General features: G+C 27.4%; 44 protein-coding genes and 1 other annotated feature (1 of these 45 running past the window's edge). Of the genes, 12 read left to right on the plus strand and 32 right to left on the minus strand.

Going from position 1 to position 47,799, the window contains the following annotated elements; all coding sequences use genetic code 11:
* The 9 genes from IC175_RS03420 to IC175_RS03460 form a co-directional block, all read right to left on the minus strand.
* On the minus strand, window positions 1-996 hold the 5' portion of the coding sequence (locus IC175_RS03420) for an APC family permease (RefSeq protein WP_227432948.1). It extends 342 nt beyond the left edge of the window; 996 of the gene's 1,338 nt are visible here — the first part of the coding sequence; it begins with the start codon at window positions 994-996; the stop codon falls past the left edge of the window.
* 809 nt (window positions 997-1,805) lie between these two features.
* Entirely contained in the window at window positions 1,806-2,474 is a 669-nt protein-coding gene (hisIE, locus tag IC175_RS03425) for a bifunctional phosphoribosyl-AMP cyclohydrolase/phosphoribosyl-ATP diphosphatase HisIE (protein ID WP_227851105.1), read from the minus strand.
* Between the two features lie 28 nt (window positions 2,475-2,502).
* Window positions 2,503-3,261: an imidazole glycerol phosphate synthase subunit HisF gene (gene hisF, locus IC175_RS03430; protein WP_227823749.1), complete on the minus strand. Its 759-nt coding sequence runs from the start codon at window positions 3,259-3,261 to the stop codon at window positions 2,503-2,505.
* Complete coding sequence (gene hisA / locus IC175_RS03435; RefSeq protein WP_227823748.1) at window positions 3,243-3,965, minus strand: 1-(5-phosphoribosyl)-5-[(5-phosphoribosylamino)methylideneamino]imidazole-4-carboxamide isomerase; 723 nt, start codon at window positions 3,963-3,965, stop codon at window positions 3,243-3,245. Before hisA ends, hisF begins: the two co-directional genes overlap by 19 nt.
* On the minus strand, window positions 3,962-4,567 hold the full coding sequence (hisH, locus tag IC175_RS03440) for an imidazole glycerol phosphate synthase subunit HisH (protein WP_227823747.1): 606 nt from the start codon (window positions 4,565-4,567) through the stop codon (window positions 3,962-3,964). The genes hisA and hisH overlap by 4 nt, the downstream gene beginning before the upstream one ends.
* Before the next feature lies 1 nt (window position 4,568).
* Window positions 4,569-5,147, minus strand: coding sequence for an imidazoleglycerol-phosphate dehydratase HisB (hisB, locus tag IC175_RS03445; RefSeq protein WP_227432940.1), 579 nt, complete (start codon window positions 5,145-5,147; stop codon window positions 4,569-4,571).
* A 2-nt stretch (window positions 5,148-5,149) separates the two neighbouring features.
* Window positions 5,150-6,199 (minus strand): histidinol-phosphate transaminase, encoded by a 1,050-nt coding sequence (gene hisC, locus IC175_RS03450; protein ID WP_227432939.1) that lies wholly within the window; start codon window positions 6,197-6,199, stop codon window positions 5,150-5,152.
* Window positions 6,200-6,232: 33 nt separating this feature from the next.
* Window positions 6,233-6,859 (minus strand): ATP phosphoribosyltransferase, encoded by a 627-nt coding sequence (hisG, locus tag IC175_RS03455; protein WP_227851106.1) that lies wholly within the window; start codon window positions 6,857-6,859, stop codon window positions 6,233-6,235.
* A 21-nt stretch (window positions 6,860-6,880) separates the two neighbouring features.
* Window positions 6,881-7,825, minus strand: coding sequence for an ATP phosphoribosyltransferase regulatory subunit (locus IC175_RS03460; protein ID WP_227432936.1), 945 nt, complete (start codon window positions 7,823-7,825; stop codon window positions 6,881-6,883).
* A 527-nt stretch (window positions 7,826-8,352) separates the two neighbouring features.
* Between IC175_RS03460 and IC175_RS03465 the strand changes: the two genes are divergently transcribed.
* Window positions 8,353-8,529, plus strand: coding sequence for a hypothetical protein (locus IC175_RS03465; RefSeq protein WP_003420092.1), 177 nt, complete (start codon window positions 8,353-8,355; stop codon window positions 8,527-8,529).
* Window positions 8,530-8,687: 158 nt separating this feature from the next.
* Here the strand turns inward: IC175_RS03465 and trhA are convergent, their stop codons facing one another.
* The gene (trhA, locus tag IC175_RS03470; RefSeq protein ID WP_227432934.1) at window positions 8,688-9,341 is read right to left on the minus strand and encodes a PAQR family membrane homeostasis protein TrhA; all 654 of its coding nucleotides are present in this window, start codon (window positions 9,339-9,341) and stop codon (window positions 8,688-8,690) included.
* 159 nt (window positions 9,342-9,500) lie between these two features.
* On the opposite strand from trhA, the gene IC175_RS03475 reads away from it, so the two are divergent.
* Window positions 9,501-10,067 carry a DUF1836 domain-containing protein gene (locus tag IC175_RS03475; RefSeq protein WP_413927178.1) on the plus strand — a complete coding sequence of 189 codons (567 nt, stop codon included), beginning with the start codon at window positions 9,501-9,503 and terminating at the stop codon, window positions 10,065-10,067.
* A 139-nt stretch (window positions 10,068-10,206) separates the two neighbouring features.
* Here the strand turns inward: IC175_RS03475 and IC175_RS03480 are convergent, their stop codons facing one another.
* From IC175_RS03480 to IC175_RS03525, 10 genes are all read right to left on the minus strand, one after another.
* Window positions 10,207-10,416 (minus strand): hypothetical protein, encoded by a 210-nt coding sequence (locus tag IC175_RS03480; RefSeq protein ID WP_227432931.1) that lies wholly within the window; start codon window positions 10,414-10,416, stop codon window positions 10,207-10,209.
* A gap of 80 nt (window positions 10,417-10,496) precedes the next feature.
* Window positions 10,497-11,150, minus strand: a complete 654-nt coding sequence (locus IC175_RS03485) for an FMN-dependent NADH-azoreductase (protein ID WP_227432929.1) — start codon at window positions 11,148-11,150, stop codon at window positions 10,497-10,499.
* 319 nt (window positions 11,151-11,469) lie between these two features.
* Window positions 11,470-12,510 (minus strand): Fic family protein, encoded by a 1,041-nt coding sequence (locus IC175_RS03490; RefSeq protein ID WP_227823746.1) that lies wholly within the window; start codon window positions 12,508-12,510, stop codon window positions 11,470-11,472.
* 107 nt (window positions 12,511-12,617) lie between these two features.
* Window positions 12,618-13,991 (minus strand): MATE family efflux transporter, encoded by a 1,374-nt coding sequence (locus IC175_RS03495; protein ID WP_227482349.1) that lies wholly within the window; start codon window positions 13,989-13,991, stop codon window positions 12,618-12,620.
* Window positions 13,992-14,113: 122 nt separating this feature from the next.
* A complete protein-coding gene (locus IC175_RS03500; protein ID WP_227851107.1) occupies window positions 14,114-15,988 on the minus strand; it encodes an ABC transporter permease in 1,875 nt (624 codons plus the stop codon).
* On the minus strand, window positions 15,988-16,734 hold the full coding sequence (locus IC175_RS03505; RefSeq protein WP_227823745.1) for an ABC transporter ATP-binding protein: 747 nt from the start codon (window positions 16,732-16,734) through the stop codon (window positions 15,988-15,990). The genes IC175_RS03500 and IC175_RS03505 overlap by 1 nt, the downstream gene beginning before the upstream one ends.
* Window positions 16,735-16,889: 155 nt before the next feature.
* On the minus strand, window positions 16,890-19,100 hold the full coding sequence (locus IC175_RS03510) for an EAL domain-containing protein (RefSeq protein WP_227432924.1): 2,211 nt from the start codon (window positions 19,098-19,100) through the stop codon (window positions 16,890-16,892).
* A 21-nt stretch (window positions 19,101-19,121) separates the two neighbouring features.
* Window positions 19,122-19,454: a hypothetical protein gene (locus IC175_RS03515; RefSeq protein WP_227432923.1), complete on the minus strand. Its 333-nt coding sequence runs from the start codon at window positions 19,452-19,454 to the stop codon at window positions 19,122-19,124.
* Window positions 19,455-19,624: 170 nt separating this feature from the next.
* The gene (gene gltA, locus IC175_RS03520; protein ID WP_227823744.1) at window positions 19,625-21,019 is read right to left on the minus strand and encodes an NADPH-dependent glutamate synthase; all 1,395 of its coding nucleotides are present in this window, start codon (window positions 21,017-21,019) and stop codon (window positions 19,625-19,627) included.
* The gene (locus IC175_RS03525) at window positions 21,019-21,912 is read right to left on the minus strand and encodes a sulfide/dihydroorotate dehydrogenase-like FAD/NAD-binding protein (RefSeq protein WP_227432921.1); all 894 of its coding nucleotides are present in this window, start codon (window positions 21,910-21,912) and stop codon (window positions 21,019-21,021) included. The genes gltA and IC175_RS03525 overlap by 1 nt, the downstream gene beginning before the upstream one ends.
* A 628-nt stretch (window positions 21,913-22,540) precedes the next feature.
* On the opposite strand from IC175_RS03525, the gene IC175_RS03530 reads away from it, so the two are divergent.
* Entirely contained in the window at window positions 22,541-23,392 is an 852-nt protein-coding gene (locus tag IC175_RS03530; protein ID WP_227851108.1) for a sulfurtransferase, read from the plus strand.
* A 138-nt stretch (window positions 23,393-23,530) separates the two neighbouring features.
* Here the strand turns inward: IC175_RS03530 and ggt are convergent, their stop codons facing one another.
* From ggt to IC175_RS03545, 3 genes are all read right to left on the minus strand, one after another.
* On the minus strand, window positions 23,531-25,144 hold the full coding sequence (gene ggt, locus IC175_RS03535) for a gamma-glutamyltransferase (protein WP_227432919.1): 1,614 nt from the start codon (window positions 25,142-25,144) through the stop codon (window positions 23,531-23,533).
* 194 nt (window positions 25,145-25,338) lie between these two features.
* Complete coding sequence (locus tag IC175_RS03540) at window positions 25,339-27,270, minus strand: ABC transporter permease (RefSeq protein ID WP_227851109.1); 1,932 nt, start codon at window positions 27,268-27,270, stop codon at window positions 25,339-25,341.
* Window positions 27,257-28,024: an ABC transporter ATP-binding protein gene (locus IC175_RS03545; protein WP_227432917.1), complete on the minus strand. Its 768-nt coding sequence runs from the start codon at window positions 28,022-28,024 to the stop codon at window positions 27,257-27,259. Before IC175_RS03545 ends, IC175_RS03540 begins: the two co-directional genes overlap by 14 nt.
* Before the next feature lie 287 nt (window positions 28,025-28,311).
* On the opposite strand from IC175_RS03545, the gene IC175_RS03550 reads away from it, so the two are divergent.
* From IC175_RS03550 to IC175_RS03570, 5 genes are all read left to right on the plus strand, one after another.
* Window positions 28,312-28,986 (plus strand): response regulator transcription factor, encoded by a 675-nt coding sequence (locus IC175_RS03550; RefSeq protein ID WP_227432916.1) that lies wholly within the window; start codon window positions 28,312-28,314, stop codon window positions 28,984-28,986.
* A gap of 23 nt (window positions 28,987-29,009) precedes the next feature.
* On the plus strand, window positions 29,010-30,014 hold the full coding sequence (locus IC175_RS03555) for a HAMP domain-containing histidine kinase (protein WP_227851110.1): 1,005 nt from the start codon (window positions 29,010-29,012) through the stop codon (window positions 30,012-30,014).
* 116 nt (window positions 30,015-30,130) lie between these two features.
* Window positions 30,131-31,363 carry an efflux RND transporter periplasmic adaptor subunit gene (locus IC175_RS03560; protein WP_227823741.1) on the plus strand — a complete coding sequence of 411 codons (1,233 nt, stop codon included), beginning with the start codon at window positions 30,131-30,133 and terminating at the stop codon, window positions 31,361-31,363.
* 7 nt (window positions 31,364-31,370) lie between these two features.
* Window positions 31,371-32,045, plus strand: coding sequence for an ABC transporter ATP-binding protein (locus IC175_RS03565; RefSeq protein ID WP_227482338.1), 675 nt, complete (start codon window positions 31,371-31,373; stop codon window positions 32,043-32,045).
* Between the two features lie 2 nt (window positions 32,046-32,047).
* The gene (locus tag IC175_RS03570; protein WP_227432912.1) at window positions 32,048-33,283 is read left to right on the plus strand and encodes an ABC transporter permease; all 1,236 of its coding nucleotides are present in this window, start codon (window positions 32,048-32,050) and stop codon (window positions 33,281-33,283) included.
* A gap of 179 nt (window positions 33,284-33,462) precedes the next feature.
* Here the strand turns inward: IC175_RS03570 and IC175_RS19580 are convergent, their stop codons facing one another.
* From IC175_RS19580 to IC175_RS03595, 5 genes are all read right to left on the minus strand, one after another.
* The gene (locus IC175_RS19580) at window positions 33,463-34,458 is read right to left on the minus strand and encodes a GNAT family N-acetyltransferase (RefSeq protein ID WP_227851111.1); all 996 of its coding nucleotides are present in this window, start codon (window positions 34,456-34,458) and stop codon (window positions 33,463-33,465) included.
* A 27-nt stretch (window positions 34,459-34,485) separates the two neighbouring features.
* Window positions 34,486-35,751, minus strand: coding sequence for a dihydroorotase (locus tag IC175_RS03580; RefSeq protein WP_227432910.1), 1,266 nt, complete (start codon window positions 35,749-35,751; stop codon window positions 34,486-34,488).
* Window positions 35,752-35,803: 52 nt separating this feature from the next.
* Complete coding sequence (locus tag IC175_RS03585) at window positions 35,804-36,952, minus strand: DUF362 domain-containing protein (RefSeq protein WP_227432909.1); 1,149 nt, start codon at window positions 36,950-36,952, stop codon at window positions 35,804-35,806.
* A gap of 100 nt (window positions 36,953-37,052) precedes the next feature.
* A complete protein-coding gene (locus IC175_RS03590) occupies window positions 37,053-37,598 on the minus strand; it encodes an NADH peroxidase (protein ID WP_009889371.1) in 546 nt (181 codons plus the stop codon).
* 223 nt (window positions 37,599-37,821) lie between these two features.
* On the minus strand, window positions 37,822-38,766 hold the full coding sequence (locus IC175_RS03595) for a DMT family transporter (RefSeq protein WP_227851112.1): 945 nt from the start codon (window positions 38,764-38,766) through the stop codon (window positions 37,822-37,824).
* Window positions 38,767-39,136: 370 nt separating this feature from the next.
* Here IC175_RS03595 and IC175_RS03600 point away from each other — a divergent pair, with 370 nt between their 5' ends.
* On the plus strand, window positions 39,137-40,018 hold the full coding sequence (locus IC175_RS03600; RefSeq protein ID WP_227851113.1) for a polysaccharide deacetylase family protein: 882 nt from the start codon (window positions 39,137-39,139) through the stop codon (window positions 40,016-40,018).
* Window positions 40,019-40,074: 56 nt separating this feature from the next.
* On the opposite strand, the gene tyrS is transcribed toward IC175_RS03600, so the two are convergent.
* Window positions 40,075-41,283 carry a tyrosine--tRNA ligase gene (gene tyrS, locus IC175_RS03605; protein WP_227432906.1) on the minus strand — a complete coding sequence of 403 codons (1,209 nt, stop codon included), beginning with the start codon at window positions 41,281-41,283 and terminating at the stop codon, window positions 40,075-40,077.
* 71 nt (window positions 41,284-41,354) lie between these two features.
* Window positions 41,355-41,607: a binding site (T-box leader), on the minus strand.
* A gap of 151 nt (window positions 41,608-41,758) precedes the next feature.
* Window positions 41,759-42,727 (minus strand): DUF2232 domain-containing protein, encoded by a 969-nt coding sequence (locus IC175_RS03610; protein WP_227831136.1) that lies wholly within the window; start codon window positions 42,725-42,727, stop codon window positions 41,759-41,761.
* A 180-nt stretch (window positions 42,728-42,907) separates the two neighbouring features.
* Between IC175_RS03610 and IC175_RS03615 the strand changes: the two genes are divergently transcribed.
* From IC175_RS03615 to feoB, 3 genes are all read left to right on the plus strand, one after another.
* A complete protein-coding gene (locus IC175_RS03615; RefSeq protein WP_227432904.1) occupies window positions 42,908-43,348 on the plus strand; it encodes a GNAT family N-acetyltransferase in 441 nt (146 codons plus the stop codon).
* Between the two features lie 326 nt (window positions 43,349-43,674).
* A complete protein-coding gene (locus IC175_RS03620) occupies window positions 43,675-43,902 on the plus strand; it encodes a FeoA family protein (RefSeq protein WP_227432903.1) in 228 nt (75 codons plus the stop codon).
* Between the two features lie 25 nt (window positions 43,903-43,927).
* Window positions 43,928-46,048, plus strand: a complete 2,121-nt coding sequence (gene feoB / locus IC175_RS03625; protein WP_227432901.1) for a ferrous iron transport protein B — start codon at window positions 43,928-43,930, stop codon at window positions 46,046-46,048.
* A gap of 141 nt (window positions 46,049-46,189) precedes the next feature.
* Here feoB and IC175_RS03630 read toward each other — a convergent pair whose 3' ends face one another.
* Entirely contained in the window at window positions 46,190-47,008 is an 819-nt protein-coding gene (locus tag IC175_RS03630) for a MerR family transcriptional regulator (protein WP_227432899.1), read from the minus strand.
* Window positions 47,009-47,443: 435 nt separating this feature from the next.
* Complete coding sequence (locus tag IC175_RS03635) at window positions 47,444-47,617, minus strand: BlaI/MecI/CopY family transcriptional regulator (RefSeq protein ID WP_227432897.1); 174 nt, start codon at window positions 47,615-47,617, stop codon at window positions 47,444-47,446.
* Between the last annotated feature and the right edge of the window lie 182 nt (window positions 47,618-47,799).

Here is a 47,799-nt window from a genome sequence, read left to right on the forward strand (position 1 = left end):
TATAGAATTTGCTGGAACTTGAGCAGAATTTAATTTAGAAAATACTTTATATTTAGGCAAAGTTTTATCTGTTGCTAAAGTATAGGCCACTCTTGAACCAGTTAATAAGAATCCATTTAATGCTCCAAATACTGAAATTAATATACCTACAGATATTATTTTTCCACCTATTGAACCAAATATAACCTCAGCAACTGCTGATGCTGGTGAAGCGTAATTAGCTAGCTCACTAGCTGGTAATACCCAAAGATATGCTAAGTTTATTACAAAGTAAACAGCCATAACCACTGATAATCCACCTATTATAGCTTTTGGAAGGTCTTTTCCTGGATTTTTCATTTCTCCAGCCAAAGTACCAACATTCATCCATCCATCAAATGCAAATAATATAGCAATTAAAACTTGACCTATTACACTTCCTAGACTTAATCCTTCACCAACCATAGGACTAAGTATTGGATTATCTCCACCGCCTTTAATAAATCCAACAATCATTATTAATATAAGTGGTATTAATTTACATATTGTAGAAATTGTTTGTATAGCTCCCCCAGTTTTTGAACCCAACATATTCAGCCCTGCAACTATCACTATAATTCCAATTGCTATTGGAAGTAATAATGATGAATTACCAATTAAAGCTGATGCTTGCTCTCCAAATATGACACCTAATGCTGCCATCATCCCAGGATAAAATAATACAATTTGCATCCATCCAGTTAAAAATCCTAATTTATCTCCATAAATCTCTTTTATATATACCATCATTCCACCAGTTTTTGGTATTGCAACTGATACCTCTGCAGCTGTAAGACCAGCTGTTATAGTTATGATTCCTGCTATTAACCATGCCAATATACCGAGTCCTGGAGCTCCTCCAGTTAATGTATAAACTGCTTGCGGTTTAAAAAATACACCTGCTCCTATTACTGAACCTACAACAGTTGATAATGCTGCAGATACACCAAGAGTCTTTTTTAGCTCACTATTTCCCATTTTTTTCCTCCTACTTCATCCTATTTAATTTTAATTTCATAGTTATATAAGCATCTACTATGCCAATATTATAGAAAAATAGTTTTTATTATTTATTAAGATAAAATAACATATGCTAAACTTTTGTAAATTTTAATTTTTAAGTAAAATTAAAATTTTTTAAAAAAATTATAAAAATTAAAAATCCCAATATGATGATACATTCTTCATAACAGTTAAATTGTTTTACATTTCAATATCTATTTATCTATTAGAATAGATTCTATCCACAAGTAAAAGTTAATTTAAACCTTTTGCAATAAATTTTCACTGTTTTCAAAAACATTTTATTATATTTTTGTAATTTGTATTTTATTATTAATGTTTTTGACTAAATAGTATCACTTTTATTTATTTTATAGCTTATTTTATAGTAATAAATAATTTAACAATTTATTATAACCCAAATTAAACCATAAATCAAAACTAATATTTTATTTTTTAGTAAAAAATAAAATATTAGTTTTGAAAACGTTTACTTTTTATTAAAATTTATATCTATTTCATCTTAAAACATATCCTTTTTCAGCCCATATTATTCAATATGAAAATTAATTTAAAATTATTTTTCTTAAATATTAATTATATAATTATATTTTTTCTAAAATAAATAATGTATTATAATCGTTTTATTGATAAATTGTATACATAATAAACTTAAGTAAGAAACCTGTGATTTTCTTCTACAATATAAAACAGAAAATAAGAAAGTATACCGTTTTTTTTAAAAAACGGTATACTTTCTTATTTTCTATCAATCTATTTTTATTCTATTTTCTTCTTTTAATTAATTCTTTTTTTATTTCATCAATTTCAACACATTTTTCTATCATTAAAACCAATGTATGATATACTAAATCACTAATCTCATAAATAAGTTCACTTTTATCTTCATTTTTTGAGGCTATAATTACTTCACTGCTTTCTTCTCCAACTTTTTTAAGAATTTTATCTAAACCTTTGTCAAATAGATAGTTAGTATAAGACCCCTCAATGGGATTGTTTTTTCTTTCATTTATTAAATCATATAATTCTTTTAATGTATTTTTTTGTACTTCAAAGTCAATTTTATCAGTATCATCAAATAAATCTCTATAGAAACAAGAGTAATTACCTGTATGGCAAGCTACACCTGTTTGTTCAACTAAAAGTAATATTGTATCTACATCACAATCATAAGAAATCTTGACCACTTTTTGAATATTTCCAGATGTCTCACCTTTAACCCATAATTCTTGTCTACTTCTGCTAAAGTAACAAGCTATTTTGTCTTTTAAAGTTTTCTTTATAGACTCCTCATTCATATATGCTAACATCAATACATCTTTACTTATTACATCCTGAACAATAGCAGGAACTAATCCTTTATCATCAAATTTTACATTTTTTATAAATTCTTCAAATTTTTCACTGCATACATTATTACATTTATCATTCATTTTTCCAATCTCCTTATAGATATTTAATTTATAATCTTACTTCTACACCCATTTCTTTTAAATACTTTTTCAAATCCTTTATTTTTATCTCTCCAAAATGAAAAACAGATGCTGCTAAGATTCCATCTACATTAGATTCTTTGACTGCTTCATAGAAATCTTCCATTTTCCCAGCCCCTCCAGATGCTATAACAGGTACATTTACTAAAGATGTTATTTTTGACAGTAACTCTATATCATATCCATTTTTCATTCCATCTTCATCCATACTATTTACAACAATCTCTCCAGCTCCAAGTTCAACACCTTTGACTGCCCATTCAATTGCATCTAAATCTGTTTTCTCTCTACCGCCTTTTACATATACACTCCATGAACCCGCTTCATTTTTTTTTGCATCTATTGATAAAACTACACATTGTGCACCAAACCTTAGTGAGGCTTCTCTTATTAATTCAGGATTTTTTACTGCTGATGAATTTATAGAAACTTTATCTGCACCTTTTCTTAAAATATTAGTAAAGTCTTCTAATTTATTTACTCCTCCACCTACACAAAATGGAATATTTATATTTTCTGCAACTTTAGATACAAATTCCAAAGATGTCTTTCTTTCTTCATTTGATGCAGTTATATCATAAAATACAAGTTCATCTGCGCCACAGTCGCTATAAAATTTTCCAAGGACTTCTGGACTGTCAACATCCACTATATCTGTAAATTTTTTCCCTTTTACAACTCTTCCATTTCGTACATCTAAACATGGTATTATTCTTCTAGTAAGCATAGTTGTTGAGCCTCCTTAAAGTCTATCTTCTTATCATAAAGTGCTTTACCTATTATTGCTCCATATAAGTTCATATCTTTAAGTTTTTTAATATCTTCAATAGAAGTCACTCCCCCAGAAGCAATAACATTTAAAGATGTCTCTTTTGATATTTTTTCATATATATCAAAGTTTGGACCTTGAAGCATACCATCTTTTGATATGTCTGTATAAACAATCGTCTTTACTCCTATTTTTTCAAGTTGTTTACATAAAGTCAGAGAATCTACATTGCTTACAACTTCCCAACCTCTAACCGCTACCTTTCCATTTTTAGCATCAATTGAAACAACAATTTTTTCTTGATATTCATTAACCAACTCTTCAACTAACTCCATATTTTCAATTGCGATACTCCCAAGTATCACTCTAGTAACACCTGCTTTTATTAAACTTTGAACTTTCTCCTTATCCCTAACCCCTCCACCTACTTGAATAGGTATTTTTATATTGTTTGCTATATTTTCAATTGTTTTTGTATTTACACCAAATTCACTTCTAGCTCCATTTAAATCTACTATATGTATATATTCTGCACCTTCATTTTTCCATTTATATGCTACTTCTAATGGATTATCATAATATACATTTACTTTGTCAAAATCACCTTGAGTTAATCTTACACACTTGTTATCCTTTATATCTATTGCTGGAAATATTATCATTTTATCATCTCCCCATATGCTCTTAATATATTTAAACCTACTTCTCCACTTTTTTCCGGATGAAATTGTATACCATATACATTATCTTTTCTAACTATTGCTGGAATCTTCTTCTCATACTCTGAAAACGCAACAAGTTCTTCATTTGATGAATTTGCATAATATGAATGAACAAAGTATACATAGTCATCTTCTTTAATATATTTAAGAATATCATCATTTTTCTTATTAAATTTTAGATTATTCCATCCCATATGTGGAACTTTTAAACTTATATCCAGTTTATCAATGCTACCTTCTATAAGACCTAACCCTTCATATTCTCCATATTCATAGCTTTTTTCATAAAGTAATTGCATGCCTAAACATATGCCTATTAAAAACTTTCCCTTTGACACATGTTCTTTTATTATTGGCACCAAATCTAGCTTATTTAAAGCATTTATAGAATCTCTAAAAGCTCCAACACCTGGAAGTATTAGTGAATTTGCCTCCTTTATTTCATTTAAATTGTTAGAAATTTTAGTTTCTATTCCAGCCTTCTTAAAACCTCTAGATACAGAATCTATATTTCCTAGACCATAATCTACTATTATATTCATTTTATAAGACCCCCTTTGAAGATGCTATTTCATTGGAAATTACTTCGCTACCTTCTTTCAATGCTCTTGCAAATGCTTTAAAAATACTTTCTATTTTGTGATGGTCATTTTCTCCATACAAAAGATTAATATGTAAAGTTACTCTAGATTCATTTACAAAAGCTCTAAAAAATTCTTTAAAACATTGAGTACTCATACTACCAATCGTTTGAGTATCAAACTTTGCATTAAATACAAGATATGGTCTGTTGCTTATATCAATAGACACCATGGATAAAGATTCATCCATAGGTATGTAGATAGTAGAATATCTTCTTATTCCTTTTTTATCCCCTAAAGCATTTTTAAATGCCTCTCCTACAGCTATACCTATGTCCTCCACACTATGATGGTCATCTACATATATATCTCCTTTACAAATAATCTTTAAATCAAACTTACCATGAAACGCCATTAAAGTAAGCATATGGTCTAAAAATCCAATTCCAGTATCTACCTCAACTTTTCCAGTACCATCAATGTTTAGTTCTACTAAAATCTGTGTTTCAAGTGTATTTCTTTCTATCTTCCAAACTCTCATACCTAATTCTCCTTTTGAAAAATATCTTTTATAGCATTTGCAAACATAATATTTTCTTCTTTATCACCAATTGTAACTCTATAATAATTTTCTAGTTTTCCACTAAACTTTCTTATTAGTACTCCTCTATCAATCAGCTTTTGTGATAAATTTTCTATCTCAGAGTAAAATAATATAAAGTTTGCTTGTGACTCATACGCTTTGATACCCATATCAATTATTTCTTTATACAATTTTTCTCTTTCTTTTTTTACTTCATCTATATAAGACTTAACTACTTCTTTATTTTTCAATGCTCTTGTAGCAATGAAATCGGACAATGAATTTAAGTTATATGGAGGTCTTACCTTCTCAACAGAGTTTATCAAACTACTATTAGATAGCATATATCCAGTTCTTATCCCAGCTAATCCAAATGCCTTTGATAGAGTTCTAAGAACGATTAAGTTTTCATACTCAAAAACATTCTCTAACATGCTTTCTTCCCCAAAATCCATATATGCTTCATCTAAAACTACTAAACTGTTAGTTGAGTTTAAAAGTTTTATTATGTCTTCTCTTTTAAGTATTGCCCCTGTTGGATTATTAGGATTACAAACAATTACTATCTTTGGATTGTTTTCTTTTACTGTTTCAATTACATCATCTATATTTATAACTAAATTTTCATCACTCTCAACACCTATAAACTTTGAACCATTTATCTGACTGTATATAGAGTACATGCTAAAACTTGGAGAAAAACTTAATATTGTTTCATCTTTATCTACAAAAGTATGTATTATCAAATCAATTATTTCACTTGAACCATTTCCTACTAAAAGGTTTTTCTTACTTACTCCAGAAATATCTATGTAATTTATTATAGACTCTTTTAAATCGCTATAAGAGTCTTCAGGATATAAATTTAAATCTATATCGCTATCTCCAAGCTCTTTAACAAGATACTTGAACAACTTTTTATTTCCTTCATTTGCATCAAGCTTTACCTTACAATTTACATGATTTGGTTCGTATCCCTTTAGTTCTCTTATACTTTCTTTTTCTCTCAATCTAAACCTCTCCTTGTCAATTTTAATTATATTTTAGTTATCAAATTCCTTAAACAAACGAATTATATTTTGAATTTGTTCATACTTAAATCTATAACTAGCTCTATTTGATATAATCCTAGCGCTTATATCGCATATATCTTCTAATATTTCAAGTCCATTTGCTTTAAGTGTATTACCTGTCTCAACTATATCAACAATTACATCTGATAAGCCTACTATTGGAGCTAGTTCAACAGAACCATTTAGTTTTATTATTTCAATTTTTTGACCTTTTTCTTTAAAGTATTTTTTTGCTATATTTGGGTACTTTGTTGCCACTTTTAAATATTCATCTTTTCTATATATGCTATCTCCCTTTAATCCTGCTACTGCAAATTTACACTTTCCAAAACCTAAATCATATATTTCATATACATCTGTTTCATTTTCTAAAATAGTATCTTTCCCTGCTATACCAAGGTCAGCAACTCCTTTTTCAACATAGGTAACCACATCTGATGGTTTTACATGTATATATATGATTTTATTTTTTTCATCTTTAAAAATTAACTTTCTTGTATCAGTATCTATACTGTCTCCCAAGCCCATTTTTTTAAATTTTTTAAATGATTCCCCTTCTATTCTTCCTTTTGCTAGTGCTATAGTTAAATAATCCAAAATAATACCTCCTTTTCAATCTTACTTATATACATACTTCATTAGCTCATCAACACTTAATGTAAATCCAATAGCTGGAATTTCTTTTCCATACTCTTTAGTTAGAGAATCATATCTTCCACCGCTTAGAATTTCTTTATATGAGTCTGGATAGTATCCTCTAAACATAACTCCTTCATAATAGTCAAGCATTGTAATCATTGATAAATCAAATCTAGCTTTATCTAAAAAATTACATTCCTCAATTAAATCGTTTATTTGTTTTAACTCTTCAAGTGCTTGTTTCATCTTATCATTACAATAGAATTTTTGCGCCTTTTCAATAACATTATATAGATTACCTTGAAAACTTAAGATATTTGATAATAATTCTTTTACATCATTTTTAATTTTTAAATCTTCAATATATACTTTTAATTCATGGTTATTTTTGGTATATAATAAGTTTTTAATTTGATTTTCACAATTCTTATTCAATTTTAATTCCTCTAATAATCCATTAATATATTTACTACTCCCAACTTCCAAAATGAAATTATTGTTGTACTTTTCAAGTATCTTAAGGGCCAATTTTACCACTTCTCTATCTGCTTCTACAGAAGATTCTCCTAAATACTCACAACCTATCTGTCTTATCTCTTTTATTCCAACTGTATTCTTATTTTTATATATAGATGAATTATAAAAAAGTTTAAGTTTTAAACCCTCTTCCCATCTTGGTATGAGGCTTTTTATTATACTTGTAGTTATATCAGCTCTTAACACCATTACTCTTCCATTTACAACCTTTACCATAGATTCTTTTGGGATTTTACTATTTATATTTGTAAATTCATCATATTCTTCAAATAATTGTGGTTCTATTTGAAAATATTCTTCATCTAAGAAAAGCCTGTCTATTTCTCTTTTTAATTTGTATCTTTTTTTAGAATAAATAACCTCATCTTCAATTCTTAAAAATTTCATACTCTCACCCTTTTCATTAAAATTACTCTTACATTTGCAAATTTAAAACAATAAAAAAGCCATATAGGCTTTATACCTATATGGCTATAATTTTCTTTTAAAATTACTTCCCATCATAGATACAAGACCAATTACACTAAAAACAGGGCTTGTGTCTATGAATCAATTTCATATTACAATCCCTTTAATCTATGATGATGGTGATGATTTAATTTTATATTTAATTTTTCTACATTTAATCTCACCATGATAATTTCCTCCCAAATATTTTTTATTAATATTCTAAATTTACAGTTTTTTTATTACTATTAATAATAATATACTTTTCAAAAATTGGCAATAGTTATTTAAAAATTTAAATAAAATATTTTATATGATTTTTTATTTGTACAGTTAGATATTTAATCTTTACTTAATTTGGAAGTTTTGTGTATAAAAAATGAAATTTCGGGAAAAATTGTAATAATTTAAAAAAACTTATTAAAATATAGTATAATAAGTATATCTTAATGTAAAGGGATGATTTTATGTATAAATATGATGACTATGTAAATTTAACAAATGATTTAGATTTGCCTGTAGAAATTAGAAATAAATGTGTTAGAATTGTTAGTGTGTCAGAGAATTTAGAGGATATAATTATAGTACATAAATTCAAACTATATGTCGTAAATGAGAAATACATTAAAGGAATTATGGAATAGACATTTTGAATATGCTATTTTTATAAACAGGTTATTATAAATATAATTGTATTTATAATAAGGAACTGTCTTATAGTAGAAGATAGATTCTATATAAGACAGTTCTTTTTATTTTCTTCATTGTAGAAATTTTAGTATCAATTAACTGGATTCTTAAACTATAAAACATACAATAAAACAGCTAAAAAGTGGAATAAAGAACCTAACATAATAAAAATATGAAATATCTCATGAAATCCAAATTCAGGACTTATGTTTGGCTTCTTAATAATGTAAATAACTGCACCTATAGAGTAAGATACACCTTCTATTATTAATAAGTTAAGACAATCCTTAGGAATTGAATTAAATGCATTTATATCAAAGACAATTGCCCACCCCATAAGTAAATATAGACTTGTAGACAACCATCTAGGTGCATCCATCCAAAATATTTTTATTACTATACCAATAAATGCAACTATCCATATTGCTGTAGTAAATATTATTCCCTCTTCTTTTTGCATAAAATATAAGCATATTGGTGTATATGAACCAGCAATCAATACATAAATCATTGCGTGGTCTACTTTTCTGAAAAATAATTCTTGTTCTGGTGTACCTTTTAAAAAATGATAATATGAGCTTGCACTATAAAGAGCAATTAATGATAATCCAAATACAGACACAGACACTATCATCAAAAAAGAAGTTTGTTGTAAAGATATAGATTGAAAAATTAAAATTATAGTAGCTATAAGAGATAAACAAGCCCCTATAAAATGAGTTAAACTACTTATTGGGTCTCTACCCTTTAAAAAAAATTGATACATTTCATCCTCCTACAATTATGTATTTTAAAAATTACATTTTATATATAGTTTTTAATACTATATTATAAATTTAATTATACCACTTTATATATCTTTTGCAACCATTAATATTGTTTTATTTTCTAAATTAGTGTATTATAAATATTATGGAGGTAACATATGATGAACAATGAATTAAATACCATAATACTGGAAACGCTAAATAATACAGATATAACTTCAAATGATATTCCATCTATTGACCTATATATGGATCAGATTATTTCTCTAATTGACAGTAAACTTTCTGCCAATAAAAGATTTGAGGATGATAAAATTCTCACTAAAACAATGATAAATAATTATAGTAAAGAAGGATTAATCAAACCAATTAAGGGAAAAAAATATACCAAAGAACAAATCTTACAAATGATAATCATTTATTCTATGAAAAATACACTTACAATACAAGAGATTAAAAGAATCTTAAATGGTGTATACGAAAAAGATGACTTCAACGGAGAAGATTTAGTGGCATGTTATGAAAAGTTTATATCAATAAAAGAAAGGCAAAGAAATAATATGCCAAACTTTATAGAGTCTAATTTTGAAAATATCAGTATTAATCCAGAAAATAAAGGTGATTTATTGATAGCCTTACTAAGCCTAACTTCAATGGCTGACCAATTAAAAAGTATTTCAGAAAAAATAGTAGATACTTTTTTCCAAGATACTCCCAAAAAATAATTTTAATAAAGTAAGACTGAAAATAAATATTAAAATACAATACAGCTTAAATTAATCATTATTGTATACAATATAATTTTCAGTCTAAATATTAATACTTTCTATTTTTAACTCTTTCAAGAATCTCCATATCTAAAGTTTACAAATTTAATTTTATTCTATTTAAGTTTTGACAATGTGAACAATTCAAATTAACTTGAATTTGTTTATACCCTATGAAAACGGCTTGTTTAAGTATACCAGTGCCATCATCTATCATCACTACATTGTCTTTTATCTCTACATGGAAATTATTTTCTTGATTACACCAATAACAATCATACTTCTCATTACTTTTTTCTTCTCGCATGATTTTCGCCTCCTTCAATATAGGTTTCTACATTAAGAGAGGTTTTTCCTTTATATTTTCAATAAAATAAAATATTATAACTAAAACTTCATAGAATCTACTATGCCTTCTATTTTTTCAGATGCTTTTTCTATTGCACTTTGTCTTTCTTCTTCACTAGTTCCAGTTCCATCTACTAATAATTCATCAAATTTTTTGATTCCTATAAATTTCATGATACTTTCCACATAATTTACCCCTTTATTCATAACTGGTTTTAGTACCCATGGTATATGTCCACCTGAAGATTGTATATATACCATACTTCTATCAATATCATTCAGTATTCCTTGTGGTTTATCATCACCTTCAAAAGATATAGTTTTTCCATCTTGAATTATACAATCTATATATTCTTTAAGTGGTGCTGGAAAAGATAAACTCCACATAGGTGCTGCTATTACATATACACTTGCACTCACAAATTGATCACAAAGGCTTCTAATTTTTGCAAGTTCTTTTCTATCCTTATCATCTAATTGCTTAGCGGCTTCTTCGCTGACTATACTATTTCTCTTTTCGAAGTATTGATATTCTAGTCTTGGTATATGCTCTTTATAAAGATCTATTTCTTCAACTTCAAAATCCTTATTTTTTTCTATAAATTTATTGATAAACTTTCTTGCTACAGTTTTACTTGAAGATAAATCTTCTGGTTTTGAATTCACATTTATATATAATAATTTTTTCTTCATAAGCTCACTCCTAAGATTATTTTTATATTATTATTTCACAAAAATAACCATTCTATTCTGTAATTAAATTATAAAGTTAATAGAAATATATTTGTTAAATAATCTTAAAAAGTAAATTGATAGAGTACAGGAATAAAACATAATTTATTATATAATATAATTTTAAATATTTTAAAATTCTAATCAAGAAATTACCTATAGTATTTTAGATAAGATAAGTGTTCCATAAAGTTATGTAAATTCCTCTCAGAGTTTCTAATTTCAATAAAAAATGGTATAGTGCTTTAACACTATACCATTAAAATTATTAAAGTATTTTTTAATACTTCTTCTTCCATTTTGCGCTTCTTCCCCTTGCAACAACCTCTATCTTATCTTGTTTTCTTAGATTATTAAAAACTCTATTTATAGTAGGTTCTGGAATATCAGGACACAAGTCCTTTATATCTTCTTTTGTAAAATATCCTAGAGTAGAATTTATTATTTTTTCTATTCTACTAGTTTTTGTCTGTCTTTTCTTATCAGATACATTTAAACTGTCATCTAACTTCTTATATGCAGTCAATATAGTTTCTAAAAAATATTCAATCCAAGCATTCATATCTGATTTTTCATTCCCTATAGATGACTTCAAATAGTTTAAGTTACTATAGTACTCATATGAACTGTCATCAAATATTTTTCCTAAACTTATATATCTTCCAACTTCATATCCATTTTTGTTTAACAGCAGTAGTATAAGTACTCTTGCCATTTTTATATTACCTTCTTTAAATGGATGTATCAAGATGAAATCTAACACAAATGCAGAAATTAATATTAATATATCAATTTCATCCTCATCTATCAATGTATTATAAGCTTCACATATTTCTTCTACAGCTTTTTCAACCTTATTAACACTTGCATCAACATTTATGAAGTCACTATTTTTTAAATTATATTCAAAGAATCCACTTTCTGATTTATAGCTTCCCCCTCTGGTAGATGAAAATTTATATAAGTATCCATGAAGTTCAAGAATTGTTTGTGAGCTTATTGGTATACTCTCATAAGCACTATTAATAGTTTTTACTACATCTCTGTATTCAACAATACTTAACTCTTCTCTACTTTTAGGTGTGACTTCATTGCTTATTAATTTTTCTAAATTAAAAGTATTACTTTCTTTTTGATTTCCAATATATGTAGATTCTGAACAATCTACTAAAGATTTTTTTTCTAGACTTTCTAAAATTTCTTTTGGTTGTTTTTTGTAAAGCAGTTGTCTACCCTTATACTCATTTATCTTAGACAACATTTTAGCTACATTCATGTTTACATACATATTTTTTAATTTGCTTTTTTTTGTAAATTCCATAAAATCACTCCATAATTAGAATTTCTCTTCTTTTTGACAGCGGTTTTATTTTATCATATAATTGTATTTTTTACAATTTTTTACTTATTTATCTGAAATTATACTTTTTATTCAGTTGTTATTTCACTTAAACGTTCACTTTTAGGTGTATATCTTTTCAACTCTCTAAATACTACTACACCTGTAATTACTGTGGCTATAAAGTCAGATACTGGTTGAGCTGTCCATACACCCTTTAAACCTAAGAATGTAGGAAGAATTATTACTGCTGGTATCAATAAAATTACCTGTCTTAGAAGACTTAATAACATTGCCATTTTTGCTTTACCTATAGATTGTATAAAGTTTGTTCCTGTAATTGATAAACCTACAATTGGTAACATAAGTAGGTATATTTTTAAACCATCTACAGATATACTCATAAGCTCAGGGTCTTTATTAAATATCCCTATAATTGCCTCTGGGAAAAGCATAATTACTACCATACCCATGCATAAAATTATAGTAGCTACTACTAATGAACCTAAGTATGCTTTTTTAACTCTATCGTATTTTTCAGCCCCATAGTTAAAACCTATAATGGGTTGCGCTCCCTGATTTATTCCAAAGATAGGCATTAAAAATACCATTGCTATAGAAGAAATTGTAGCCATAGCTCCTATAGCTAAATCTCCACCATGAGTTTTAAGTGCAATATTTGATATTACTTGAACTAAGCTTGCTGCAAGTTGCATAGCAAATGGTGACATTCCTATTGCAAATACTGCACCTACTAATCTTTTATCTAATTTTAAATGAGATTTACTGAATTTTAAATTTGATTTTCCACTTATATAGTAGCCTATAGTTAAAATAGCTGTAAGAGCTTGAGAAGTTACTGTAGCAATTGCAGCTCCTTGTATTCCCATATTGAATCCAAATATTAACATCCAATCTAAAACTATATTAGTTAGGCATCCTATTATCATTATTCCTGCTGAAATCTTAGGGCTACCGTCAGCTCTTATTGAGTGATTTAAAGAAAAGGATAGAAGATTTACTATTGTTCCTAATAAGATGATATTTATATATGTCTTTGCATATATTAATGTATTTTCACTTGCTCCAAATAATGTAAGTATTTTATTTGCAAATAATATCCCAAGTACCATTATTATAATTCCTGTAACTACAGCTAATGTCATTGCATTTCCTATAAGTTTCCTTGCATCTTCTACTTTACCTTGCCCAAGTTTTATCGATATAGTTGTCGTTGTTCCTATTCCTATCAACATACCAAATGCAAGTATTATTGTCATTATTGGCATCGTAACACCAAGACCTGTTATTGCAAGTGGTCCAACCCCTGGTATGTTCCCAATAAAAATTCTGTCTACCACATTATATAGACTATTTACCAGCATACCTATTATTGCCGGTATAGAGTATTTCAGTAGTAATTTACTGATTCGTTCCGTTCCTAATAATTGTTGATTATCCATCAAGTCTCCTCCTTCTTCTAATATTTAATTTTCCACATATTACAAGGGAGGTGCATATGCCCTCCCTTAATATTAACTACTTTTTAAATATTAATTTTCTATAATATATATTATATACCACTTTAATCAAAAAACCAAACTTTTCTAATATAAAATTTCTTTAGTAAATGAAAATAAAGTGAATATATACATGAGAGCACTAATAATATACCCCAATTTTTTAAGTTAAAACTATTGTTTAGTACACTATTTAAAAAGAGTAAAGAAAATATGCTATTTACAATAGCTATGATAAAAGGTACAAAAAATAGTATACCTATCTCTATACTAACAATCTTATTCACATTTTTAAAAGATAGACCTATTTTTGATAGATTGTTGTACTTAACCTTATCAAAAGGTTCATCTGTGTATAGTCTAAAATACAAAAAACTAAGAACTGCCATAAACAGAATAACACCTATGAAAATACCCATAAATTGAAGAATTTTACTTTGTTGTAACTCAGCTAAATACATATCTGGTAAGGTTAAAAAATATGACTTCATATCATTTCTATCTAGATTAAAATATTTTTCTTTTAATGCTTCAGTTATATCAGCACTATTTTGCCAGTTTTCATAATCAAATCCATGAAAGTTTATTTTTGAAAACTTACTTTGTATATTATTATATAAATTATCATGTATAACTATAATTTTACTAAACATACCTGTAGGAAAAATTATCCTATCTGTTGATTCTTTTATCTTTATGTTTACATTTTTTATCTTATAAGCTTTAATTTCTTTTAAAGAATTTATATGCTCTTTAGAATTATATCTAGGAACTATAATGCCCTCATCTATCTTTAGATTAATTTTATCTAATCCCAATTGTTTTGATAATTTATTATAGTTACTCATACTTAATAATACTTCATTATTATATTCAAGCATAGGAAAACTTAATTCCTTATAATCATATTCTTTTATTGTGTTTCTAATTTCTTCTAAGTCTTCATATTTTTTGTTATTATTGTCTTCTGAGAAATATGAGTAAACCATTGGAAAATTATTTTTAGAGGATTTACCTTGTGAAGTTACAAGCGTTAAAGTTGTTGTAAATGCTACTAAAGTACCAGATAAAAGTATTGTCATTAAAAACAATAATCGAGAATTATCTTTCATCTTATATACTAAATTACCTATAAGCAACATATTTATTTTGTTTTTATAAAACTTCTCTCTATTTTTCATATGCTTTAATATTAAAATGGTAAACTGAGAAAAAAATAAAAACATTCCTAGAGTAATCAACAGCGCTATCATGTACATATCACCATTTATATTTAACTTATTACCAAATAGTATCATAGCATATCCTGTCATAAGACATGATATACCAAGTATTCCAAATAATTTTGAAGGTTTTATATCTTTTTTAGGTTTCTTTGTGCCTACTAAAAGTTCAAAAATATTATTTTTGTTTAACAATTTTAAGCTAAGTGGTCCTGTTATCAAAAATAATAACATAAAAGATATAATTGTCATTAGTATCGCTTTTATTGGAAAGTAACTTTCTGTCAAGTTCATATAAAATATTTTACCTAAATACAATAAAAATAACTTAGAAATAGATAGCCCTAAAAGTATTCCTAACATTATTGCTAATAATCCTATTATTAAATTTTCAATCAATATCAATCTTTTCAATTGTTTATCACTCATTCCAATTATTATCATAACTCCAAAATCTCTTAATCTAGATTTTAAGAAATTTCCTAAGGAATATAATATAAAAAGCAGACTAAATCCTAATATTATTAATTCTGAAATCATAAGAGCCATAAATGCAGTAGAACCACTTTGGATTCCAGAATCCGTTATAATTGGATGAAACATAGATACTGCAAATACAAAAAATATCATTATAGAGAAAATTGAGCTTAAAAAATACGCTAAATATGCTCTAAAATTTCTAATTATATTATTATAAGCAAATCTTCCAAAAGTCACTACCTTACACCTCCTATTTGAGACAAGACAGATAGTATTTTATTGTAAAAAGAACTATTCGTGCCTGATTTCTTTATCTCTGTATATATGCATCCATCCTTTATAAAAACAACTCTATCTGAATGGCTTGCACTATATGCTTCATGAGTTACCATAAGTGTAGTTACATTTTGTTCTTTGTTTATCTTGGCAAATAACTCTAAAACATCATCAGTGGATTTCGAATCAAGATTCCCTGTTGGTTCATCTGCAAGAAGTAATGATGGGTTATTTATAATTGCTCTAGCAATTGCACATCTTTGAGCTTGTCCTCCTGAAATCTCATAAGTTCTTCTATCTAAAATTTTATCAATACCTAAAAATTCAGATATATTTTTAGTTTCCCTGTTCATTTTTTTAACATTTCTACCATCTAGTGTAAGTGGCAACATTATATTTTCACCAACTGTCAAAGTATCAATCAAATTAAAATTCTGAAATACAAAACCAAGTTGTTTTCTTCTAAATTCAGCTAATTTTTCTCCTTCTAATTTACTTGTATCCTGTCCATTTAATATAACTTGGCCTTCACTCTGCTTATCAATTGTAGATATTATATTTAAGAGAGTAGATTTGCCACTTCCAGATGGACCCATAACAGCTACAAATTCGCCCTTTTCTATACTTAAATTAATACTATCTAATGCTTTATATGGAACTTTTCCATAATATGTTTTTGATATATTTTTAATACTTAATATGTTCATTTTATATTCTCCATTACTTTTTTATTTTCACTACAGTAATATATTATCGTGAATATCCCATTTTAACCATAAAAATACCCTAACAATTAACTTACATATTTGTAAGTTAATTGTTAGGGTATCAACAAACTAATTAGTATTAATAATTAATTCAACTAAAATTTTAGAAGCTTTTCAAATTCACTAAGTACCATCGGTTTAGCAAATAAATAACCTTGAACCTTATCGCATCCTATTTCTTTTAAAAACTCTACTTGCTCATTGGTTTCTACACCTTCACATATAACTTTAATATTAATCGCTTTTGACATTTCTACTATCTTAGAGATAATAATTTTTCCACGTTTTGTATCTGTTGTTTCAATTAGAAAGCCTCTATCTAATTTTAAAATATCAAAAGGAAGGTCCTTTAATAGATTCAAGGATGAATATCCTGAGCCAAAATCATCCATTGATATAAGAAATCCTATCTTTTTAAGCCTCTTAATTATATCAATCAATATATTTAAATTATCAAATACAACACTTTCTGTTAATTCAAGTTCTATAAACTTAGGAGATATATTATACTTATTTATCAATTCAGTAATATTCTCTATAAAATTATCTCTATGTAAATGAACTCTAGATATATTCACTGAGATTGGCACAGGGTTATAACCTTTGTTTAGCCACTTTCTCAAGGTCTTACATACTTCTTCAAATACAAACATATCAATATTTACAATGAAACCATTTCTTTCAAATAAAGGTACAAAATCTACGGGTGAAATAAATCCTATATCTGGATTGTTCCATCTTATTAGAGCTTCTGCTCCTTCAATTTCATTTCCATCATTTAAACTATATTTTGGTTGGTAATATACTACAAACTCGCCTTTTTCCAAAGCTTTATTCATATTATCCTCCAATTTCTTTTCTCTATATAATCGATTTCTTGTATCTTCATTGAAAAATGAATATGAATGCTCATACTTATCTTTTTTTGTTTTTGCAGCAATATTCGCTCTATCAATTAACAAGTCAATTTTTTGTATATCATCACTTCTATTTATCTTATATATGCCACTTGACATAACAATTTTATATTGTGAAGAATTACTAGTACTTAAATTGCATATTTCATTATTTATTTTAGCTAGTCTATTTAAAAGGTCAGTATCAGTATTACAAGAAAGCAATAATATAAAGTGGTCATTATCCATTCTGGCACAAAGTTCATATTTGTTTGTATTGTGTTTTAACACATTTGCAATATGTATTAATATCTTATTTCCTTCAGTATAACCAAACATCTCATTTATGTATTTAAATTTATTGACATCCAATTGAACTAAGTAAAAATCATCCTTATAATAATTATGTAAAATATATATAGAATCTTTTTTAAACTTTTCTTTGTTCTTTATTCCACTTAAGGAATCATAGTAAGCTAATTTTTTCAGTTGTTCTATTAGTGTAACATTACTTAATTTCCACAATATCAAAAATATTAATATATAGAAAAATAACTTGATTATAAAATCAATTATCAAGCTTTTAAAGTTCTTAAAGACATCACAACTTGATATTAACGTCCAATCAGTTCCTTCGATACTCGTATATCTTGCACTATATAACTTCCAATTATCCCATGATAAAAAACCACCTTGACGTTTCTCATCTATATTTTTTAAAATTTCATTTTTACTGGACCCTATAATATTTCCTTCTATACTAAACATGTCCGTCTTATTGTGGACATAGTCTTTATTTTGATGAGAAATAATGGCATAATTTTTATCTACCATTAAAAACTTAATAGAATCATCAGAATTACTTCTACTTACTATCTTATTTACATCTTGAAAATAAAAGGAAGCAAAAATAGTTCCAGTTACTTCATTATTTTTTATAATAGGTACACATATAATAAATACTTTATCTCCTGTAACCTTACTAACTGTAATGTCAGAAATCACCATTTTCTTTGTTTCTAATACCTTCTGAAAATGAGTTCGGTCTTTTATTGTCCCAACCCTTTCTCTATATGTACTTGAAGTATTCCCTTGTGCATCAGTTATTCCAAGCATAAAAAGGTTATATTGTTTTTGATAAGGTCTTAATAACTTACCTTTTTCAATTAGAGAAGTTCTGGCATCAGAAAATCTATCGTCTTGACTAAGAGCTTTTAATAAGGATGCATTGACACTTAAATAATTTTCTAATTCTCTTTTTGAGGCTTCAATCATATTTTTAGAAGCAACCTCCATAGAATTACTTGCATATATAATTGTACTTGTAAAATCAATTAAAATTAATAACATCCATAAAATTAATATATACCTAAAAACTAATCCATCAAATATTTTTTCTCTTTTTCTCATATTTAAACACCATTAATTATACTATTGTAATACATACTCAATCGGCTCTTTAATAACTTGTGACATTACTCTATGTGAATAATCCAAAAGTATTCTTTCTTTAAATTTATATGAATCCTTTATACGAGATTCATAATTTAAAACTGGCACATTTAATTTTTCAATTTTATATAGGAAAGGCCTATATTCTAATGATGGGATATTATTTTTTAAGTAATTTATACTTGCTTTATCTAAAATGCTTACATTTTCAATATCTGTTGCACTAATATATGTAACCGTTATACCAAAAATATTCTTTTTAGGTATAAGTTCTAATGTCAAGTCTGATAACTCTGATTCTGCCAACCACACATTATTTCCCCCTTATAAAATCTTTATTCGATATTATTTTACCATAATTAAACAAAATTATGTTACTTAATAGTAAATATTACAATAGTAACTATGGCTTTATTATATAATTTTTCAAAAAAATATACCAAGCTAGAAATTATTCTAACTTGGTATATTTAATTTACAAATTAAGCATTAACTTTTGCTTTTAAATATTCATCTATTGAAGCTGCTGCAGTTTTACCAGCACCCATTGCAGATATTACTGTTGCTGCTCCAGTAACAGCGTCTCCACCTGCAAATACACCTTCTTTAGAAGTTTGACCATTTTCATCTGTTATTAAGCATCTTCTCTTATTTATATCAAGACTCTTTGTTGTAGAAGATATTAATGGATTTGGACTTGTTCCAAGTGACATTATAACTGTATCTACATCAAGTACAAATTCAGAACCTTCTATTTCTATAGGTCTTCTTCTTCCAGAATCATCTGGTTCTCCTAATTCCATTCTTATACAAACCATACCTTTAACATATCCATTTTCATCTACTAAAATTTCTTTAGGATTTGTCAATGTATTAAATATAATTCCTTCTTCTTTTGCATGATGTACTTCTTCAGCTCTCGCTGGAAGCTCTTTTTCACTTCTTCTATAAACTATATATGATTCTGAACCTAATCTTAATGCAGTTCTAGCAGCATCCATAGCAACATTTCCACCACCAACTACAGCAACTTTTTTACCAGAACTAATAGGTGTATCATAATCATCTCTATAAGCTTTCATTAAGTTTACTCTAGTTAAAAACTCATTTGCAGAAAATACTCCATTAGCATTTTCTCCTGGTATGTTCATAAACATAGGAAGACCAGCCCCTGAACCTATGAATATAGCTTCAAATCCTTCATCTTCTATAAGTTCATCTACTGTTATTGTTTTACCAACAATTACATTAGTTTCTATTTTTACACCTAATTTTCTTATATTATCTATTTCAGGTTGAACAACAGCTTGTTTTGGAAGTCTAAATTCAGGTATTCCATAAGTTAAAACTCCCCCTGGTTCATGCATTGCTTCAAATATTGTTACATCATAGCCTTTTTTAGCTAAGTCACCAGCACAAGCAAGACCTGCTGGTCCACTTCCTATTACAGCTACTTTTTGATTTTTCTTAGGTTCTGTGTCAGATAAGTTTATATCATTTTCTTTTGACCAATCTGCTACAAATCTTTCCAATTTTCCTATTGATACTGCGTCTGATTTTATTCCAAGTATACATACGCCTTCACATTGACTTTCTTGTGGACATACTCTACCACAAACAGCAGGTAGTGAACTACTCTTGGCTATTACCTTAGCAGCACCTTCTATATCATCTTCTTTAATTTTTGTTATAAATCCTGGGATATCAATTCCTACTGGACATCCACCTACACATTTTGGTTTTTTACATCCTAGACATCTATTAGCTTCTGCCATAGCTTCTTCTTTATTGTATCCTAAACATACTTCATCAAAGTTTGCTGCTCTTACAGCAGGTTCTTGTTCTCTAACTGGTACTTTTACTTTTTTAGCATCCATTATTTGTTACCTCCACATCCACAATTACTATGATGATGACTATCGCCTTCTTCAAGTTTTAACATAGCTCTTCCTTCTTGAGTTTTATACATAGATTGTCTTCTCATAGCTTGGTCAAAATCAACTAAATGTCCATCAAATTCAGGACCATCTACACATGCAAACTTAGTCTCATTTCCAACACTAACTCTACAACCACCACACATACCTGTTCCATCAATCATTATTGTATTTAAACTTACTATAGTAGGTATGTTTAATTCTTTAGTCAATTGACACATAAATTTCATCATTATCATTGGTCCAATTACTATTGCTTGGTCATATTTTTTGCCTTGATTATCAACCAAATCTTTTAATAAATCTGTAACTCTTCCATCAAATCCATATGTACCATCATCTGTTGATATGTATACATTTTTAGCTACTTTTCTCATATCATCTTCTAATATGATTAATTCTTTAGTTCTTGCACCAATTATTACATCTACATCTAATCCATTATCTTTAAACCATTTAACTTGTGGATACACTGGAGCAGAACCTACTCCACCAGCTACAAATAGGATTTTTTTATTTTTTAATTCTTCTATATCTTCATGTATGAATTCACTTGCTTGTCCTAATGGCCCTACAAAGTCCATTACAAAATCGTTTTCTTCAAACATTGCTAATTTCTTAGTTGAAGCACCAACTGTTTGGAATACGATAGTTACTGTTCCTTTTTCTCTATCATAATCAGCTATTGTAAGAGGAATTCTTTCTCCCTTTTCATCATTTTTAATTATTATAAATTGACCAGGCTGAGAAGATTTTGCAACTCTAGGAGCCTCTATTTCCATCAAATAAATACTATCTGTTAATTGTCTCTTACTAACTATTTTATTACTCATCTCGCTATTCTCCATTCTAACAAATATATTTTTCCCACTTTAAATTTAATTAAAACATAAACACACAAAACTATAACTCTAATTATAATACAATATTAGTTCTTGATTAAATGTTTTGTATTGGACATCCCCCCTGTAAAATAATTATAACTGCCCAAATTACAAATAGTTGATATTAACAAATTACGTTTAAATTCCAACAAATATTAAAATCCATATTATACGTATAATTTGTTATAGATTTAACCTAATACACACTTAAAGTATACTATATTATGCCAAATTTGTAACAAAAATTTTATAAATACATAATAAATTTTTTTTATTCAATTATTTGTTTAATAAATTAACCTAGGTTTTCATAATAACTCAGATTTCTTTAAAAACTAAACATGTATAAGGCTTTAATCTATTGCAATACCAGCTTTTATATAAACTAAAATATACTCTTATTTTATTATATATCTAAAATTTTTAATATTCATTAATTATTTGAATTTTTATATAAAATTTTTATATTTTCTAAAGATTTATTTACTTATGTAATAATTTATAATAATATTAATTTATAAAGTTAATAATTATTATGAATACACATAAAAATAATTAAAAATAGGAGGTTTGTTTTTTGAAAAATATTATTTCTGCAAAAGAACTTATATCTAAATTAGAACATAATGATAATCTAGTTGTTATAGATTGTAGATTTGACCTTATCAATAGAACTTATGGTATTGATTCTTATAAAAAAGGACATATAAAAGGTAGCTTTATCTTGGATATAGACAAGGATTTATCATCTCCTACAAAAGAACATGGCGGTAAAAATCCTTTACAAGACCCTTTTATATTAAAAGAAAAGTTAGAAAAAATGGGTGTTGATAATTACACTACAATTGTAGCTTATGATGATGGAGATTTAAATGGTGCTTGTAGACTATTCTTCCAATTAAAACACTTAGGTCTTGAAAATGTCTATGTATTAGATGGTGGAATAACAGCTTTTGTAAAAGAAGGTGGAGAATTAGAAGAAAAAATAAATATTCCAAACTGTACAGACAAAAAAATTAAGCCTAATGTAAATGACAGTTTAGTTGTTCCAGTGGAATATGTTAAGTCTAAATTATATGACAAAAATACTGTGATTATAGATTGTCGTGCTAATGAAAGATACCAAGGTTTAGTTGAACCTGCATATTCAAAAGCTGGCCATATACCTAGTGCAAAAAATTACTTTTGCAAGGATTTAATAAAAGGTGATTTTGAAAATGGCTCACTTAAAGATACTGAATTTTTAAAAGACTTCTTTAAGGATTTAAACAATTATGAAGAAATAATTTTGTCTTGTGGTTCAGGAATATCTGCTTGTGTTAACAGCCTTGCACTTAGAGAACTTAATATGCCCCATAAGATTTATGTTGGTAGCTTTAGTGACTGGATTAGCTATGATGACAACGAAGTTAAAACTGGACAAGAATAAAGTTAATAATAAATAAATCTAGCATATTATATATCTTAGTTTTTTATAAAGGCGTTAGTCATTGTAGACTTTCGCCTTTTATTATCATCATTTCATATAGATTCCTTTAGTCATTAAATATAAATTTAGTTTACAATATTAATAAACTGCAACATGACCATCACATCTTGACTCTGTTGCACAAACATAACTTTCTTGCTCTGTTTTGAAGATTATTTGTCCCCTACCCATATCAACATTATCATGAATTACTTTTATCTCATGACCTTTTTCAATAAGAGCATCTACCATCTGTCTTGGCATCTCTGATTCAACTTCTATCTCTTTACCTTTTATCCACTGCCATCTTGGAGCATCTAATGCCTCTTGAGGGTTTAAACCAAAGTCTATCATACTCGTTAATACTTGAAGATGTCCCTGTGGTTGCATAAAAGCACCCATTACACCAAATGGACCTATTGCCTTATCATCTTTACCTAAAAAACCAGGTATTATTGTGTGATAAGGTTTTTTAAATGGTTTTACTACATTATGGTGTTTAGGGTCTAAGTTAAAATTATTACCTCTACTATGTAGTGCAATACCAGTGTTTGGTATTACTATCCCAGAACCAAAATTTATATAATTACTCTGTATATATGAAACCATATTTCCATCTTTGTCAGCAGTACAAAGATATACAGTTCCACCACAATATGGTTCTCCTTCTTTTGGGTATAAAGCTTTTTCATTATCAATCAATAAACTTCTCTTTTTTGCATAATCTTGACTTAATAATTCCTGAACCTTTACTTTCATATGTTCTATATCAGTTACATAAGTTTTAGAATCTGCAAAAGCCAGTTTTAAGCTTTCTATAATCTTATGTATGTCATCTACATTTTCTATATCTCCTTTTATGTCCAATTCTTTTAATATATTTAATGCCATTAGGACTGTTATTCCATGTCCATTCGGTGGAATTTCAAATATTTTATATCCTTTATATTCTGTGCTTATAGGTTCTACCCAAGTTGGATAAAAACTCGCTAAATCACTTTTTCTTATAGCTCCCTCAAACTTTCTAGAACACTCATCTATTTTATCTGCTAGTCTACCTCTATAAAAACTTTCAGCTTGTGTATTGGCTATTTCTTCTAATGTATTAGCATGCTCTTCACATACAAATATGTCACCAGCTTCTGGAGCTTTACCATCCTTAGAAAACGTCTCAAACCATGACTTAAATTCTTCTCCAACAAATTCTTTTTCATATAGTTCATAGGATTTTTTCCATACTTTTGATACATTAGGAGAAACAACATATCCTTCTCTTGCATATTTAATTGCTGGAGATAAACATTCTAGTAGACTAAGTTTTCCATACTTTTTATTTAATTCTGCCCAAGCTGCAGGTATTCCAGGTACAGTTACTGCTCCAAATCCATACTTTGGCATTTCTTTCATGTTCTTGTAATTTTTTAATTCCATTCTTTCTGGAGCAAAACCGCTAGAATTTAGTCCATATAATCGTTTTTCTTCCTCTATCCAAACAAGAGCATATGCGTCTCCTCCAATTCCATTACTTGTAGGTTCAACTACAGATAATGTAGCAGCAGTTGCAACTGCTGCATCCACAGCATTTCCACCTTTTTTTAGTATTTCAAGCCCAGCTTGAGAAGCTAATGGCGTTGAAGTTGCAACTGCTCCATTTTTAGCATATATAACATTTCTTATTGATGGATATTTATGTTGATGAGCATCAAACATCATAATTTTCAACTCCTTGTCATTTTTATTTTATATTTTCCTTAAATTTATTATATAACATTAATTAATACAACTGATACAAAATACAAACTTTTTCCAAGACTTAATTACATTATTATAATATTTTTTTGTTTTGATTAGATAAGCTATCTTGTTTTTAGTATTTAATTCTTATTAAGTAAAAAATACTCTACAACTTAATCTATTATCATATTTTGAGCGTATTTTAATGTTATAAAATAATATATAAAATAACCTATATAATAAATGGCTAGTGTTGTAATAATTGGTATAAGCAATGGCCTAGTTATAAATTTTTGAGCAATTGACATAGCAAATAAATTATGAATTGTACCTACAATTAATGGCAACAAAAATACAACTTTTAATTGTCTTGATATTATTTTCTCAATATCTTGATTATTTGCCCCAAGTTTTTTTAGCATAATATATCGTTCTTTATCATCATATATATTTGATAATTGCTTAAATAAAATTATACTTCCTGTACACAAAAGAAATACTACAGATAGAAATATACCTATAAATAACATAAGACCACTTACTCTAATTAAATCATTATAGTTTTCGACATTTGATGTAAAATTAAAAGGATAAGTTGATTCCATATTTTTATCAACTATATTTTTTAATCTTAAAGACATATCAAACTCTTTTTTTTCATTTTTTATATCAATTAATCTTAATAATCTCGATTCTCCTCCTGATTTTAATCTATTAAATATGTTATCTTTTACCACAATTAAATCAAATGTTGATTGTAAATTTATTTCTGGCTCTAAAATATTTTTTTGAACTGTAAATAAATTCATCTTCTCTTTTTCTTTAATGTATACATCTATTTTTTGAGTACCAGTACTTTTAAGAAACATTCTCTTATATGAATCTGAAACATAATATACATGCTCTTCTGAAGTTAATTCTTCATAATTACTGTTTTGATATTGTCTTAATTTCTTAAAATCACTTTCTTTAATAAAATCTACAATCACTGTATTTTCTTTATAAACTCCTCCTTTTTTATAGTACAATTTAAAATTTACATCTCTACTTATAAACTCTACTGTCTTATCAAAAAGCACCTTATCATCTTCTTTATATTTATATAGCAGCTTATCGATTTCATTATTTACAAGAGAATTTTCTGCATTTATAGTATAACTATACTTGTAGTTTTCATTTATATTTCTATCTATATCGTAATAAATTGATATTGTAAATCCTAACATAGTTACACTTGTAGCTATTAATATTGCTATTATTGCCAATACTCTGCTATTATTCTTTAATTTGAATCCAAGTTCTGAAAATGCAATTAGATTTCTTCCCTTGTAATAAAAACTTTTTTTCTTCTTAGCAACATCTATAATTATCGACATTATTGATGAAAAAAATAAAAAAGTACCTGGTATTATTGTAATTAATATAAAAGCTGAAAACATTATGTTTTCAACAATGAAATGACTAACTGACATTAAATAAGAAAATACTATCAGTAAAACTCCAAGAGTTCCCTTTAGCTTTATAAATCTTTTATTTGTATATTTTTCTGGTGACTTCTTAAATAGCTCTACAATTTTTTTATTCCTAATAACTATAATATTTCTCATTCCAATTACTACAAATATTATTAAAAATATTCCTAATGTCTGAATTAAAGCCCTTATACTTAAAGTCATCTTTACTACTATAATCTCTTTCATTAATTTTACAAGAATCATTGTCATAAGCTTTGAAAATAAAAAACCTAAAGATATCCCTATTAATATTGCAAAGATTCCCATCAAAAAAGTTTCATATAAAAATATTCTGCCTATCTGATTTTTTCTCATTCCAATCAAGCTATAAGTACCTATCTCTTGCCTACGTCTATTAAAGAAAAATGAATTTGAATAATATATAAACAAAAAAACAAATACCACTATTACAATTGAACTTGTATTAATACCTATTTTAGTTTTTCTACCAAGTAAATTTAAGGCTTCATTGTACTCTATTGACTTGAAACTAAAGAATATAAATACACTAAATACAATTGAAACGAAGTACATAAAATAGCTTAAAAAGTTCTTTTTTATATTTTTTATAGCAATTTTAAATAAACTCATTTTTATTAACTCCTCCAATTAAGGAAACTGTATTTAGTATTTTATTATAGAATTCTTTTGTGCTTTCTCCTTTTATAAGTTCTGTAAAGATTATTCCATCCTTTATAAAGAGTATTCTACTACAAAAACTTGCACTTATAGCATCATGTGTTACCATTAATATTGTTGAATCGTTATCTTTATTTAATTTTACTAGAGAATTTAATAAATCCCTTGCAGATTTAGAATCTAATGCTCCTGTAGGCTCGTCTGCAAGTATTAATGATGGTTTTGTTACTATTGCTCTACAAACAGCGCCTCTTTGTTTTTGTCCACCTGAGACTTCATTAGGATATTTATCTAATACTGATTCTATATTTAGTGATTTTGAAACTTCTTTTATTCTACTTTCTATTACTGATACTTTTTCATTTTTTAAAGAAAGAGGTAGCATTATATTTTCTTTTATAGTTAATGTATCTAAAAGGTTAGAGTCTTGAAATACAAATCCAAGATTATCACGTCTAAAGTCGGCTAATTTATTTTGTTTCATTTTAATAATATTCTTATTCTCTATATAAACATTTCCTGATGAAGGCAAATCTATTGTAGAAATAATGTTCAAAAGAGTTGATTTTCCAGCTCCAGATGAACCCATAATACCTACAAATTCGCCTTTATAAACTTTAAAACTTATTCCCTTTAAAGCTTCATATTTTGAGCCTTTTCTACCATACTCTTTTTTTATATTTTCAACAATTAATATTTCTTCCATAATTACTTACCACTCCTCAACATAATTGCTCATTTTCCAATTCTTATAAATATATTATATATATTAAAGTAGTTTTTAACCATTTACTTATATTAATATAATGTTACATTTCTGTAAGTATTAATTATATTTCTTCCTTTTTACTAGAATTATATTTAAAATATAATTTGTCAAGTAAAATATAGTTATATTAATATAATTATTTTAAATTATAAGGTAGAAATGTTTGAACTTATCAAGTAAAATATAGTTATGTTAATATAACTATTCTGGATTAGGAGGTAAAAATGTTTAAAATAATGGTAATTGAAGATGATGTTTCATTAAAACATCAAATAGCAGATTGTCTTTCTAAATGGGGACATATTGTCTATCAAATAGAAAATCTTGAAAACATAATAGAAGAATTTAAGCATTATAAACCACAATTGGTTTTATTAGATATAAATCTTCCATTTTATGATGGATTTCATTGGTGTAATGAGATAAGAAGAATTTCCAAAGTTCCAATAATATTTATTTCTTCAAGAAATTCTAATATGGATGTGATAATGGGTGTAAATCTAGGCGCAGATGATTATATACAAAAACCATTTTCTATAGATGTTTTAATAGCTAAAGTAAATGCTCTTTTAAGAAGAACTTATAATTTTGTTGATAATAATTCAAATAAAATTGTCCATAATGGGGTTACTTTGGATTTATCAACTGCAACTATATGTTATAAAGATAGTACTATTGAGCTAACCAAAAATGAAATTAAAATTCTTCATGAACTTATGAGGAATAAAAGTAAAATAGTTAGTAGAAATAAACTTATGAAAAAATTATGGGATAATGATTGGTTTGTAGATGATAATACTCTCACTGTTAATGTAAACAGAATACGTTCAAAATTAAGTGAAATTGGATTGGAAGACTTTATAGAAACTAAAAGAGGATTAGGTTATATAATCAGTTAAAATAGTTTTAAGTAGGTGAATTTATGAGTTTTAAAGATTTTCTCAAAGATAAACTCGAATTTTTAGTATACAACTTTGGTTTCTTACTTTTTACGATAGCAGTTATTATATTTTCTCCTATTGATGCTCTCTTAGTAGATACTATTGTATACATATTAATTGTAAATATAGTATTTTCATTTATATATATACTTACTGGCTACATTAAGAAAAATAGATTTTTAGAGAAAATTAAAAATAATACATTCAAAGTTAGTACTAATGATATAGAATTAGTTAAATGTACAAATGAAGAAAAAATATATTTGGATATAATTAAAGGTTATCAAAACCAGTGTGATGATATAATAGATATCAATACTAAGAAATTTGAAGAAAATAAAGAAATTATGAGTATGTGGGTACATGATATAAAAATACCTATAGCAATAATTAAACTAGTACTTGAACAAAACGAAGATTTAATCGAAGAAAAAATTTCAGATGATATTGATAAAGAGATATCTAGAATTGAAAATTCTGTTGAAAGAATTTTATATTTATCTAGACTTGAAGATTTTCATAAAGATTTTTTGATTCAAGAAGTAAATATTGAAAATATTCTTAGAGATATTATAAGAAAACATTCAAAATATTTTATCTCAAAAAAAATAATTTTAAACTTAAATAATTTGAATTATACAGTTTTATCAGACGAAAAATGGCTTCACTTCATATTCGAGCAATTATTAAATAATTCCCTAAAATATGCCTCAATAGAAGATAATATATCTATCTATTGCAAAACCCACAAAAATTATTTACAATTAAGGGTGGAAGATACTGGCTGTGGTATAAAAAAGGAAGATTTAAATCGAATATTCAATAAGGGATTTACAGGTAATAATGGAAGAAATAACACTAAATCTACAGGGCTTGGTCTTTATTTAGTAAAAGAACTTTGTGACAAACTTGGCCATAAAATTGATGTAGATTCAGAGTACAATCAATATACAAAAATTACTATTACATTCAAAGATTATCTATAGTATCTTATATATTGATAAGTTATTTTCATTTGACTTATATTCAACATGCTTCTTATAATGATTCTATATGTACATCCCAGTATATAATAAGTAGTTTTTATACAAAGGAGGAAAACATGTCTTTTCTAAAAAAATTTAAAAATAAAAAATTTAGAAATAGTAGCTTTAAGAGTAATAGCTTTAAAAATACTAGCTTTGGAAGTAATAATTTCAAAGCTAAAAATAAAGGTTTTAAAAATAATCCTTTTAAAAACAAGAGATTTAAAATCTATGCAGGAATCGTGATAATCATACTTTTAATATTAGGGGTACTTGCTTATGTCGATTCAAAAAATACTGAATTACAAACTAATGAAAACTTCATAGAAACATACACTATTCCAGAAAACGAAAAAATATTTATAAATGGTATGGTTGTTCCTAAGCAAACTAAAGACTTTAATATTTCTGGAGATTATGAGTTAAGTGATGTAAATGTTACAAATGGTCAAAAGGTAAATCAAGGAGACCTTCTTTTTACTGCTAAAAATCCAACTATAATAGCAGAAATAGATAGTCTAAAATCACAACTTAGCCAATATAAAAAACAAAAGATATCACTTGCAAATATTGATGAAAATAGAGATGCTATAGCTTCTATAAATGCACAAATAACAGCTTTAAACTCTCAGATAGCTTCTTTAGATAAGAAAGCATATGATAGAACTACTGCTCCTTTTGATGGTACTGTATACTTAAATGACCAAACTGGAAATCCAGAGCAACCAGCTTCATTTATGACTATTCAAGGTCTAGAGTTTTATATGAAGGGGCAAGCAAGTGAACAAGATTTACCTAAGATGAAAATTGACCAAATGGTTAATATATTAGTTTTCTCAACTGACCAAAATCTTACTGGTAGAATAAGTTTTATATCTGATAAGCCATCTACTCCAAGTAGCGAGATGGGAGCTCAACAAAGTACTTTATCTTATTATGATATAAACATAGCATTTGATAACCAAGAAGGGTTGACAAATGGATTCCATCTTCAAGCATCACTTGAAGTAGCTAACTCAAGCTTTAAAATACCAGCATCTTGTGTACTTAAGGATAAAAAACACTCATATGTATTTAAAGACTTAGATGGAATCTTGAAAAAACAAATTGTAGATGTTGCAAGTAAAAATAATGACTTTGCTGTAATTAGAGGCGGTCTTGAACAAGGTGATATAGTAATAAAATACCCTACTAAAGAAATGAAAGAAGGAGACCCAGTTCAAGGTGATGGTGTAACTGCTGGCTCTAATAATAATGGAGATGCTACTCCAGACAAAAATTTAAAAGAAGTTAATATGGATGTGAATTAATTTACATATGTTAATTAAATTAGAAAATATTCAAAAATATTACAAAGTAGGGAAAGATGAATTACATGTTTTAAAATCCTTAAATTTAGAAATTGAATCTGGAGAATTTGTCATGATAATGGGTAAATCTGGTAGTGGTAAAACCACTTTACTTAACATCTTAGGTTTTCTTGATGTGTTTGACGAAGGAAGATATATATTTGATGGCACAGATGTAACTAATCTCAGTGAAAATGAGCGTTCTGTTTTTAGAAATATCAATATTGGTTTTGTTTTTCAACAATTTAATTTAATAGAAACTTTAAATATATATCAAAATGTAGAGCTACCTCTAATTTACAATAAAATATTAAAAAAATCTGAAAGAGAAGAAATTGTTAAGAGCAAACTAAAATCTGTTGGGCTTTTAGATAAAATCAAACAAAAACCTCTTCAATTATCTGGTGGTCAGCAACAACGTGTAGCTATTGCACGTTGTTTGGCAAATGACCCTCAAATAATCTTTGCTGATGAACCAACTGGAGCATTGGATAGTGAAACTAGCAGGGAAATTATGGAACTTTTGACAGAACTTAATGAACAAGGCAAGACTATAATAATGGTTACACATGATCAGGATTTGACTAAGTATGCAACTAAGGTCATACGACTTAAAGATGGTGTGTTTACTTCGGAGGTGTAATCATGGGCTTATTAAAAAATTCTTTGGCTAATTTAAAGGGGCACAAGCTTCGTGTCTTTGTAGCTTTACTTTGGATTATTATAGGAATAACTTCAGTAATACTTGTTAGTTCTATAGGTAATGGATTTCAAAAAGAAATCAAGAAATCTGTAAATAACGCTAATCCTAATAAAACTACTATTTCATTTGAATCAGCTGATAACACAGGTCTTACCAATGATATGAGTATATTTTTAAAGCCATTCAATGCAAAAGATTTAGAAGAATTATCATTTGTTGAAGGTGTAGAAAGAATTGCTCCTGCAAGAGATGGATTTAATCTTGATTCAACTTATTCTTCTGAGGCATCTTTTGATAAAAAAACGACTTATGTGGAAGTTGGACCAGTAAAAAAAGATTCAAAAATAAATTTAATCTGTGGTAGAGATTTTTCCTTGGATGATGAAAAAAGAAAGGTAATTCTACTTACACAGCAAAGTGCAAGTGAAATTTTTGAAAATCCAGAAGACGCTTTAGGCCATGGTATTAATGTAAATGGAACTATATTTGAAATAATTGGAGTATTGGATGATTCTTCTAACCAACAACAAGCTGGAGGATTTTTAGGAGGTTATCAAGATATGCAATTTATAACTTCTCTTATACCTAAAAAAGCTTTTGATAGTCTAATGAGTCAAAACTCTTACTCCACTGAAATTTATCAGTTAGACTTAGTTTGTTCTAAAGGATATAATGTGAATGAAGTTGCAAACAATATTATAGCTAAACTATATGAAATGCATCCTGGTATCAATGGTTCTTATACTACACCAGACCCAACTGAACAAACAGCTTATCTTGAAAGCATCAATTCTAATGTCAATAAATATGTATCTATAATAACTGTAGTTGCAATGTTTGTTGGTGGTATTGGTGTAATGAATATAATGTATGTATCAGTTATGGAAAGACAAAGAGAGATTGGTATAAGACGTGCTATTGGTGCAAAACCTAGGTCTATATTATTTCAATTTTTAGTTGAAGCTGTTTTTATAACGGTATGTGGAGGAATTTTAGGAACTATAGTTGGATTTATTGCTACTAACTATGTTTCTAAATACATTGGATTTGAAGCAATTCCTAGCTTAAATAGCTTACTTTATGCTATTTTGGCTACTATATTAACTGGAGTTGTATTTGGTTTAATACCAGCCTTTAAAGCCTCTAAACTAGACCCTATAAAGGCAATTTATAAATAGTATTTCCATTAATAAGTTATTATTTTTAAATTGTTTTCTAAAACATGCTTAAATATTTAATGCACTATTATATATGATAGATTAAGAACTTAATCTTTTTCAAATCAAATATAATAGTGCATTGTTATTTTCAAAATTACTAATGAATTATTTGCTTTAAATATTTTTAATATTAATATCTAATCTATTATGCCTCTTATGAAATCTGTTTTGTTATCACAATAAGAGTTAACATCATACCTATAAAGTTTTGCTAGCTTCTTTTTTAAGTCAGAATATTCTTTAACCTTATCTGGATTTAGTCTCAAATACTCTCGAAATTTAATATGCTCTAAATATCCTTTCCCATCTTTAGGACATACATATAAATTATGCTCCATGAAACTAGTTGTCTCATAAGAAAATGCTTCTCTTCCTTCTACTTCTAAATTGCCTAGATGTTTATACCCTAATTTTTTTAGTTTACTGACAACATCATTTAAGTAGCTATAGTCTCCAATTATTATATCAATATCTAATCTAGGTTTTGCAGAAAGCCCTTCAACAGATGTGCTACCAACATGTTCTATTTTCAAAATCGAATTACCTAGAGTCTTTTCTAGTGTAGATTTTAATTTTTCAAACTCATACTTCCAATTTGGATTATAATCTACTATTTCAACAATTTTTGTAGTTAATCCTGTTACTTTTAATTGGTAGACATCATGTTTCATTACTTGTCCTCTATAAATCTTGTCGCACTCAGATATTTTCTTCATACCTAGTTTTTTTGCCACATTTATAGATGCTATATTTTCAGGTCTGATATCTGCTACTAAAGTATCTACATTTAAGTTTCTAATAGCATAATCTATACATATAGTAGCACCTTCTGTAGCATAACCTTGATTCCAATATTCTCTTTTTACTATATAACCTATTCCTAACCCTATGTCCTGTTTTATAAGGCCTATTTGCCCCACTACATTATCTACATACTTATCTATAACAATAAAATATCCATATCCATCATTATTATATCTCTGTATATTTCTATCAATCCATTCTGTAACTTCTTCATCAGAAAAAGCATGTTCCCATGCATACATTACTTCTGAATCTTGTAACATTTTACTTATTTCCTTAAAATCACTATGATTCATTTGTCTAATATATAATCTTTTGCTTTCAATCACTGTATTCACCACCCTTAAAACACAACCTTAAGCGTTGTATACAACTTCTCCATTACATATAGTATAATTAACTTTCCCATATAGAGATTTACCTCTAAATGGGGAATTGTCAGCTTTAGAAGCAAAATCTTCAACTATCCATTCTTCTTCAGGATTAAATATAACAATATCTGCTACTGCTCCTTCTTCTATAAAACCAACATTTAAATTGTATAGTTTTGCAGGATTTGTAGACATTTTTTCTATTAACTGCATCATACTAAGATGATTTTTATATACTAAGTTTGTTATTCCAAGAGACAACGAAGTTTCAAGCCCTATAATACCACTTGGAGCTTTTATAAACTCTCTATCTTTTTCTTCTTTACTATGAGGTGCATGGTCTGTTGCTATTATCTCAATAGTACCATCATTTAACCCTTCTATAATCTTATCTCTATCCCACTTAGTTCTTAAAGGCGGATTCATTTTTGCATTTGTTCCAAACTCTAATACATCTTCCTCAGTCAGTGTAAAGTGATGTGGTGAAGCTTCTGCAACTACGTTTGCTCCAAGATATTTTGCAAATCTAACCATATCAACAGAAACCCCAGAACTTATATGTTGTATATCAATCTTAGCACCAGTTTTTAGTGCTAACATGCAATCTCTAGCAACCATTACATCTTCTGCTACATTCGATGCACCTTTTAGACCAAGCTCTGAAGCTATCTTTCCTGCATTTACGCCAGGATTTCCAACTAAAGAAGGGTCTTCTTCATGAAAACTAAGTGGTACATCTAACTCTTTTGCCTTAATCATTGCTTCCATAATTAGACTGCTATCCATTAAAGGTAATCCATCATCAGTAAATCCTGGAACTCCAGCCTTTTTAAGATTTTCCATATCCACTAACTCTTTACCTTCAAAACCTTTTGTTATAGCTGCTGCTTGTAAAACATTTATACATGCATTTTTTGCTTTTTCCTTCACATAGTTAAAAGTATCTTCATTATCTACAATTGGGTCAGTATTTGCCATACATATAACTGTTGTAAATCCACCTCTAGCTGCAGATTTAGCTCCACTATCTATATCTTCTTTATATGTAAATCCTGGGTCTCTAAAATGTACATGTACATCTACTAATCCAGGTGCAACTATATTCCCACTAGCATCTATTATTTTTTCAAATTCATCATTTTCATCAAAATTACCTATTTTATAGATTTTATTTTCTTTTATAATTAAATCTATTTTCTCATCTCTTTGACTCTTAGGGTCTATCACTCTACCATTTTTAATTAAAATCATGTTATTTCTCCTTTATAATTTTCATTTATATAGACTCATATAATATTATACATTATTTTACATACTTAAATACAAAATTACGTTTGACATCAATAGCCTTTTTAGGACAAAGTTCATGACAACAGTAACATCTTATACATTTATTTAAATCTATAAGAGCACCTCTATTCCCTATCTCTATGGTATTTGCAGGACAAGCTTCCTTGCACTTTCCGCATTTTATACAATCTTTAAATCTAACCACTGGCTTTGGTGTTATAAGTTTTGAAATAGGTTCATTTAAAAATTTTGGCAATTTTACAGAAAATAGCCTTAAATCTTTACTTACAATTGGTACCTTATAATCTTTTATAATTAAATCCTTTATATCTTCTCCTACAATCTCAATATCTAAAAAGTCTTCTTTTATATACTCTCTTTTAATAGCCCCTCTAATTGTAGCAACTTTATTTGGAAGCAAACCTATAATCTTACATGCAACAACATCTATAGCATATGGATTTTGTGATGCTAATAAAACACCTATTTCTTTAGGGTTTCCTGCTGAAGGACCATCCCCTTCCATCCCTACAATTCCATCCATAATTGTCAGTGTTGGATTTACATAATCACAAATATCTAAAAGTACATTTTCACAAAATAATTCCTCTGTAGGAAATCTATAATGTATTTCTGCTTTTTTTAATCCAGCTATACATCCATATAAGTTTTTTGTTCCACCAGTAAAAGTTGCCATCACATGTGTTTTTAATTTACAAAGATTTATTACATAATCAGCATCTATTACTGGTTTAATAATATCCATATATTTAAGAGCATGCGCTTTTTCACTATGTATCTTAACATCTGAAACATCATAATTTAATTTGATACCTAAATCATTTGCTACCTTTTCAATTCCAGATGTCTTATATATACTTTTAAGAGAGGCTTGATTATATGGTCCACCAGGACTATCTGCTACTACTACATCACAGTTTAATTCTAAAAGCTTTTCGCATACAACCCTTACTACCATAGGATGAGTAGTTGTAGCTTCTTCAGGCTTTTTTTTCATCAGTAGATTTGGTTTTACAAGTACTTTACTTCCTTCTTTTACAAACTTGTTAAGCCCTCCAATGTCATCTAAAATTTTTTCAATAGAAAATCTTACATTTTCATACTCATAATTTTTACAGCTTCTAACAGATACCGATTTCATATTATCTTCACCCTTTTATTACAAAGATTTTTTTATATTTTTTGTATAATTTAAAAAAGGAGAAACCAAAGTTTCTCCTTTTAATCTATGTTTTTAATTATTATTTTCCAAAATGTCTATTTAGTAATCCTAAGAATGCTTTACCATGTCTAGCTTCATCTTTACACATTTCATGTACTGTATCATGTATAGCATCTAATCCTAATTCTTTAGCTCTCTTAGCTAATTTTAATTTTCCATCAGTTGCACCATATTCAGCGTCAACTCTAACTCTTAAGTTTTCTTTTGTATCTGCAACTACAACTTCTCCAAGAAGTTCTGCAAATTTAGCAGCATGTTCAGCTTCTTCAAAAGCTATTCTCTTATATGCTTCTGCTACTTCTGGATATCCTTCTCTATCAGCTTGTCTACTCATTGCTAAATACATTCCTACTTCTGTACATTCACCAGTAAAGTTAGCTCTTAATCCTTCGATTATTTCTGCATCCACACCTTGAGCTACTCCTATTCTATGTTCGTCAGCCCAAACCATTTCACCTTTCATTTCTTCGAATTTATCAGCTCCAACTTTACATACTGGACATTGTGCTGGTGCAGCATCTCCTTCATGTATATATCCACATACTGTACAAACAAATTTTTTCATAATTAATTTCCTCCCAATTTTATATTAATTAAATTTTTATTTTAAAGTTTAATAACTTGCTACAAGAATATATATACCCCATGTACTATAGTTTAAACACTAAAAATAAAATTTATTTCCTAATTAATTTTATCACTTTGAAACATTGGTATCAACTAAGTTTTGATGTCAAATTTCTACATAATATATACTTTATTTGATTAATTAGGAAACAATTGTCTATTTAAATACTTTCTAGTGAAGAATCTTTTGACTCTTTAAGTTCTACTTTTTTACTTTTTAAAAATGATAATTTAGTTTCTGCTGTTATAATTGCACCAAATATCAATATACTACCAATAACTAATTTGGCTGTAATAGGTTCTTTTAAAATTATTATAGAAAATATAGTCCCAAATATAGCTTCAGTAGATAGTATTATGGCTGTTCTAGTTCCATCAACTCTCTTTTGACATATAGTTTGGAATAAAAACCCTATTGAAGTACTAAATATAGCTAAATATATAGTTCCCATATATCCAGACAATTCAGCTTCCATTTTCAACTGTCCTGCAAATGTCTGAACTACTAAAGACAGTAAAAATGCTACAGTAAATTGAATAGCTGTTAATGCCATTGGATTGTTATCTTTAGCAAATTCGCTAGTAAAGAATATATGAAATGCAAATCCAAATGAACATATAAGTGTTAAAAAATCTCCAAAATTAACAGAGAAATCAGCCTCTAAAGAAAGTATACCTATACCTACAAGAGCTACTAAACTACTTATTAATCCTATTTTATCTAGTTTTCTTCTATAAAGTATAAATCCTATGAATGGAACTATTACAACATTTGCTGCTGTTATAAATGCATTTTTAGATGGTGTAGTGTACATAAGTCCAATGGTTTGTACTGTAAAGGCTAAAAATAAAAATATTCCTAAAAGCCCTCCTGCTTTTAATAAATGCTTTCCCATATTGGCACGAATTTGTTTAAAAAAGAATAAATTCATAATTACAGCTGCCAAGAAAAATCTTATAGTTATTATTTGTAGAGGTGTAAGCCCACCATCTAGTGCAAATTGGGTTGCTACAAAGCCACTTCCCCATATAATTGCTATGAATATTAGTCCTATTTCTCCAAAGTATTTTTTCAATAAAGCCCCCTCCTTTTTATTTTTTTGCAAAATTATAAACCCCCTAAACAGCAAGAGAGTTTTTCTATAAGCATTACTATAAATTTATATAGTTATAGTAAATTTTTTCAGTATTTTAAATCTAGATTTATATCCACTATTTAACATTAATATATTAATCATTTTTTGTAAACACCTTTTTAATAAATTTTTACCTTTTTTATATTTTTTTTACTTATATTAAATTTTTTTATAGATAATTTCAATATCTAGGATACTTTAATATTATGCAAATAATGTTGTATAAGTTACACTTTAGTTATTTTAGTTACAACTTTGTCGGTTTACTTTTTCTACTTTCTTCGATATAATTATAATATATTTTTGATACAATTCGACAAAAAGGGGGAATGTTGAAATCATGGTAAAAAAAAGAAAAAAGAAAACTATGGCACTTACTATAATTGTTGTAATAGTTATTGGTATTTTTTCTATGGCATGGGCGGATATGTCCAAGAAAAGAGAAATTAAAGAAACTCAACAAAAGCTTAAAGCTGAAAAATTAGAAAAAGAAAGAATTGAAAAAGAAAAAAATGAGCCTATCATTGGTGCAAAAAAAGAAGCTGCAAAAGAATATGGATATGACGCAAAATTAGTTTGGGATAAACTTAACAAATACGACTATTCAAATAATGGAGAAAAAATAGTATTCCTTACATTCGATGATGGACCATCTACTACTAATACTCCACAAGTCCTAGATATCTTAAAAAGACACGATGTTAAAGGAACTTTCTTTATTAAGGGGGATTCTCTTGAACGAAAAGGTGCCAATGAAATTTTAAAAAGAACATTTGATGAGGGAAATGCAATAGCTCATCACTCATATTCTCATGACTACAAAAAACTATACCCTGGCAGAAGCCTAAATCTTGATACATTTGTAAATGAACTTAATAAAACAGATGAAGCCATGAAAAAAGTTCTAGGAAAGAATTTTTCATCACATGTAGTTAGATGCCCAGGTGGATATATGTCATGGAAAAATATGGAACCTTTAGGTAACTACTTAAAAGAAAAAAATATGGCATCAATAGACTGGAATGCTCTAAATGCTGATGCAGAAGGTAAAAAGAAAAATGCTCAAGAGTTATTTGAACATGCAAAGAAATCTTCTGAAGGTAAAGAAATAGTTGTACTTTTAATGCATGATACTTATGGAAAGCAAGAAACAGTAAATGCACTAGACCAAATTATAACATATTTTAAAGATAATGGTTACCAATTTAAAACCTTAATATAATAAAAAAGCAAGTTCATTGATTATACTTTTATATAACCAACGAACTTGCTTTTATTTTACTTTACTAACTCTATTTTTACAAATTTTTTCTTTCCTATTTGAACAACAAGTTCGCTTTCTTTAGCAACTGTACTTAAATCTTCCACTTTCTCACCATTTACTTTTACTCCACCTTGAGATGCTAATCTTCTAACTTCACTCTTACTTTTAACAATCTCATTAGAAACTAATACTTCAATTAAATCAAATTCTTCTTGTTTAACTTGAATTGTTTGTATATCTTCAGGTATTTGACCTTTTTGGAATACAGATTTAAACCTTTCCTCAGCTTCTTTAGCAGCTTCTTCTCCATGGTATAAAGTTACTATTTCTCTTGCTAGATTCATTTTTATATCTCTTGGATTTACTGAACCATCTTTTAACTGAGTTTCAATTTTATTAACTTCATCAGGATGAACATCAGTTACTAAATTATAGTATTTAACTATAAGTTCATCAGGAATCTCCATAGATTTTTGGTACATTATTCCAGCTTCTTCATCTATTCCAATATAGTTACCTAAACTCTTACTCATTTTTTCTTTTCCATCTAAACCTTCTATTAAAGGCATCATTATTACTATTTGAGATTCCATACCAAATTCTCTTTGTAAAGATCTTCCCATTAATAAGTTAAATCTTTGGTCAGTTCCACCAAGCTCTATATCAGCTTCTAATGCTATTGAATCATATGCTTGCATCAATGGATAGAAAAATTCATGCACTGATATTGGCATTTGTCCTTCATATCTCTTCTTAAAATCTTCTCTTTCCAACATTCTCGCAACAGTAATAGTTGCAGCTAATTTTATTACATCTTCAAAGTTTAATTTAGCTAGCCATTCACTATTAAATCTTACAATAGTTTTTTCTTTATCTAAAACTTTAAATATTTGTTCTTGATAAGTTTTTGCATTTTCAAGAACTTGCTCTGTTGTTAAAGCTTTTCTAGCTTTAGATTTTCCAGTTGGGTCTCCAATTTTACCTGTAAAATCTCCAATTATAATTACTATTTGATGACCTAAATCTTGTAATTGTTTCATCTTTCTAAGAACTACTGTATGACCTAAGTGTATATCTGGAGCACTTGGATCTAACCCCAATTTTACTATCATAGGTTTTCCTTCTTTTTCTGATTTAATAAGTTTTTCTCTTAGCTCTTTTTCGTCTATTAAGTCGTCTACACCTTTCATAATGATTCGCATTTGCTCGTCTATTGATTTCATTTTCATTCCTCCTAAAATATTTATATAATCTATGATTTTTATTTTTATAATAAAAAAAGCTCTCATCCTATTAAAAGGACGAAAGCATTGCTTACGTGTTACCACCTTAGTTCACTAATATCTCACGATATTAATCTCTGTAGAGTATAATTTGTTTACTCATGTACTATAACGTGTACTATTCCGATATCTCTTAGTGGTTGTTATCTTTCAGAGATATTGCTCCAAGATGTATTCAAACTAAATCAATTTATTCCATTTCACCAAACTGGAACTCTCTGTTAAATAAAATTCAGCTCTACTTCTTCTCTTCACAGCACTTATATATTCAGATTATTTCATCAATTACAAGAAATTTTTCTTAACTTACTCATAATATATTATTATTTTTACATTTTGTCAACCTTTTTTATTATTATATACATGTTTTTTTACATTATACTACTTTTTTATATTTTTTACCAATGTATAAAGTTTATTTTTCAATTAAAATATTTATTTGTTTATCGACAATATTAATTTGAGTCAATCTTATATTCATTTTCTTATTTAAAAATGCATTTATAATTATTAATCCAATAACAGTTATCTTAAACATTAGAAATAAAGATATAACTACTATCAAAAAAGAAATTCTAGCGTATGCTACTTTTCCAAATTTAGTTATTATAAAATTTTGTAGTGACATACAGGAATCTCTAATAACAAAATACATACACAAATATCCAATTGATATAAAAATTGTTTTTAAGTAAACTAACTCAGTTTTAATATTTAATATATTTGTAACTTCAAAAATAGTTAAATAAAACACACACATATAAAAAACTTTCTTTGAGCAACATAAAAATTGATTTAAAAATCTAAAACTCTTAAACACTAGAAACTTTTTTAATGCATTAGAGTTTAAAATATGTAATTTATGTCCCATAATCAAACTTAAAAAGTATATACAAAAAACCATTCCAAAAGGAAACAGTGCTATCAGTAAGTAAAAAATAGAATCTGAGTATTCATTAAAATAAATCAATTTACTATATCCTTGAAATTCTCTCATAAAACTGTATCCTATTAATGCTGAAGCATATATATCAATAAAAACCATTATAATGACTCCAATAATTGAACCATATACTAAATCATCCATAACTGTTGATGATTTACTTATCAAATAACCACATATTATACCAAGTAAGACACTCTGACTTGCCCAAATAGCAGTTCCCAAGTTTCCAAGCACCAAGGAAATTATTAAAAGAGATATAACTCCAGATAAAACAGTATACTTTAAATCACACTTTAAACATATTATACAAAAAAATATTGGCACTATAAAATCTAAATAAATGGCATATCCAAACCCAGTCCCTACAGCTATAATTGTTATTACTATAAATAAAGACGACAATAAAGCCGCTTCAGTTAATTTTTTGGTAGTATTCAAAACAACTTCCTCCACAAACCATAATTTTTCTAACTAATATTTTGTTTTTAATACAGTATAACACTTTTTTAAAATATTTTTAACACATACCTATTTTAATAAAAGTATTACTGTTAAAAATTATAAAATGGTATAATATATCTTAATATTTGGTTTTAATATACTTAGGAGGTAATTATTATGTTTAAAATAAAACACTTTAATGATTTAAGTCTAAATGAGTTTTACGAAATAGCAAAGTCAAGATATGAAGTATTTGCATGCGAACAGAGGATATTTTCATTAAATGATTATGATGATGTAGACAAAAACTCTTATCATATATTTTTAGAAGAGAATGGGTTGATTTGTGCTTATGCCAGAATAATCCCTAAAAAATATAGCTCTTATAATGATGTTTCTATTGGTAGGGTTTTAGTTCTTTCTACTCATCGAAAAAAGGGCTTGGCAAAGAAAATGATGGACTGTGCTATAGACTTTATAAAGGTTAATTTGCATGAAAATAATATAACCTTATCAGCACAGGCTTACATAAAAAATCTTTACTTATCTTGTGGTTTTAAAGAAATTTCAGAAGTGTATGATGAAGCAGGTATTGAACATATTAAAATGAGATTATAGTGTTGACAAGCTAACATTGTTAATATATAATTAAATCATAAATTAAATATTGAATTGATATCTAGGTATTTGAAAATACCTTATATAAGTCAGAAGGCTTTTGCGCTTTCTGACTTTTTTATTATCAAAATTCAATAATTATATAGATTCAAAATGTTAATTTTTATTCTATATTCTACTTTCCCCAAAAGTAAGAATTATACCCAACTTTGTGATAGGCATATTGCCTATCTTTTTTTTGCAAAAAGTAACAAGGTAATAGCATAGTGCATAGTTTAAAATAAGAAGATTAGCTCAGGCTAAATTTCATGCATGGAGGTGCTACTATGAAAAACCTTAATGATATTCAAGTGAAAAAAACTGTTAAAGTTGAAGATATATTATCTAGTGGTAATTTAAGAGAGAGAATGTTAGCGCTTGGTCTTACTAGAGGAGCTGTTATAGATGTAGTTAGAAAAGGACCAAAAAATAATTTAACTGTCTACAATATCAGAGGTAGCAAGATAGCTCTACGACAAGAAGAAAGTAGACTAATATTAGTTTCTGACATTTAAAATTTTCTAGCAGGAGGATATTAATATGGGTTTAACACACAACTCAACTAAAATGAATTCTTTAAAAGACATGTTTGATATAGATAACAAGGAAGACCAGTTTGTAATTGCACTAGCTGGTAATCCAAATACAGGTAAAAGTACTGTATTTAATCATCTTACTGGACTTAGACAACACACTGGAAATTGGCCAGGAAAAACTGTAGCTACAGCTCGTGGTAATTTCAAATATCAAAATACAGAGTATGCATTAATAGATTTACCAGGAACATATTCTCTATTTGCTTTGTCACAAGAAGAGGTTGTAGCTCGTGATTTTATATGCTTTGGTAATCCAGATGCAGTAATAGTAGTGTGTGATGCTACATGTCTTGAAAGAAATTTAAATTTAGTTTTTCAAGTAATGGAACTCACAGATAAAGTCATTTTGTGTATAAATTTGATAGATGAAGCTAGAAAAAAAGGTATTAATATTAATAAAGATTTCTTAGAGGAATCTCTTGGAATTCCAGTTGTTTTAACTGCTGCAAGAAATGGTTCTGGTATGGGTGAACTATTAGAAATTTTAAATGATGTATCTTTTGATAGATACAAGTTTAATAATAAGCCAGTAAAATACAGCGAAAATATAGAAAACACAGTAAAATCAATTCAACCAGAGTTAGATGATATCATGCCAAATATAAATTCTAGGTGGTTGGGTCTTAGACTTATTGATGGCGATGAAAGTATTTTTGAATCTATGAGTAATTATATAGATAAAGATTCTATAGATGCTATTAACGAAGTAAAGAAAAAAGTTCCAAATGATATAAACAAACAGAAGACTAGAGATGAATTTACTAAAATCAATTATGATTATGCTAAAAAATTAAGTGATAAGTGTTGTTCTAATAATGCTAAAAAACCAACAGATAGAGAAGAAAAAGTAGATAAAATATTAACATCTAAAATATTTGGACTTCCAATAATGCTCTTATTATTAGGTACTATACTGTGGATTACTATAGAAGGTGCTAACTATCCATCCACTTTATTATCTAATTTATTACTTGGATTTGAACCAAGTATTTCAAATATATTAAATAGTATTAATTGTCCATTGTGGTTAAATGATATGTTAGTATTAGGATTATATAGAACTTTAGCATGGGTAATTTCTGTAATGTTACCTCCTATGGCAATCTTTTTTCCATTATTCACATTACTTGAGGATTTTGGATATTTGCCAAGAGTTGCATTTAACTTAGACCATCTATTTAAAAAAGCATGTGCTCATGGTAAACAGTGCCTGACTATGTGTATGGGATTTGGATGTAATGCTGCTGGAGTTATTGGTTGTAGAATAATTGACTCTCCAAGAGAAAGACTTATTGCTATACTTACAAATAACTTTGTACCTTGTAATGGTCGTTTTCCTACTTTAATAGCCATATCTACAATATTTTTTAGCTCTGTTGTAACTAGCTCTTTTGTATCTAGTATAGCAACTGCATTTTGTATAACCTTATTAATAATTTTAGGAGTTATAATAACATTGTTGGTTTCTTATACTCTTTCCAAAACATTATTAAAAGGAGTTCCTTCTACATTTACATTAGAACTTCCTCCTTATAGAGTTCCTCAAATAGGTAGAACTTTATATACTTCTATAATAGATAGAACAATATTTGTTTTAGGAAGAGCTGTAATGGTGGCTATACCTGCTGGTGTAATAACTTGGATATTTGCAAATATCTATATAGGAGATTTGAGCATATTATCACATGTTGCAAACTTTTTAGACCCTTTAGCTAAGCTAATTGGCCTAGATGGCTTCATATTAATGGCTTTTATTCTTGGTTTTCCAGCAAATGAGATAGTTGTACCTATACTTTTAATGGCTTATCTAGCAACTGGTTCTATGATAGAATTAGATAGCTTTAGTGCTCTAGGTCAAGTTCTTAGAGAACATGGTTGGACTTATTTAACAGCTTTAAATGTTATGTTATTTAGCTTACTTCATTGGCCTTGTGCAACAACACTTTTAACTATAAAAAGAGAAACTGGAAGTTTAAAATGGACTGCCTTAGGATTTTTAATGCCTACTGTACTTGCTTTTGTTGTTTGTTTTTTAACAACTTTTGTTTATAATTTATTTGTATAATTAGCATTTAGTTAACATTAAACTTTATCCTATAAGTATTATTTAAAAATTCATATACTTTATTATTAAAATAGAGGTATATTCAGGTGATAAGTAAAATTACTTATCACGTGAATATACCTCTATTTTAATTTTTAATTCTTATATAGATATTTGAATTGAAATCTCAGTCATATAATTTTCTTCATTATTTTCGCAAAAAAAGTCAAGTATACTTTCTTCATATGAATTACCAATAATTTTATAGTTATTATCGTATATATATTTTTTTAATTTTTCATAGGACTTATATGAGTCTTCATATCTCCCAATATGCTTTATACACACATACATTCCTTCTGGCTTTATATATAGCTTTTTATCTTTTATTTTTTTATCTATTTTTAAATAAAAACTTGATATACTTAAATATTCTCCATTTTTTATATTTTCATTACTTACTATTGCTCCTAGTTCATACCCCTGATACAGATTTTTTGACTTACAGTAATTTGTAAAATCAATCAATTCCATCATAAAATTGCCATCATTTATACTACTCAAATCACTTGATAATACTAAGTATTCTTCACATCTATTGGATATATAAATTTCTTCATTATATATCTTAGAAATACCTTCAACTGTAGTATTTATCCGGTTTTGTATTTTAGAACTTATTTGTTTTAATTTTTTTATTTTCTCTTTTATCTTTTTTTCTTCTTCTTTAAGCATTTCTACACAATGTTGAGGGCTTCTATTTTTTATATATTCTTTTATCTCTTCTAAACTCATGCCTATTTCTCTTAATGATTGTAATATATCTAATGTATCGTACTGATATACTGAATAATATCTATAATTGTTTTTATCTTTATATTCAGGTGAAAAAATCCCTATTTTATCATAAAAAATCAACGTCTGCTTAGAAACACCACATAGTTTTGCAAATTCACCTGTAGTAAAATACTGTTTTTCCAAGGTTTGTACACTCCTTTTCGCTTTGTTGTCTATATAGTTACTATATCCTTTAGTATTTACTAAATCAAGTAGTTATTATTTAATAAAATCAATATTTTTTTAATTTTAAAGGTCAAATGTCAGTTAGATATCAGTAAAATATTTTACCCACAATTTTATATAACTTTTCCATATTTTATCCATATCAATAAAAAGGTAGCACTTATATTAGTAGCTACCTTTTACTCTATTAATCTTCATCTTTCCAAGTTTTTATCCATTCTCATATTTCTGTTATTTTGTCTTCTGTTATTTCCTCTTTATGTAGCTTTGAAATTAGTTCTGATAAAGGATTGTTATGTAAACCTCAAAAAATTCTTTTTCTTTCTAATTTCAAATATTCTTTTTCTTTCACTAATACTGTATAGTGTACATGTCTTCTAATTCTCTGAGATATTAAAAAACCTTTTTAGTTAATCTTGCTAAGATTGTAATTGTAGTTGTATGTTTCCACCCATAGTTTTCATCCATTTCATCTGCAACATCTTTTGATATTACAGTTTTGTATCCCAAATTCCAAATAAATTTCATGAGTTTTAATTCTGCATCTGGTAATTTTTTATTTAGCATAATATATTCCTTCTTTCTATATAACATAAAATTTAACTTAAACTAATAGTAGGAACTTTTTTAATACAAAAACTACAGGTAAAATTTACAATATATTCTACTTTTTTAGTTTATTTTTATCTTTTCTCTAAAAAAAATTGACATTTTACTCTTTTTAGGATATTATGAAGCTAACTTCACAT

It is taken from the genome of Clostridioides sp. ES-S-0123-01 (genome assembly GCF_020658415.1).
GTDB lineage: Bacteria > Bacillota > Clostridia > Peptostreptococcales > Peptostreptococcaceae > Clostridioides.

What these genes read in the sequence shown, in the direction of transcription:
- IC175_RS03615 (WP_227432904.1), top strand. Translation starts at nt 42,908, where the DNA reads ATGTTTAAAATAAAACACTTTAATGATTTAAGTCTAAATGAGTTTTAC.
- gltA (WP_227823744.1), bottom strand. Translation starts at nt 21,019, where the DNA reads ATGGATGCTAAAAAAGTAAAAGTACCAGTTAGAGAACAAGAACCTGCT.
- IC175_RS03490 (WP_227823746.1), bottom strand. Translation starts at nt 12,510, where the DNA reads ATGGAATTTACAAAAAAAAGCAAATTAAAAAATATGTATGTAAACATG.
- IC175_RS03510 (WP_227432924.1), bottom strand. Translation starts at nt 19,100, where the DNA reads ATGAGAAAAAGAGAAAAAATATTTGATGGATTAGTTTTTAGGTATATA.
- IC175_RS03635 (WP_227432897.1), bottom strand. Translation starts at nt 47,617, where the DNA reads ATGCTAAATAAAAAATTACCAGATGCAGAATTAAAACTCATGAAATTT.
- IC175_RS03560 (WP_227823741.1), top strand. Translation starts at nt 30,131, where the DNA reads ATGTCTTTTCTAAAAAAATTTAAAAATAAAAAATTTAGAAATAGTAGC.
- IC175_RS03525 (WP_227432921.1), bottom strand. Translation starts at nt 21,912, where the DNA reads ATGAGTAATAAAATAGTTAGTAAGAGACAATTAACAGATAGTATTTAT.
- hisA (WP_227823748.1), bottom strand. Translation starts at nt 3,965, where the DNA reads ATGATAATATTTCCAGCAATAGATATAAAGGATAACAAGTGTGTAAGA.
- IC175_RS03570 (WP_227432912.1), top strand. Translation starts at nt 32,048, where the DNA reads ATGGGCTTATTAAAAAATTCTTTGGCTAATTTAAAGGGGCACAAGCTT.
- IC175_RS03460 (WP_227432936.1), bottom strand. Translation starts at nt 7,825, where the DNA reads ATGAAATTTTTAAGAATTGAAGATGAGGTTATTTATTCTAAAAAAAGA.
- IC175_RS03505 (WP_227823745.1), bottom strand. Translation starts at nt 16,734, where the DNA reads ATGAACATATTAAGTATTAAAAATATATCAAAAACATATTATGGAAAA.
- IC175_RS03480 (WP_227432931.1), bottom strand. Translation starts at nt 10,416, where the DNA reads ATGCGAGAAGAAAAAAGTAATGAGAAGTATGATTGTTATTGGTGTAAT.
- IC175_RS03580 (WP_227432910.1), bottom strand. Translation starts at nt 35,751, where the DNA reads ATGATTTTAATTAAAAATGGTAGAGTGATAGACCCTAAGAGTCAAAGA.
- trhA (WP_227432934.1), bottom strand. Translation starts at nt 9,341, where the DNA reads ATGTATCAATTTTTTTTAAAGGGTAGAGACCCAATAAGTAGTTTAACT.
- IC175_RS03545 (WP_227432917.1), bottom strand. Translation starts at nt 28,024, where the DNA reads ATGGAAGAAATATTAATTGTTGAAAATATAAAAAAAGAGTATGGTAGA.
- IC175_RS03485 (WP_227432929.1), bottom strand. Translation starts at nt 11,150, where the DNA reads ATGAAGAAAAAATTATTATATATAAATGTGAATTCAAAACCAGAAGAT.
- IC175_RS03565 (WP_227482338.1), top strand. Translation starts at nt 31,371, where the DNA reads ATGTTAATTAAATTAGAAAATATTCAAAAATATTACAAAGTAGGGAAA.
- IC175_RS03540 (WP_227851109.1), bottom strand. Translation starts at nt 27,270, where the DNA reads ATGAGTTTATTTAAAATTGCTATAAAAAATATAAAAAAGAACTTTTTA.
- hisH (WP_227823747.1), bottom strand. Translation starts at nt 4,567, where the DNA reads ATGAATATAATAGTAGATTATGGTCTAGGAAATATAGATTCTGTATCT.
- hisIE (WP_227851105.1), bottom strand. Translation starts at nt 2,474, where the DNA reads ATGAATGATAAATGTAATAATGTATGCAGTGAAAAATTTGAAGAATTT.
- ggt (WP_227432919.1), bottom strand. Translation starts at nt 25,144, where the DNA reads ATGATGTTTGATGCTCATCAACATAAATATCCATCAATAAGAAATGTT.
- IC175_RS03555 (WP_227851110.1), top strand. Translation starts at nt 29,010, where the DNA reads ATGAGTTTTAAAGATTTTCTCAAAGATAAACTCGAATTTTTAGTATAC.
- hisB (WP_227432940.1), bottom strand. Translation starts at nt 5,147, where the DNA reads ATGAGAGTTTGGAAGATAGAAAGAAATACACTTGAAACACAGATTTTA.
- IC175_RS03550 (WP_227432916.1), top strand. Translation starts at nt 28,312, where the DNA reads ATGTTTAAAATAATGGTAATTGAAGATGATGTTTCATTAAAACATCAA.
- IC175_RS03585 (WP_227432909.1), bottom strand. Translation starts at nt 36,952, where the DNA reads ATGAAATCGGTATCTGTTAGAAGCTGTAAAAATTATGAGTATGAAAAT.
- feoB (WP_227432901.1), top strand. Translation starts at nt 43,928, where the DNA reads ATGGGTTTAACACACAACTCAACTAAAATGAATTCTTTAAAAGACATG.
- IC175_RS03475 (WP_413927178.1), top strand. Translation starts at nt 9,501, where the DNA reads ATGATGAACAATGAATTAAATACCATAATACTGGAAACGCTAAATAAT.
- IC175_RS03465 (WP_003420092.1), top strand. Translation starts at nt 8,353, where the DNA reads ATGTATAAATATGATGACTATGTAAATTTAACAAATGATTTAGATTTG.
- tyrS (WP_227432906.1), bottom strand. Translation starts at nt 41,283, where the DNA reads ATGAAATCAATAGACGAGCAAATGCGAATCATTATGAAAGGTGTAGAC.
- IC175_RS03495 (WP_227482349.1), bottom strand. Translation starts at nt 13,991, where the DNA reads ATGGATAATCAACAATTATTAGGAACGGAACGAATCAGTAAATTACTA.
- IC175_RS03620 (WP_227432903.1), top strand. Translation starts at nt 43,675, where the DNA reads ATGAAAAACCTTAATGATATTCAAGTGAAAAAAACTGTTAAAGTTGAA.
- IC175_RS03590 (WP_009889371.1), bottom strand. Translation starts at nt 37,598, where the DNA reads ATGAAAAAATTTGTTTGTACAGTATGTGGATATATACATGAAGGAGAT.
- hisF (WP_227823749.1), bottom strand. Translation starts at nt 3,261, where the DNA reads ATGCTTACTAGAAGAATAATACCATGTTTAGATGTACGAAATGGAAGA.
- IC175_RS03600 (WP_227851113.1), top strand. Translation starts at nt 39,137, where the DNA reads ATGGTAAAAAAAAGAAAAAAGAAAACTATGGCACTTACTATAATTGTT.